At 61.4% G+C, this 57671-nt stretch carries 48 protein-coding genes and 4 pseudogenes (1 of these 52 cut by a window edge); 29 read left to right on the forward strand and 23 right to left on the reverse strand.

Features of this window, described 5'->3' with window-relative positions; translation table 11 throughout:
* The first annotated feature begins 299 nt into the window (after window positions 1-299).
* The 4 genes from DU502_RS05170 to DU502_RS05185 all read left to right on the forward strand — a co-directional run bounded on the left by DU502_RS05170 (window position 300) and on the right by DU502_RS05185 (window position 5498).
* Window positions 300-1907 (forward strand): hypothetical protein, encoded by a 1608-nt coding sequence (locus DU502_RS05170; RefSeq protein ID WP_124897027.1) that lies wholly within the window; start codon window positions 300-302, stop codon window positions 1905-1907.
* A gap of 358 nt (window positions 1908-2265) precedes the next feature.
* Window positions 2266-3498 carry an RNA-guided endonuclease InsQ/TnpB family protein gene (locus DU502_RS05175; RefSeq protein WP_121922076.1) on the forward strand — a complete coding sequence of 411 codons (1233 nt, stop codon included), beginning with the start codon at window positions 2266-2268 and terminating at the stop codon, window positions 3496-3498.
* A 273-nt stretch (window positions 3499-3771) separates the two neighbouring features.
* Window positions 3772-5022 carry an RNA-guided endonuclease InsQ/TnpB family protein gene (locus DU502_RS05180; RefSeq protein ID WP_121922077.1) on the forward strand — a complete coding sequence of 417 codons (1251 nt, stop codon included), beginning with the start codon at window positions 3772-3774 and terminating at the stop codon, window positions 5020-5022.
* Window positions 5023-5039: 17 nt separating this feature from the next.
* Entirely contained in the window at window positions 5040-5498 is a 459-nt protein-coding gene (locus DU502_RS05185) for a DICT sensory domain-containing protein (protein WP_277872158.1), read from the forward strand.
* Between the two features lie 39 nt (window positions 5499-5537).
* Here DU502_RS05185 and DU502_RS05190 read toward each other — a convergent pair whose 3' ends face one another.
* The 4 genes from DU502_RS05190 to DU502_RS05205 form a co-directional block, all read right to left on the reverse strand.
* Complete coding sequence (locus tag DU502_RS05190) at window positions 5538-5969, reverse strand: type II toxin-antitoxin system VapC family toxin (RefSeq protein WP_121922079.1); 432 nt, start codon at window positions 5967-5969, stop codon at window positions 5538-5540.
* Window positions 5970-6242 (reverse strand): AbrB/MazE/SpoVT family DNA-binding domain-containing protein, encoded by a 273-nt coding sequence (locus DU502_RS05195; protein WP_121922080.1) that lies wholly within the window; start codon window positions 6240-6242, stop codon window positions 5970-5972. It abuts the gene before it with no gap.
* Between the two features lie 108 nt (window positions 6243-6350).
* Window positions 6351-6719 carry a hypothetical protein gene (locus DU502_RS05200; RefSeq protein WP_121922081.1) on the reverse strand — a complete coding sequence of 123 codons (369 nt, stop codon included), beginning with the start codon at window positions 6717-6719 and terminating at the stop codon, window positions 6351-6353.
* A gap of 87 nt (window positions 6720-6806) precedes the next feature.
* A complete protein-coding gene (locus DU502_RS05205) occupies window positions 6807-7286 on the reverse strand; it encodes an HTH domain-containing protein (RefSeq protein ID WP_121922082.1) in 480 nt (159 codons plus the stop codon).
* 174 nt (window positions 7287-7460) lie between these two features.
* Here DU502_RS05205 and DU502_RS05210 point away from each other — a divergent pair, with 174 nt between their 5' ends.
* From DU502_RS05210 to DU502_RS05240, 7 genes are all read left to right on the forward strand, one after another.
* A complete protein-coding gene (locus tag DU502_RS05210; protein WP_121922083.1) occupies window positions 7461-7883 on the forward strand; it encodes a universal stress protein in 423 nt (140 codons plus the stop codon).
* Between the two features lie 25 nt (window positions 7884-7908).
* A complete protein-coding gene (locus DU502_RS05215) occupies window positions 7909-9003 on the forward strand; it encodes a sodium:phosphate symporter (protein WP_121922084.1) in 1095 nt (364 codons plus the stop codon).
* 65 nt (window positions 9004-9068) lie between these two features.
* Complete coding sequence (locus DU502_RS05220; RefSeq protein WP_121922105.1) at window positions 9069-9491, forward strand: universal stress protein; 423 nt, start codon at window positions 9069-9071, stop codon at window positions 9489-9491.
* Window positions 9492-9556: 65 nt separating this feature from the next.
* Window positions 9557-10411 (forward strand): universal stress protein, encoded by an 855-nt coding sequence (locus DU502_RS05225; RefSeq protein WP_121922085.1) that lies wholly within the window; start codon window positions 9557-9559, stop codon window positions 10409-10411.
* A gap of 265 nt (window positions 10412-10676) precedes the next feature.
* Entirely contained in the window at window positions 10677-13421 is a 2745-nt protein-coding gene (locus tag DU502_RS05230; RefSeq protein ID WP_121922086.1) for a cation-translocating P-type ATPase, read from the forward strand.
* A 65-nt stretch (window positions 13422-13486) separates the two neighbouring features.
* A complete protein-coding gene (locus tag DU502_RS05235; RefSeq protein ID WP_121922087.1) occupies window positions 13487-14644 on the forward strand; it encodes a thiolase domain-containing protein in 1158 nt (385 codons plus the stop codon).
* Window positions 14645-14646: 2 nt separating this feature from the next.
* Window positions 14647-15027 carry a Zn-ribbon domain-containing OB-fold protein gene (locus DU502_RS05240; RefSeq protein WP_121922106.1) on the forward strand — a complete coding sequence of 127 codons (381 nt, stop codon included), beginning with the start codon at window positions 14647-14649 and terminating at the stop codon, window positions 15025-15027.
* A 34-nt stretch (window positions 15028-15061) separates the two neighbouring features.
* Here DU502_RS05240 and DU502_RS05245 read toward each other — a convergent pair whose 3' ends face one another.
* Window positions 15062-15790, reverse strand: a complete 729-nt coding sequence (locus tag DU502_RS05245) for an SDR family NAD(P)-dependent oxidoreductase (RefSeq protein ID WP_121922088.1) — start codon at window positions 15788-15790, stop codon at window positions 15062-15064.
* 120 nt (window positions 15791-15910) lie between these two features.
* Between DU502_RS05245 and DU502_RS18845 the strand changes: the two genes are divergently transcribed.
* From DU502_RS18845 to rdfA, 3 genes are all read left to right on the forward strand, one after another.
* Window positions 15911-17776, forward strand: coding sequence for a PHA/PHB synthase family protein (locus DU502_RS18845; RefSeq protein WP_166033633.1), 1866 nt, complete (start codon window positions 15911-15913; stop codon window positions 17774-17776).
* A 100-nt stretch (window positions 17777-17876) separates the two neighbouring features.
* Window positions 17877-18257: a DCC1-like thiol-disulfide oxidoreductase family protein gene (locus DU502_RS05260; RefSeq protein ID WP_121922089.1), complete on the forward strand. Its 381-nt coding sequence runs from the start codon at window positions 17877-17879 to the stop codon at window positions 18255-18257.
* A gap of 611 nt (window positions 18258-18868) precedes the next feature.
* Window positions 18869-19501 (forward strand): rod-determining factor RdfA, encoded by a 633-nt coding sequence (rdfA, locus tag DU502_RS05265; protein ID WP_121922090.1) that lies wholly within the window; start codon window positions 18869-18871, stop codon window positions 19499-19501.
* 46 nt (window positions 19502-19547) lie between these two features.
* Here the strand turns inward: rdfA and DU502_RS05270 are convergent, their stop codons facing one another.
* The 3 genes from DU502_RS05270 to DU502_RS05280 form a co-directional block, all read right to left on the reverse strand.
* Window positions 19548-21485 carry an archaea-specific SMC-related protein gene (locus tag DU502_RS05270; RefSeq protein WP_121922091.1) on the reverse strand — a complete coding sequence of 646 codons (1938 nt, stop codon included), beginning with the start codon at window positions 21483-21485 and terminating at the stop codon, window positions 19548-19550.
* Window positions 21486-21575: 90 nt separating this feature from the next.
* A complete protein-coding gene (locus DU502_RS05275; protein WP_121922092.1) occupies window positions 21576-22379 on the reverse strand; it encodes an IclR family transcriptional regulator in 804 nt (267 codons plus the stop codon).
* Between the two features lie 470 nt (window positions 22380-22849).
* Window positions 22850-24238, reverse strand: a complete 1389-nt coding sequence (locus DU502_RS05280; protein WP_121922093.1) for a dihydroorotase — start codon at window positions 24236-24238, stop codon at window positions 22850-22852.
* Between the two features lie 149 nt (window positions 24239-24387).
* On the opposite strand from DU502_RS05280, the gene DU502_RS05285 reads away from it, so the two are divergent.
* The gene (locus tag DU502_RS05285) at window positions 24388-25752 is read left to right on the forward strand and encodes an NCS1 family transporter (protein WP_199722788.1); all 1365 of its coding nucleotides are present in this window, start codon (window positions 24388-24390) and stop codon (window positions 25750-25752) included.
* Between the two features lie 188 nt (window positions 25753-25940).
* Here DU502_RS05285 and DU502_RS05290 read toward each other — a convergent pair whose 3' ends face one another.
* Both DU502_RS05290 and DU502_RS05295 read right to left on the reverse strand, forming a co-directional pair.
* Window positions 25941-27209: a Zn-dependent hydrolase gene (locus DU502_RS05290; RefSeq protein ID WP_121922095.1), complete on the reverse strand. Its 1269-nt coding sequence runs from the start codon at window positions 27207-27209 to the stop codon at window positions 25941-25943.
* Window positions 27210-27288: 79 nt separating this feature from the next.
* Window positions 27289-27705, reverse strand: coding sequence for a DUF3830 family protein (locus DU502_RS05295; RefSeq protein WP_121922096.1), 417 nt, complete (start codon window positions 27703-27705; stop codon window positions 27289-27291).
* A gap of 973 nt (window positions 27706-28678) precedes the next feature.
* Here DU502_RS05295 and DU502_RS19050 point away from each other — a divergent pair.
* Window positions 28679-28897: pseudogene (locus DU502_RS19050) on the forward strand (universal stress protein); the annotation flags it as partial.
* Window positions 28898-29319: 422 nt separating this feature from the next.
* Here the strand turns inward: DU502_RS19050 and DU502_RS05305 are convergent.
* On the reverse strand, window positions 29320-31296 hold the full coding sequence (locus DU502_RS05305; protein ID WP_241966876.1) for an SLC13 family permease: 1977 nt from the start codon (window positions 31294-31296) through the stop codon (window positions 29320-29322).
* Between the two features lie 304 nt (window positions 31297-31600).
* Here DU502_RS05305 and DU502_RS05310 point away from each other — a divergent pair, with 304 nt between their 5' ends.
* Window positions 31601-34339: a cation-translocating P-type ATPase gene (locus DU502_RS05310; RefSeq protein ID WP_121922097.1), complete on the forward strand. Its 2739-nt coding sequence runs from the start codon at window positions 31601-31603 to the stop codon at window positions 34337-34339.
* A 14-nt stretch (window positions 34340-34353) separates the two neighbouring features.
* Here DU502_RS05310 and DU502_RS05315 read toward each other — a convergent pair whose 3' ends face one another.
* Entirely contained in the window at window positions 34354-35370 is a 1017-nt protein-coding gene (locus DU502_RS05315; protein WP_166033635.1) for an AI-2E family transporter, read from the reverse strand.
* Between the two features lie 155 nt (window positions 35371-35525).
* Here DU502_RS05315 and DU502_RS05320 point away from each other — a divergent pair, with 155 nt between their 5' ends.
* On the forward strand, window positions 35526-35816 hold the full coding sequence (locus DU502_RS05320; protein WP_121922099.1) for an amphi-Trp domain-containing protein: 291 nt from the start codon (window positions 35526-35528) through the stop codon (window positions 35814-35816).
* A 205-nt stretch (window positions 35817-36021) separates the two neighbouring features.
* On the opposite strand, the gene DU502_RS05325 is transcribed toward DU502_RS05320, so the two are convergent.
* Both DU502_RS05325 and DU502_RS05330 read right to left on the reverse strand, forming a co-directional pair.
* Entirely contained in the window at window positions 36022-36291 is a 270-nt protein-coding gene (locus DU502_RS05325) for a hypothetical protein (protein WP_121922100.1), read from the reverse strand.
* Window positions 36292-36423: 132 nt separating this feature from the next.
* Window positions 36424-37062: an IS6 family transposase gene (locus tag DU502_RS05330; RefSeq protein ID WP_124897028.1), complete on the reverse strand. Its 639-nt coding sequence runs from the start codon at window positions 37060-37062 to the stop codon at window positions 36424-36426.
* Between the two features lie 78 nt (window positions 37063-37140).
* Between DU502_RS05330 and DU502_RS05335 the strand changes: the two are divergent.
* Window positions 37141-37317 (forward strand): annotated as a pseudogene (locus tag DU502_RS05335) (transposase); the annotation flags it as partial.
* A 35-nt stretch (window positions 37318-37352) separates the two neighbouring features.
* On the opposite strand, the gene DU502_RS05340 reads toward DU502_RS05335, so the two are convergent.
* On the reverse strand, window positions 37353-37781 hold the full coding sequence (locus DU502_RS05340) for a universal stress protein (protein ID WP_121921006.1): 429 nt from the start codon (window positions 37779-37781) through the stop codon (window positions 37353-37355).
* A 116-nt stretch (window positions 37782-37897) separates the two neighbouring features.
* Complete coding sequence (locus DU502_RS05345) at window positions 37898-38983, reverse strand: sodium:phosphate symporter (protein ID WP_241966816.1); 1086 nt, start codon at window positions 38981-38983, stop codon at window positions 37898-37900.
* Between the two features lie 196 nt (window positions 38984-39179).
* Between DU502_RS05345 and DU502_RS05350 the strand changes: the two genes are divergently transcribed.
* Window positions 39180-40481, forward strand: a complete 1302-nt coding sequence (locus DU502_RS05350) for a TIGR00341 family protein (RefSeq protein WP_121921005.1) — start codon at window positions 39180-39182, stop codon at window positions 40479-40481.
* Between the two features lie 61 nt (window positions 40482-40542).
* Entirely contained in the window at window positions 40543-40674 is a 132-nt protein-coding gene (locus DU502_RS18850; protein ID WP_121921029.1) for a universal stress protein, read from the forward strand.
* Window positions 40675-40813: 139 nt separating this feature from the next.
* Here DU502_RS18850 and DU502_RS05360 read toward each other — a convergent pair whose 3' ends face one another.
* Window positions 40814-42820, reverse strand: coding sequence for an SLC13 family permease (locus DU502_RS05360; protein WP_121921004.1), 2007 nt, complete (start codon window positions 42818-42820; stop codon window positions 40814-40816).
* A gap of 147 nt (window positions 42821-42967) precedes the next feature.
* A pseudogene (locus DU502_RS05365) lies at window positions 42968-44222 on the reverse strand (MgtC/SapB family protein).
* 254 nt (window positions 44223-44476) lie between these two features.
* Here DU502_RS05365 and DU502_RS05370 point away from each other — a divergent pair.
* The 3 genes from DU502_RS05370 (at window position 44477) to DU502_RS05380 (ending at window position 47047) form a co-directional block, all read left to right on the forward strand.
* On the forward strand, window positions 44477-45367 hold the full coding sequence (locus DU502_RS05370) for a mechanosensitive ion channel family protein (RefSeq protein ID WP_121921003.1): 891 nt from the start codon (window positions 44477-44479) through the stop codon (window positions 45365-45367).
* Window positions 45368-45870: 503 nt separating this feature from the next.
* A complete protein-coding gene (locus DU502_RS05375; protein ID WP_121921002.1) occupies window positions 45871-46281 on the forward strand; it encodes a universal stress protein in 411 nt (136 codons plus the stop codon).
* A gap of 136 nt (window positions 46282-46417) precedes the next feature.
* Complete coding sequence (locus DU502_RS05380) at window positions 46418-47047, forward strand: class I SAM-dependent methyltransferase (protein ID WP_121921001.1); 630 nt, start codon at window positions 46418-46420, stop codon at window positions 47045-47047.
* Between the two features lie 188 nt (window positions 47048-47235).
* Here DU502_RS05380 and DU502_RS05385 read toward each other — a convergent pair whose 3' ends face one another.
* Both DU502_RS05385 and DU502_RS19055 read right to left on the reverse strand, forming a co-directional pair.
* Complete coding sequence (locus DU502_RS05385) at window positions 47236-48447, reverse strand: APC family permease (RefSeq protein WP_158601176.1); 1212 nt, start codon at window positions 48445-48447, stop codon at window positions 47236-47238.
* A 75-nt stretch (window positions 48448-48522) separates the two neighbouring features.
* A pseudogene (locus DU502_RS19055) lies at window positions 48523-48645 on the reverse strand (CBS domain-containing protein); the annotation flags it as partial.
* Between the two features lie 9 nt (window positions 48646-48654).
* Here DU502_RS19055 and DU502_RS05390 point away from each other — a divergent pair.
* Window positions 48655-49737 (forward strand): CNNM domain-containing protein, encoded by a 1083-nt coding sequence (locus tag DU502_RS05390; RefSeq protein WP_121920999.1) that lies wholly within the window; start codon window positions 48655-48657, stop codon window positions 49735-49737.
* Window positions 49738-50261: 524 nt separating this feature from the next.
* Complete coding sequence (locus tag DU502_RS05395) at window positions 50262-51593, forward strand: hemolysin family protein (protein WP_121920998.1); 1332 nt, start codon at window positions 50262-50264, stop codon at window positions 51591-51593.
* A 266-nt stretch (window positions 51594-51859) separates the two neighbouring features.
* Here DU502_RS05395 and DU502_RS05400 read toward each other — a convergent pair whose 3' ends face one another.
* Genes DU502_RS05400 through DU502_RS05410 form a run of 3 tightly spaced genes read right to left on the reverse strand, consistent with a single transcriptional unit; the run spans window position 51860 to window position 53985 of the window.
* Window positions 51860-52729, reverse strand: a complete 870-nt coding sequence (locus tag DU502_RS05400; RefSeq protein WP_121920997.1) for a universal stress protein — start codon at window positions 52727-52729, stop codon at window positions 51860-51862.
* 42 nt (window positions 52730-52771) lie between these two features.
* Window positions 52772-53671: a universal stress protein gene (locus DU502_RS05405; protein ID WP_121920996.1), complete on the reverse strand. Its 900-nt coding sequence runs from the start codon at window positions 53669-53671 to the stop codon at window positions 52772-52774.
* Between the two features lie 26 nt (window positions 53672-53697).
* Window positions 53698-53985 (reverse strand): amphi-Trp domain-containing protein, encoded by a 288-nt coding sequence (locus DU502_RS05410; RefSeq protein WP_121920995.1) that lies wholly within the window; start codon window positions 53983-53985, stop codon window positions 53698-53700.
* 322 nt (window positions 53986-54307) lie between these two features.
* On the opposite strand from DU502_RS05410, the gene DU502_RS05415 reads away from it, so the two are divergent.
* The 3 genes from DU502_RS05415 to DU502_RS05425 form a co-directional block, all read left to right on the forward strand.
* Window positions 54308-54979, forward strand: coding sequence for an RNA ligase partner protein (locus DU502_RS05415; protein WP_121920994.1), 672 nt, complete (start codon window positions 54308-54310; stop codon window positions 54977-54979).
* A gap of 223 nt (window positions 54980-55202) precedes the next feature.
* Entirely contained in the window at window positions 55203-56978 is a 1776-nt protein-coding gene (locus DU502_RS05420) for a choice-of-anchor L domain-containing protein (protein ID WP_124897029.1), read from the forward strand.
* A 95-nt stretch (window positions 56979-57073) separates the two neighbouring features.
* Window positions 57074-57671, forward strand: the 5' end (the start) of a protein-coding gene (locus DU502_RS05425; RefSeq protein WP_121920992.1) for a PAS domain S-box protein. It continues 2483 nt past the right edge of the window; only the first 598 of its 3081 coding nucleotides appear in the window; its start codon is at window positions 57074-57076; the stop codon falls past the right edge of the window.

Below are 57671 nucleotides of genomic sequence, written 5' to 3' on the forward strand. Positions count from 1 at the left end.
CAATGCTGACAAGTTCAAAATTCGAGGCTCCGGTTTCGGTTCCAGTTTGTGTCCCCCCTCCATTATCCGAACATCCAGCGAGGGCGGTAGTGCCAACTAGAGCGAGGAACGCACGTCGTCTCATAGGTGACGAACTCTACCGCCGAAAATAAATGATGACCGATCCTCTGCGGATAGCTCTCTATGAGTACAGCGTACCCGTGACGAGGAATCAAGCATTCAATGAAGTTTCACGATGGAAGTTCAGAGGTAACTGACCGAAATTGATGTAATCACATCACTCGTTCAGTAACGTAGCAGTGGTCTCACAGTACGTATCAGAGCAAGCGCTCGCTGAGACATACGATCCGGAAACGGGCTGGGAGACGGTCCAACAGTATCGAGAGGCGAAACGGCTCGCTGACAATCAGCCGACTATCGCGCGGGCTGAAATCGCTCGACAAGTTGGCCGGCCACCGAGTGCGGTTCGAGGATGGCTTGCTGAGGGCAAGATTCCTCGCGTCGTAAAGGGCCTCAACACGGCCCGTGATCGTGGCTGGATCGGCATTGAAGAGACCGCAGAACGATTCCGTGCACTCAACCAACTCGTGGCGTGGATATTCTCTGGTGGTGGTCTGAGATCGGATGCGTTCGTTCCCGTATTTTCAGTTGATGACCAACTAACGCTCGCAACGATCCACCAGTTACTGCGAGAGGTGAATGTCTCGTACCGAATCCGGGAGCAGGACGACCCAGATCGGCATCTGGAGATCATCCCGAAGGACGGTGCATCGATACTCGGCCGTGTCCTGACCATCCTTGGCGCACCAAAGGGTGTCAAGGCGAGGAAAGACCAGTTGACCTTGCCGTCCTATCTCACAGATACCGACAACGCACATCGGCGCGATTTTCTCCGAATCTACGTGCTAAATCGGGGGAGAGAATTGGCTAATCAAGAAACTGCAGGAGTACACTTGTATGGGCTGAACTCACCGAGCTACTGTCAGGAGTTGAAGGAGCTAATTGAGGCGGCGACATCCGGGACCGCGACAGTTAGCAGTCAGAACCGGATATGGATCTCATCTGAATCGGTCCACGATCTAGCGGGCGAGAAGCCACTTCGATCGGGACTCGCGACAAACGCCGTATTTGGCTCACTTACCCCGCCGACCGAACGAGCAGTCGCGTCAACATACCGGCAGGAGAAAACACCAGGTGGCTATCAGTACTGGCAGCTGTTTAACGAAGTCCGTGAAAGCGATGCCTCGCGAGCAGAGTTAAGCGCACGCACCGGGCTCCGCGAGTCAACCATCAGAAGCTGGAAGCGGGGAAGCAGCCCATATGTTCACAACGGGCTCGAAACGACGCAAACACATGGATGGCTCACCCCTCCAGCAGAGAGTGACATCGCACTAGGACTGACATCCCTCCTTGGCTGGCTTATTGCGCAAGGGTCGCTTCGAGACACCTATTATCCAACCTTCGGCCTGCAATCTCCGGATCAGGAGCCGCACTTCTCTAGGATTGCTGCGGAGGTTGGAGTGTCATATTCCGTCGTGCACAGAGAGAGTGCGAGTCGACGAACGGAGATTCGACCAACTGAAGATGGGGCAGTACTGGGCCGAGTGCTTTACGCGCTTGGTGCTCCACGCGGAACTAAAGCTGAACAAGGCTGTCTTCTCCCAGTCTATCTCCACCATCATGCGTCACACGCGCGCCGATTCGTCAGGAGCTGGTGTCTGCACCATGCCCATAGCGATGGTCAGAGAACGATCAATATCCCCCCACGATTCGGACATCAATTCCCGAAGGCGCTCGAAACACTTCTCGTTGCACGACTCTCATGGGACGTTGACTGGAAGAACGAGCGAAAACTGGTCGTCCAGCCAAGCGAGGAATGGGATGGCAGCATTTGGGACCTATCCTGAGAAGTGACCCGACTCACCAGCACCTAGCAACCTCACAAACACTGAGACTCCCAAGCCACTCCCTCAGATAACGAGCGCAAGCACTCAGTCTCAGTGATCGTTTTTAACTTCTCGCCGCACCTATATCCTTCCAGATGCCCGACGCTCCTGACTCGCTGGCCGCCTTCATCGAGAGCGGGGAGAGACGTGATCTGTCGCTGGCCGTCGTCAACTGATGCGTAGCGCGGAGTCCCCTTCCTCAAGCGCGTGCAGAGCGAGCGGTAGGGAGGGGAGGAGCGCGTTCGCCACACCAAGCTAACACTCTCTACTTTCACTCTGCTTGGCGACTAGTTAAATACACGCAGTCCTATGATTGGGTGTGGACGAGTGGGTACGTCGAACCGCGATAACTCGCCTTTCGGTCGACGACGAGCAACGCGAGTTGTTCGAACAAACCATCAGTGCGTACAAGCGCGGCTGTCAGATTGCGACCAATCTCGCTTGGAAGCGTTGCAACGAGAAACGCGAGGCCCAATCCCTCGCCTACGAACCCATACGCGAGAAGACTGCGCTGGGCTCCCAGCACGCACTTCTTGCCACTCATCAAGCTGCCGAAGCTATCACAGGATGTATCGCACGGCGCTCGACGGGCAAGAAAACCAGCAAACCCCAGTTCACTGCTTCCACGGTGACCTATGATACGCGGTCGATGACGCTGTTCGATGACGAGACTGTCTCGCTTGCCACCACCACGGATCGGGTTCGCTGTCCACTCGTCCTTCCCGACGACGAAGATGGCTACCAGCGTCAGTACCTCGACTCCGACGACTGGCAAGTCACCGAAAGCACACTTACCGCTCGCGACGGCGAGTACTTCCTGCATCTTGGATTCCGCCGACGCAAGAACGAGACTGAACGTGATACCGCCGAGGACGGAACGGTCCTCGGGGTCGACCTCGGCATCGAAAACCTCGCCGTCACGAGTACCGCTCACTTCGTCAGCGGGCGTGAGTTAACGCACACTCTGCGTGAGTTCGAGAACGTACGTGCTGGGCTCCAACAGACAGGGACCCGAAGCGCTCATCGCACGCTCGTGCGCTCGAGTGGGCGGGAACTCCGATATATTCGAGACGTGCTCCATCAAACGTCGAACTCGATTGTCGAGGAAGCGCTCCGATACGATTGCGACGTGATCGCTTTCGAGAACCTAAGCCACATCCGCGCTCGGACGAGAGCGTCATGGGGTCACAGATGGGCGTTTCGGACGCTCTACGAGCAGGTCGAGTACAAAGCAGAAGCCGTCGGACTCACGGTGAAGCAAGTCCTCGCGCGGAACACGTCAAAGCGATGTGCAGAGTGTCGGTTCACGGCCACAGAAAATCGGCCGACTCGGAACACGTTCCACTGTCAGGAGTGTGGCGCCCGAGCGAACGCGGACTACAATGCAGCGAAGAACATCGGACTGCGGTATGTCCGTCAAGGCCATCAGTCGTCTCGGCGGACGGGCACCAGTCAGCTGGCCCTGAAGTCTGGAACGGTGACGCCGAAGGGCGGATTTACCGCCTACCCCAACGGGTTTGAGGCCGAGTTCACGGACAAGCCCCGTCCTTAGACGCGAGCTTAGCGAGCGTCAGGACGGGGTAGTTGACCTCCGATCTCTACATCACGGGCACGAAAGCGCTCGGGGACGTCTCCCTCCCCGCAGTGATCGCGAAACTGGAGGAGATGCCGTTCCGGGTGCGTGGCTATCTTTCGCCGAGGAGAGAATCCCGCCGTTTACGGCGGGAGTGAATCCGACACTTCCCACAAATCCACCGCCGATGGCAAGGACGGATATTCAACGTTAATCCGGATCGTTAAGTAGGTTTGTCTACATAGGCTATGTGTGGCGATTCAGGTCACTCGCACCTACGTTGGTTCCATTCAGAACCACTGGCAGGTCTGCAATGGCCTCGATTCGCTCGGTGATTCCGCCTCGAAAATCTGGAACATCGCACGCTGGACAGCCGACCGCGTATGGGATGAAACCGGCGAAATTCCAGATGAAGGCGTGCTGAAATCGTATATGAAGAACCGCGAGTGCTGGAAAGACTTGAACGCGCAATCCAGTCAGAAAGTCATCGAAGAACTTTCTGACGCTTTCCAGTCGTGGTTCGACCTGCGACAGAACGACCCAGAGGCGAATCCGCCCGGCTACCGCAAACACGGCGACACCCGGCCCAAGAGTACGGTCACGTTCAAAGCAGACGGCTTCAAACACGACCCCGAACACAACCGCGTCCGACTCAGCAAAGGCTCAAATCTGAAAGAGCATTTCTCGGACTTTATCCTCTGCGAGTACCAGACTCGCCCCGACGTTGACCTCTCAGAAGTTAACCGAGTGCAGAACGTTCGCGCCGTCTGGAACGGCGACGAGTGGGAACTACACTTCGTCTGCAAAGTCGAACTCGAAACCAACGACTCCGCAGGCGACGGTGTTGCTGGTATCGATCTTGGTATCAAGAACATCGCCACGGTTGCGTTCCCCGACGAATACGTCCTGTATCCCGGCAACTCGCCCAAGCAGGACAAGCACTACTTCACCCGAGCAGAGTACGATACCGAGGGTGAGGACGGCCCGTCAGAGCAGTCGATGTGGGCGCGTCGGAAGCTCGCTGACCACGAAACGCACTTCTACCACACGTTGACGGACACCATCATCACCGAGTGTGTCGAACGCGGTGTTGGGGCGGTCGCGGTGAGTTGGCCGGAAGACGTGCGCGAGTCCGACTGGGGCAAGACCGGCAATAAGAAGTTGCATTCGTGGGCGTTCGACCGCATCTACCAGTACCTCGAATACAAAGGCGAGAGACGTGGCGTCGAGGTGCTGAAAGAGAATGAATGGGATACGTCGAAGACGTGTTCACGATGTGGGGACGACACGAAGTCGAACCGTGTCGAACGTGGATTGTACGTCTGCTCATCGTGCGAGTTGGTAGCCAACGCGGATTGCAACGGGGCGGAGAACATGCGGCAGAAGATAACTCCGAGTCCTCACGGTGAGGATAGGAGTAACGGCTGTGTGGCACAGCCATCGACATACTTGTTCGACCGCGAGAGCGGGATGTTTCGCACGAGAGAACAAGCCGTGTCGTAGACCAGCAAATATCCCAACTGCGGTACGGGAAGCCCCGTTGTTCACGACGGGGAGGATGTCACCCGGTCTCGAACTCGGAGAAACTCCCGCTCATCATGATCTCGCGCTACATCGAACAGCTCGCCTGGCAACACGAGTCAGGACGCCTCCGGTCGTCGTTCCAGCGGCTCTCCCGACTCGACGACGAACGCGGAACCCGGGACGTGTACCGAACGCTGGGCGAGACGGACCTCAATGTCCACGTCTACGGCGTCCCCGACTGGCTCCCGCCGAAGACGTTTCCGGGCGTCATCCACGCCGGCTACCACGGCGAGTTCCGCTCCTCGTGGTTCGTGGTCTTCCACTCGGAAGCCGCGGACGCCCGCACGGCGGCACTGGTCGCCGAGCGGGTCGACACGAACGAGTGGGAGGCGTTGTGGACGTTCGACGACGAGCGGGTTCGGGCCGTCAACCGGTATATCGAGCGATCGCTGTGAACTCTTCGCACCACCGTCGCTCGGGAGCGGGAGGCACTTTTAATTGAATGGGTTGTCCGGCGTCTCCAGACGGGTGAGGCCCTCGATGCTGTCGAAATCGTCGTCGAACGAGTACAGGAATTCGACATCGATCCGCTGCATGTACGCGACGACCGTCGCGTCCCCGAATGCGAGTCCGTCGTGAGCCTCAAACAGTTCCACTGCGCGGTGAAAGTCCTTCTGAGCGGCGTGGACCAGTTCGAAGCCGGCCGAATCCGAGAGCCGGTCGCGGAGGTCAACCGCTATATCGTGGCGCTGGCGCTCATGGATCCAGTTTAGGGACTCCAGAAGCACGTAGTTCGTGATTCGAGCAGTCGGGAGTTCTCCTCGGTCGATGGCGTGGACAATGGCTTCTGCCTGTTCGTGGCGGCTGTCGGCGCTCGTATCCTTGTAGTCGATGAGGATGTTCGAATCGACGACTGTGACCGCCATTCAGACGTTCTCCATGAATGTGGGATCTTCTTCATGGCCGGCGAGGTCGTGCGTTTCGAGGCCATCACCACCCATCGGTGCCTGCAGGTCGTCATCCTCGAACGCACCGTAGCGCTGTCGGACGACTTCGACGGAGAGGCGTCCCTCCTCGCTGATATTCCAGCGGAGCTTGTCGCCGGCCTCGATGTCGAGACGCCGACGGAGCGACGCCGGGATCGTGACCATTCCCCGATCGTTGACCGTGGTTTCCTCGGAAGCATCTTCGGTCGACATACTCGGCAGTACGGACCCGTTGCGTGATACATGTTGCGCCACATGCGCAGTTGACCGCCTCCCACAGCCGAAACCGTGTGTGTTCGCCTTGCGTGTTCTATGGCCAGCTCACGACCGTCGTCGCCCAGCACGGACGCGGATTCCGAGTACCGTCCCCCCGACTAGACAGGCCCCGAGCGCCGCGTACCAGACGAGATGTACGGGACTGTCGGGCGTCAGGGCCGTCTCGATCAGCGCCATGCCGACGAGGTACGCGACGACACCACCCGCGGCGACGGACCGTACGTCCACGTCGGTAACATGCGCGAACGCCGCACCGAGGACGAGCGCGAGGAAGCACACGACGCCGAGCGTAACCGGCTCGCCGACGACGGCGGCGAGCCGTGTCCAGTAGACGACGCGTGGCGGCCAGAGCACGAGGCCGGCGAGGAAGACGAAGGCGGCACTCGCCGCCACCGAGCGAAGCGAGGAGGGCATCGTCGACCGTTCGTCTCCGGGTGGGAAAACGGTGCGGGTCGGGAACGTGTGCGCCGTTGCCGGCGTGTACGGCACCGCCAACGTGGTTTACTGGGGTACTGGCTCGCTGTCCGAGCGCGTCTCCGTCCCCGGTTGCTCGCCCGCGGCGAGCGCGTCGATGACGTCTTCGACCGTCCGAGCGGCGTCGCCGTCACCGCAGGGTGCCACGTCGACGAGCAGGCCGTCACGATACGTCGCGATGCACAGCATCGGCAAGACGAGCTGGTCGTCCGACGCACCCGTGATCGTCGAGCGCGTGGTTCGAACCTCGAACGGGGGCTCGACGTGTCGGTCCTGTCGCTCGGCCCACGCCTCGAACGCGCGAACGACCTCGCGAAGTTCCGTGTCGTCGCTCACGTCGAGCAGGTCGAGACTGACTGCCCGTGGCCAGAGCTGAATGTGGACGCTGTCGATTCGATGCTGCCGGTCGAGTCGCTTCAACCGGGCGACGAGGTCGTTCCGCCGCTTCACGACGGAAGCGTCGGCTCGCACGTAGAGACGGACGGTGAGGGGGGAATTGGGGTCCATGTATCTCTGTGTGATTAGGTATCTGACACCTCTGCTAGTAGAACGCGACGGAGAATATATCGTTCGGTCGCGGTTCCCCCACTGTGCGAATGGGATGGATACGCCGAGGGCGGGGTGTTTCACCTACTGGGAACGACGGGAAGGAGTTATCCCTCGGCCCGCCAACATATATCTATGGCAACAATACTCCTGGCCACCGACGGCAGCGAGTACGCGCGGAAGGCGGCCGAGCAGGCGATCGATATCGCGGAAGAGCGGGCAGCAACGCTCCACGTCATCTGTGTCGTCGACAAGCGCCGCTTCGACGAACCCGCGCTCAGTTCGGCCGAACTCGAGACGATCTACGCGGAGGATCACGCGTCGATCAACGTCGCGGAAGTCACGGCGATGGCCGACGAGCGGGCGGTAACCGTCGCGGGGGACACGCGTCACGGGATTCCCCACGAGGTCATCCTCGACTACGCCGACGAGGTAGATGCGGACTGCATCGTCATCGGCGAACACGGCAACCACGAGGAACATTTCTCCGGCGTCGGGCGGAAAGTCACGGACCTGGCCGACCGAGACGTGATGATCGTCGAAGCCAACGCGGCGTGAGCCCGCGATCACCGCCGGATAACGCATGCTGACGCGATTAGCGCACGTACTCGACCGACTCGCCTCGTCGCGACTCCTGCCGATCGTCGCCCTCGGCGGCATCGTTCTGTTCCTGTTTGCCGTCCGACTGCTGGGGACGGCGACGGACGCCGCAGCACCACTCATCGAACGCGTGTTCGTTCGGATCGTCGTCGGCGACGCCGCCGCGCTCGGCCTAGGCTGGCTCGGCGCGTACGTGCTCGCCAACGGATCGGTGATCGCAGCAGTCGCCGTCTCGCTGTTCACCGCCGATATCGTGTCACCCCCTCAGCTGTTCCTGCTGGTCGCGGGCTCACGCCTCGGCGCCGCAGCGATCGTCGTCTTCGTCGGCACCCTCGACTACGTCCAGAAAGCGGAGTACTCCCTGCGGAAATCCGTCAGCATGGGGCTGCTTACCTTCCTCCTGACGCTCTCGATCTACCTTCCGGTCACGGTGATCGGCTATCTCGCCCTCCCGTCTCTCCAGGGACCGTTTCGTGCCGTCAGTCGCGGCTGGTCCATCGACCCCACGCCGCTTGCGGTGTTCGACCCGCTCACCGTCGCGATAACGACCCGGATCGGACCACTACTCTCCGTTCTCCTGGCGGTCGCGGTGCTGTTCGGGAGTCTGAATCTGTTCGACCGCCTCCTCGGGACCGTCGACACGACGACGCTCCGGCAACACGTGTTCAGTCACTTCCAGCGTACGTCCGTCTCGTTCGTGCTCGGGCTGGTCGTCACGGGGGTGACCACGAGCGTCGCCTTCTCGCTCGGCGTCATCGTCCCGCTGTACAATCGCGGCTACGTCGAACGCGACGAACTCATCCCGTACGTCCTCGGAGCGAACCTCGGCACGCTGCTCGACACGTTGCTCGTGGCGGTCGTCCTCGACTCGGCTATCGGGGTCGCCGTCGTCCTCGAACTCTTGGTGATCGCGACGGTGGTGACGCTGGGGGCGCTCGCCGTCCGCGGGCCGTACAGTCGCTTCGTCGTCGCCGTCGACGAGCGACTGCTCACCGACCGGTCGGCGTTTCTCGCCTTCGTGGCGCTTCTCGTCCTCGCGCCGCTGGCGCTGTTGCTCGTGCCGCTGGTCCTCCGCTGATCTGCCCGGTGAAGACGTGGCCACCGGGGCGAGAACCTATGGCGGCCTCCGTCGTACGGACCGGTATGGTGGACCACGTCCTCGTTCCGATGGACGAGTCGCCGCTGGCCGAGCGTGCCCTCGACTTCGCGCTCGAGGTGCATCCGGACGCCACCCTCACCGTCCTGCGCGTCGTCGACTACGTCGAGGAGAGCTACAAGGCGCAGATGCTGGTCGGTCCGGACGAGATCCGCGAGCGAGCGCTGGAACGGGCCGACGCCCTGTTCGAGGAGGTCCGCGAACGCACCGCGGACCACGGCGGCGAGGTCCGAACCGTCACGGAGTTCGGGAAGCCATCACGGATCATTCCGAGATACGCCGCGGAACACGACGTCGACCATATCGTGCTCGGCAGTCACGGCCGCTCGCTCGTCTCCCGGGTGCTGGTCGGCGACGTGGCCCAGACGATCGTCGACCGGGCGGCGGTCCCGGTCACGCTCGTGCGGTGACCGGGCCGAACGCGGACATCGTCCCCTGCACCGCGTTTAAGTGGCGTCGAGGGCATAGATCGGCCATGTACGAACGGATTCTGGTGCCCACCGACGGAAGCGAGGTGGCCGAGGCCGCAGTCGATGCGGCGATCACGCTCGCGACCCGGTTCGACGCCGACCTCCACATCGTGCACGTGCTGGAAGCCGGGGAGTTGCCGCCGGGAGTCGAGGACGAGGGGGCCGACGAATCCGCCGTTCGCGGTCGCGAAGCCGTCTCGTCGGCTGCCGACCGGGCGGCCGCGGCGGGTGTCGACGCGACGCCCACCGTCGTCGACACCGGCGGATCGGTACCCGAGGCGATCTGTCGATACGCCGACGAGCAGGGGTGCGACTGTATCGTGGCCGGAACGTACGGCCGGACCGGCCTCGACCGGTTCATCCTCGGGAGCGTCGCGGAACGGCTCTTGCGCGAATCGCCGATTCCGGTCCTGACGGTCCACGAAGAGACCGTCGTCGATCCGGCGCTCGACAGGATTCTGGTGCCGACCGACGGGAGCGCGTGCGCGAGAGCGGCCGTCGATCAGGCGATCGAACTGGCACTGGCGACCGACGCCACGCTCCACGTCGTCCACGTCGTCGACTCCGGTATCGTCGACACGGGTCCGATCCCCGCGGCGCTCGAAGAGGCGGGGGAGCGAGCGATCCAACAGGTCGTTGAGCGGGCCGACGCGGCCGGCGTCTCGGCGACCGAACGGTCGCTGCTGAACGGCACTCCCCACCAGGAAATCGTGGACTACGCCGACGAGAACGGCATCGAGTGCATCGTGATGGGCACCCACGGCCGAACGGGCGTGGATCGCTATCTCCTCGGCAGCGTCGCCGAGCGCGTCGTTCGCCTGTCGGACAGTCCGGTCCTCGCGGTCAAATCTGCGGACTGATGCGGATGGTTGTGACTGTGTCCCGACTGTCGCCGACCACGGGGGGCGGCGACAGCCGGGAATGACTCACAACGGTCCGTATGAGCCATCGAACAGCGGGGGAGCGCCGGCACCGGTCGGATCGACGGCGGGGGGCCCACCCGTCTCACTGAGCGGGAATTTCGAGGCCGCCTTTTGCGTCGGCGGCGGTCGGATGTAGTACAACACTTATGACACTGTGGCGACTCGTCAGGATACGGATATCCTCCCATCCATCTCTCGACCAATGAGTTCCGCGGCGTCGTCCGAGTCGACAGCAGAGCGCGGGAATGACACCGAGGCGTCGTGGCACAGTCTGACGCCCGACGAGGCGTTCGACCGGGTCGACAGCGACGAGGGAGGGCTCACGGCCGAGGAGGCCCGGACCCGGCGCGAGGAGTACGGCCCGAACGAGATTCGTGAAGGCGAGGAAATCTCCCCGCTGAAGATTTTCCTCTCGCAGTTTCAGGACTTCCTCATCTACCTGCTCGTCCTCGCCGCCCTCCTCTCGCTCGGCGTCGGGCTGTTCCCGGGGTTCGAGCCCCACTACACCGACGCCGCGTTGATCCTCCTGATCCTGCTCGCGAACGGTATCTTCGGCTTCGTCCAGGACTATCAGGCCGAGCGGTCCATCGAGGCGCTGCGGAAGATGTCCTCGCCCGAGGCGACGGTGGTACGGGACGGCGAGAAGGTCACCGTCGCCTCGACCGAACTCGTCCCCGGCGATGTCGTCGTTCTCGAACAGGGCGACGCCGTGCCCGCCGACGCCCGACTCGTCGAGACGAGCAGTCTGGAGACGAACGAGTCGGCGCTCACCGGCGAGAGCGCCAACGTCTCGAAGACGGTCGACGCCGTCGAACGGGACACGCCGCTCGCGGAGCGGACGGGCATGGTCTACATGAACACCTCGGTCGCGCGGGGCCGGGGGACGGCCGTCGTCGTCCGCACCGGCATGGACACCGAAGTCGGGAGTATCGCCACCCAGATTCAGCAGGCCGGGGACGATCAGACGCCGTTTCAGGAGGAAGTCGACCACCTCGGAAAACAGATCGGCTACGGCGTCATCGGCCTCATCGCCCTCATCGCCGTCGTCCAGTTCGCCCTCACGGCGGCGTCGCCGCTGACCATCCTCCTCGTCGGCGTCACGCTCGCCGTCGCCGCCGTGCCCGAAGGGTTGCCGGCGGTCGTCACGTTCACCCTCGCGCTGGGGTCGCGCCGCCTCGTCGAGCGCAACGCGCTCGTCAGGCGGCTTCCGGTCGTCGAGAGCCTGGGCTCGGTCGACGTCATCGTGACGGACAAGACGGGCACGCTCACGGAGAACCGGATGACCGTCACTCGGCTCTACACGGCGGGCGAGACGTACACCGTGACGGGCGCCGGCATGGAGACCGGGGGCGAGTTCCGACTGGACGACGAGGCGGTCGACCCGGCCGCCGTCGCCCCGCTCCTTCGGTGTGGCGCCATCTGTAACAACGCGGAACGGGCCGCCGACTCCGAGACCGAGTATCTCGGCGACCCGACCGAAGCGGCGCTGCTCGTCGCGGCGGAGAAGGGCGGCATCGACCGCGACCACGACCGCCTCCGCGAGATTCCGTTCTCCTCGGAGCGAAAACGGATGACCGTCGTCGTCGACGGCGACACGCCCACCGCCTACATGAAAGGCGCGCCCGAGGAAGTGCTCGACCACTGTGACCGCATCCTCGAGGACGGCGACCCGACCGAACTCACCGACGAGAAGCGTACGGAGATTCTCGATACCAACGACGCCTTCGCGAGCGACGCCCTGCGCATCCTCGGATTCGCGTCCAAGGACGTGCCGAACCCCGACGCGAGCGAGGAGGAGATCGAGCGCGGGCTAACCTTCCTCGGCCTTCAGGGGATGATCGACCCGCCGCGCGACGAGGTTCCGGGCGCCGTCGCGGACTGCCGCGACGCGGGCATCAGGGTCGTCATGGTCACGGGGGACAACGTCGAGACGGCCAAAGCCATCGGCGAGCAGGTGGGGTTCGATCCCGAAGGCGCGACGACGGGGCGGGAAGTCGAGCGTCTCTCGACGGATGAACTCCGGGAGACCGTCGAGGACGTGGAGGTGTTCGCCCGCGTCAACCCCGAGCACAAGGTGCGAATCCTCGAAGCGCTGCAGGCGAACGACCACAACGTGGCGATGACGGGCGACGGAGTCAACGACGCGCCGGCGCTCCGGAACGCCGACGTGGGCATCGCGATGGGACGACGCGGCACCGACGTCGCCAAACAGGCCAGCGACATGATCCTGCAGGACGACAACTTCGCGACCATCCGCGACGCCATCGCGGAGGGGCGCGGCATCTTCGACAACATCCGGAAGTTCGTCAACTACCTCCTCTCCGCGAACGCCGGCGAAGTGCTCGTGGTCTTCCTGGGCGTCCTCGTCGGGACGCTTCTGTTTCCCGGACTGTTCGCCGAGCAGGCCGAAGCGCTGGTCCTCACGCCCATCATGCTCCTCTGGATCAACCTCGTGACCGACGGCCTCCCAGCGCTCGCCCTCGGCGCCGACCCACAGGCCGAGAACATCCTCGACCGCCCCCCGCGGGAGTCGGACGAACCGGTCATCGACCGGCACATGATGGCCTCTATCGCCGGCATCGGGGCAATCATGACCGTCACCGGCCTCGCGCTCTTTTTCTACGGCCTACGAACGGCCGCGGACCTGATGCGGGCCCAGACGGTCCTCTTTACCTTCCTCGTGGTGGTCGAAGTGATCCGCATCCAGGTGATCCGGTCGCGGTACGACCTCTCGCTCGTCTCGAATCCCTGGTTGCTCGGCGCCATCGGTGTCACCCTGCTCCTACAGCTTCTCGTCCTCTACACGCCACTCAACGTCTTCTTCGACGTGCGCCCCATCACGCTCCAGGGGTGGACGTGGATCGGCACCGCCTTCGTCGGCTTCCTCGGCCTCAATCTCGCATTGAGTGCGCTCCTGGATCGGATCTTCACCTCGCGAATCGGGTGACGCCCCCCGACGACCACGGGGGATCGGAGCCATTATACATCTTGTTGCTTAGTTGTCAACTAGAGATGGTCGCAACAATCGTGAGCGCGGCGAGTACGAAATACGACAACTATCCGGAATCGTCGTCGCGGGAGCTATTCGGCGAGGCGGCCGCCGAGGCGTTCGACGGGATCGATCTCACGCCCGCCGACCTCGACGCCGTGTACGTCGGGAACTTCATGGGGGATCTCATCGAGGATCAGGGGCACATGGGGCCGCTCCTGGCGGACCACGTCGGCGCGCGCGAGGCGGCGTCGATCCGCGTCGAGAGCGCCTGTGCGTCCGGCGGTGCCACGGTCGCGCAGGCGGTGCAGGCCATCGAGGCGGGGGCAGCGGAGGCAGTCCTCGTGGGCGGCGTCGAACAGATGTCGCTCGCCGACATCGCGCACGTGACGGACGCCCTCGCCAACGCGGCTGACGACGTGTACGAGAACGAGCAGGGGTTGACCTTCCCCGGCATCTACGCACTGATCGCTCGGCGCTACATGCACGAGTTCGGCGTGACACAGGCGGATCTGGCCGCCGTCTCGGTCAAGAACCGCAACAACGCCGTCGCCAATCCCCTCGCGCAGTTCCAGGAGGAAGTGTCACGCGAGGACGTGCTGGAGTCGAAGCCGATCGCCACGCCGTTGCGACTCTACGATGCCTGTCCGGTGTCGGACGGTGCCAGCGTCGTCGTCGTGGTCAGTGAGACGTTCGCGACGGCCCACGACCTCGACGCGTCGGCCCGCATCCTCGGCACGGGCCAGTCGAGCGACGCCGTCGCCTTGCAGGATCGGGCGACGATCACGCACATGCCGGCGGCGGAGCGTGCCGCTACCGCCGCCTACGACGACGCGGGAGTCACCCCCGTGGATATCGACGTGGCGGAGGTCCACGACTGCTTCACCATCGCGGAGATCGTGGCGCTCGAAGCGCTGGGCTTCTACGAGCTCGGCGAGGGTGCCCGCGGTGCGGTCGAGGGCGAGACGGCGCTCGACGGGCGACTCCCGGTCAACCCGTCGGGTGGCCTGCTCGGCAAGGGACATCCCGTCGGAGCGACCGGCGTCGGCCAACTCGTCGAACTGACGAAGCAACTCGACGGACGACACCCGAACCAGGTCGACGACGCCGACACCGCCCTCGCCCACAACGTCGGCGGGAGTGGCGCGAGTACGACCGTGACCATCCTCGGAGGTGCGTGACCGTGCCCGCCTGGTTCGACGACTTCACGGCCGCCATCGATGCGCACGAGCAGGAGTGTCTCGTCTGTGAGGCGTGTGGCGACCGGACGTTGCCGCCGCGGCAGTTCTGTCCCGCCTGTGCCGCGACCGAGTTGACCCCCGAACCGCTTCCCGACCGGGGCGAGATTCTGTCGTACACGGAGATTTCGGTGACGATTCCGAAGTTCCGCGGCGAGACCCCCTACACGGTCGTCCTCGTCGAACTGGCCGAGGGCGTCCAACTGACGGGGCAACTCCGGGAGGCGACCGCCGACGAGATCGAACTCGGCGACGAGGTGCGCCTCGATACGGAGCCACGGGACGACGGACTCGCGCTCATCACGTTCCACCCGGCGTCGACGTGATCGGTACCGCGGACGTGTCCGCGGCGACGACCGCTCAGTGGGCAGTCCACCCGCCGTCGACGGGGACGTTCGCGCCGGTCATGTAGGACGCCTTCTCCGAGGCGAGAAAGGCGATGACGGGTGCGATTTCCGACGGCTGGGCGGGGCGGTTCATCGGCGTGTTCGCTTCCAGAAACTTGTAGAAGCGCTCGTCCTCCAGCAGATCTTCGGTCATCGGCGTGTCGACGAACCCGGGACAGACGCTGTTGACGCGCACGCCCTCCTCGGCGTAGTCGATCGCCACTTGCTGTGTGAGGTTGACCACCCCGCCCTTGGCCGCGGAGTAGGCAGCGGCCCCCTTCCCACCGACCAGCCCGTAGATCGAAGCGGTGTTGACGATACAGCCGTTCGACGCCTCCAGGTGGGGCAGCGCCGCCTTCATCCCGTGCATCACGCCGTCGAGGTCGATCCGGACGACCTGCTGCCACTCGTCGAGCGACATCTCCGTGATACTCGTCTCGCTCCCGACACCCGCGTTGTTCACCATGACGTCCAACCCGCCGTACGTGTCGACAGTCGACTCGACGAGCGCCTCGACCTGTTCGTACTCGCTCACGTCCGTCTCGACGAACTCACACCCGATGTCGTCGGCCGCCGCCTGCCCCGTCTCCGCAGTCCGATTCGCGATGACGACCTCCGCCCCCTCGGCGGCGAACTCCGCCGCCGTCGCTTTGCCGATCCCGGTCGATCCACCCGTGACGATGGCGGTCTTTCCGTCTAACATGTGCCCAGAATGGTTCCGCAGTTGAGGTGAAACGGGGCCTATATTCCCGGTCGATGGGAATCCGAGGAGGACATATGACCGCTGAGAAACATTTCTTACGGAGTCGGCGGCACTCTATCCATGACGAACCAGAACGACGACGACGGAGCAACTGGCGGTCGCCGCCACCCCGTCGTCCCGGCACCCGTCGCCGGGGCGCTCGGGTGGCACCGCGCCGTAACGAGGGCGGTCACCGACGCCGCCAGGAAGGAGCAGATTGCAGACGACCGGCTCGCGGCCATGGCGTCGGTCGAGGTCGGGGAAACGCCGCACGACGTGGTGTACAGGGAGAACAAGCTCGAACTCCGGCAGTATCACGCGCTGACCGAGACCCAGCACGACGTGCCGATTCTGATCGTGTACGCGCTGATCAACCGGCCGTACATCCTGGACCTGCAACCGAATCGGTCGGTCGTTCGTCGCCTGCTGGAAGCCGGCCACGACGTCTACCTGATCGACTGGGGCGAACCGTCGCAACTCGACGCCTCGCTCGGACTGTACGATTACGTCGAACGCTATCTCGACAACTGCGTCGACGTGGTGCGAGAGCGGGCCGACCGGGCGTCGGTCAACCTCCTCGGCTACTGTATGGGCGGCACGATGGCGACGATCTACGCCGCCCGACACCCCGAGAAGGTAGCGACGCTCGGCCTGATGGCGGCCGGCCTCTACTTCGACGACACCGGCGGCATCCTCGAACGGTGGGGTGACGAGGCGTACTTCGACCCGCGGGATCTCACGGAGACGTTCGGCACGGTCCCCGCGGAGTTTCTCGACGCCGGCTTCGCGCTCATGGACCCGGTCGCGAACTACCTCACGAAGTACGTCCACCTGTACGACCGCCTCGACAACGAGGATTTCGTCGAGAACTTCGCCCGGATGGAGCGCTGGCTTGCCGACGGCGTCGACGTGGCCGGCGACGCCTACGCGGAGTTCGTAGAAGACATCTACCAGGACAATCTCCTCTATCGAAACGAGTTGACGATCGGCGGCGACCCGGTCGACATCACGCGGATCGACATGCCCGTCCTGCAGATCGTCGGCGAACACGACCACCTCGTCCCGAGCGAGGCGAGTCTGAAGTTCAACGACGCCATCCCCGCCGAGGTGACGGTGGTGACGTACCCGACCGGACACGTCGGCATGTCGATGTCCGAAGCCGCCCATCGCGACATCTGGCCGGAGGTCGCCGAGTGGTTCTTCGAGCGGTCGGGCGCACCCTCGCTCGCCGACGTGATCGGCGAGGGACTCGAAGAGATCCTCGGCGTCGACGTCGAGACCGACGTGACCCAGGGCGGTGCCGACGAGGTCGAGATCCGGATCGCGGACGACACCGGCCTCCTCGCTCGCGGCGTCGTCGACCGGGACGCGCGGGCTATCCGTGCGTTCGTCGAGGACGCCCTCGATATCGAGGTTCGGATCGACGAGGGACCCGGCGCCATCGTCGTACAGGTTCGCAGTGACGACGCGACCGGGACAGCCGTGGTGTCGGGGATCGGTGACGCCATCAGCGAGGAAATCGCGGAGGGGGCCGAGGACGTCGACCTCGCGGTCGCGACGGAGTTGAGGGATATCGACGGGATCGGGCCGACGTACGCGGCACGCCTGCACGACGCGGGGATCGGGAGCGTCGTGGCGCTCGCCGCTGCCGACTCCGCGTCCGTCGCCGACGCGGCCGACGCCACGAGGACGCAGAGTCGACGCTGGATTGCTGCCGCCCGTGACCTGGTCGACAGCGCGGGTGGGGCGGGGAGTGTCGGCACGGCACCGGCCCTCGAAACCGTCGACGGGATCGGATCGACCTACGCCGAGCGACTGCGGCGGGCCGGCATCCGTAGCATCGCGGATCTCGCGGACGCGTCCGTTGACGCGGTGGCCGCCGCTGCCGACGTGAGCGTCGACAGGGCGACTGATTGGATCGAACGGGCCGAACGCGACGACAGCTGACCCGTCGACCGTCGGTAGGGGCAGACGGGTCGCCCGAAACGTCGTGCCGCACGCCGGTCGAACCGAGGGGCAGATACGGTCGGAGACCGTAGTCCCACGTATGGACCCGACGTTCGTCTACGACGACGACTGCGGATTCTGCACGTGGTGGGCCGACCAGGTCGCGGATCGAACCGATCTCCGTCTCGTCGGCTTCTCGGAACTCACACCGGCGCTGCGCGAACGACTGCCCGACGACTACGAGGACTGCGTCCACCTCGTGACCGACGAGGCGGTGTACTCGTGCGGCGCCGCCGCCGAGCAAGCGCTGGTTCGGACGGAAATAGCCGCGGACGCCGATCCAGTCGTCGACTTCTTCCGTCAGTTCGAGGATTACGAGCGCCTCCGGGAGCGGGCGTATCGCTGGATCGCTGATCGGCGCGACAAACTCGGCCTCGTCGTCTCGAAGACGCCGCCTGCACGGGACCGAACGGGGGAGTGAGCGCCACGAGGCGAGCGAGCCAGTGGTGACCAGTGTGCAAAGCGGGCGCACGGAATGCGAGTCGATCAGCCCTTGCCGATCAGCCCTTGCCGATCAGGCTGGCGTCGGACGGCCCCGACCACACGGAAGCAACGTCTTCAGTGACGTACGATATCAAGAATTTCATAGTATTCTTGCTACCTTATATTTCGGTCTCGAATATCCGATTCACCGACTCCATTTGCGTCACACCTCCACCGATGCGGCGCCGAAACGCGTTGCGATCGACGACCGCCGAAATCGGGTCAGAAAGCGGCGACAGCGGCCGAAAACTGCCGTTGATCCTGACCGATAGCTTATCTCGTGTGGTGCGGTGTAAAGAGATCACTCAAACCGCTCGAAGACGGTTTTGAACGTCCATAGAGCTGCCTTATCGACAAACTCCTCACGTCTGCTGACGATCGAGGTGTTGGGAATCTGGCGTCGTCTGCACCGCACCCACGCACCACTTTTGAATATGCCAATTACCATATCAATAGAGAATATTACCAGTTTCAATAGATAATCATCTTTCCCCGACTGCTCCGTGCAATAGGTATATGAGGCACCTCGGCGTACTGCCGGGCAACGATATGGCACCGAATGGTGACGGGCCCCCGTCGAGCAAGGTCGCGAGACTCATCGAGACGTACGATGTCGACGATGGCCTCGGTGACGAACTCGAGCGACTGTGGACGGCGGACGGGTCGGAGCGAAAGAGCCTCCGTGATCTCGCCGCCTACTTCAACCGACAGCTGCTCGAAGCGGCGCTCGCGTCGACCAGTACGACCACCGTCGACGGCGAAGTGGCCAACCTCTACCGTCTCCTGACGGCGGACGACGTGAGTAGCGGCATGCGGACGGAAGCGCGCACGCGACTCGAGCGGGCGGGAGTCGACGTGGAGCAACTGGAGCGGGACTTCGTGACCTACCAAGCGATCCGGTCGTATCTCCAGACGTATCGCGACGCGGAGTACGAGTCGACGAGCGACGAGGAGAGCGTCCAGAACGTCCTCGAGACGGTACAGCGCCTCCGGTCACGGCTCCAGTCCGTCGTCGAGAACGGACTCACCCGACTCCGTTCGACCGATCGGCTGACGCTTGGCGAGTTCCGCCTCTTCATCGACATCGATGTCCTCTGCGAGGCTTGTGGCGCCCAGTACGGCGTCGTCGACCTCCTGAAACGTGGCGGCTGCGACTGCGACTCCAGCGCTGCCGACGAGTGAATAACAGCACTAAGCCCGTTATTTTGAGAACGTCTCGTGGCCGGCGTCAGATGTCGGTGACGCGCGCGTACGCGTCGTCGAGGGCCTGTGCGTCTTCCGGCAGGAGTGCCACGACGAGGAACGTCGGGTACTCGGCCATGTACGCCACCAAATTGGCGAGCCGTTCGGAGTCGATCGCCTCGAGCGAGTCCAGCAGCATGAACGGCACCGTCTCGTACACCTCGTGGACGAGATAGCCCGCGAGGGCGAACACGAGGCCGGTCACTTCGCGTTCGCTTTCGCTGAGGTGGTCGACCGTGTCCTCGTACGTCGCGCCCGTATCGGTACTGCGGACGACGTGGAGTTCGAACGCCGTCCGCTCGACCGTCCGCCGCCCCTGACGAATCTCCTGCTCGATGGGTTCGATCCAGATGCGTTCGAGATTCGCGTAGCCGAGGATGTCGAGGACGGCGTCCATGTGGTCGTTGAACTGCTCGACGGACTCGGATTCGATTCGGTCGATGCGCGTCCGAAGGTCGGTCAGTTCCTCTCGGACCGCCTCGCGTTCCTCTTCCAGTCGGTGTTCCTCGGCCAGTCGGTCCTCGACGGTCGCGATGCGGTCGGTCACGTCGTCGAGGTCCGACTCGAGCCGCCCCAGTTCGAATTCCAACTGGTTGGCTTCCTTGTGTAAGTCGAGGATTTCCCCAAACTCCTCGTCTTCGAGCGTCTCGACTTCGGCTTCGAGGTCGTCGATGTCGTCGTTGAGGCGCTCGCGCTCCTCGCGGAGGTCGGCAAGGCGCTCGTTTCGCTGTTCGAGTTCCGCCTCGATGTCGTCGAGTTTGCGCTCGACGCGTTCTCGACGACGCTGCCGGTCCCGGAGTTCGCGTTGCTCGTCGCGTAGCTCCTCCAGCTCCGCCTCCAGCTCGCGAATCGTCTCGAGTTTCTCCTGTCGAACCGAGCGCAGCTGATCGAGAGTCTCCGTAATGCGCTCCGTATCGACCTCCGACCCGCAGGTCCAGCAGACGACAGTGTCCTCGACGAGTTCGTCGGTCACCGCACCGTCGTCCGCCCGAAGCACGCCGGCGAGCGCGTTCTCGTCCCCGTCGAGCAGTTCCTCGTTGAACTGGATGACATCCTGCAGGTTGCTCATTTCGCTCTCCAGCCGATCCGTCCGATTTCGGAGCCGGGTGATCTCACGGTCGAGTTCGTCGTGCTCCCCCATCGGGGCCTCGGGGAGGTCGTCCAACTCCGATTCGAGTTCACGCCGTTCGGTCGTCAGCGACTCGATGCTCTGCTGTTCGAGGTCGATATCGGAGCGAATCTGTTCGAGCGCCGAGCGCTTGTCCCGGAGATCCTCCAAGCGTGCTTCGAGTTCCCGCTTCTCGTCGCGCGTCTCGTCGACATCGGCGTCCAGCGACTCGATTTCGGCCTCCTTTGCCCTCAGCGCCTCGCGCTTCTCCTCGATGTCGGCTTCGAGTCGGGTTCGCTCCTCCTCCAGTTCGGGGAGCTCTCCCTTCAGCGACTCCAGCTCGGAGAGTTCGTCGTCGATCCGCGACTTCTCCTGTTCGCGCTCCCGAATCTCGGCCTGGATTTCCGCCGTGTCGACCGGTCGCATGATGAGTTGGCGCAGATCTGCACCCATGGCGACGGCCTGTCGAGCTTCGTTCGATTCGAGCAGGAAGGCGAAGAGATCGGCGAGTTCGGTGTCGTCGAGATACGGAGTCCCGCTGGTCGCGACGGTACCGTTCGTCCGTGTTAGCGTCCGGATGTACTTCTCGCCGCCGAGTTCGAGTTCGATCCGCCCCTCCTCGGCGTCGCCTTTCAACGACACGTCGTCGCTGCCGAGGACGCCCATGATCGACCGAAGGAAGGAGGTTCGATTTGTTGCATTGCGGCCGGTCAACACCGTGACTCCGGGGGCGATGTCGACCGTCGTCTCGTCGATTCCCCCCACGTTGGTTACTCGAAACGTGGCTGGGTGCTCCAGCGAACGCGTCTCGGTCATATGCGTACCCATGACATACCCACAGTAAAATGTTACTGTCGACACCCCTCAGACTGCGGAGTGGATAACAAGCATACGCGTGTTATTTTGCTACGCACCGTCGGACGATGCCAGCTGACTGATCTCGCGTTCGACGTTCTCGACAGCGTTCTGGAGGATGTCGACCGACCGACCGACTGAGGCCTCGTCGAGCTCGAAGCGGTACGCCGGGCCACCGATGGACAGGCCGCCGAGAACCGTGCCGTCGTCCAGCGTGACGGGAGCGGCGATGGACCGGAACCCGACTTCCAGCTCCTCGTCGTTCGTCGCGTACCCTTGCTCCCGGACGGTGTCGAGTTCCGCCAACAGCGTCTCCCGGTCGGTAATGGTGCTGTCGGTCGTCGCCGGGAGTCCACGGCGGTCGAGAATCTCCTCGACGCGCTCAGTCGGCAGTTCCGAGAGGACGGCCTTGCCGGGTGCGGAGTTGTGCATCCGGAACTTGCTTCCGACCTTCAGAAAGGTACTCCCAACTGCCGGGTTGTTCGGGTTCGCGTCGCCCATCACGTACTCGATGGAGTACATGTAGCCGTTCTCCGCGACGGCGAAGTTCGCCTCCTCGTTCGTCGATTCGGCGAGTCGGTACACCTGAATCTTCGCCGGCGTGTAGTCTTCCCGCCGATTCCGGGCGTGTTCGCCAAACTCCAGAAAGCGGAGCCCGATGTGATACTCCCCGCGCTCCTCGACCAGCAATCCCTCGTGGACGAGCGTCGCTAGGTGGTTGTGAACGGTGCTTTTCGCCAGATCGAGTGCCGCCGCCAGCTCGGTCAGCGTTGCCCCGTCACGACGCTGTATCTCCCGCCCGATCCTGATCGACGTCTGCGTCGTCTTGACCGGCCGCGCGCGATTGTCGTTCATGCAACCGAGTTGGCACGTGCGACCATAAGCGTTCGGTATGTGTGAACTCCGACTCGGGCCGATTCGACGGGAATCGAGTTCTTTCCGGCCACAGTATCCGAGATATATTAGTACGATGCATAATATGCCGGCTCGGGAAGCACCTTCGCCTCTCGCACGCGGAGGCTGTGTCCGGTCGGTGTCGCGATTGCTCGACGCTGGTATAAACGGCTCCCGAATTATTCACACATCGTGAACAATCGTGCCAGTCACGTACCGACAGCTCGTCCAAATCGGCCGACTGCGCAACGAACGGCGGGTGGGCCGGAAACCGCGAGTGCGACGACGGGACTGTCGCGTTCACGTCGTGTGGGAACAATCGACTTGGAGGGACCGCCGATCGAAGGTCGGCGATGCTGCGGCTAGCCGGCATTGCGTCGCTGAAAAAGAGCCAACGTATCGATGCGCGTCGCCCTACACGTCGTCGCAGTTCACCGTCGATTCGGCGACCAGTCGGGGCGCTCCCGGTGGACGTACTCCCCGTATCCCGGTTCGCCGACGACTTCGCCGTCGTCCGCGATGAGTTCACCCCGGAGGAAGGTCTTTTTCACGCGACCCGTCACCTCTCGACCCTCGTAGATCGAGTAGTCGGCGACCGACGCGTTGTCGGCGGCGGAGATTGTGTACTCCTCGTTCGGATCGAAGACGACGATGTCGGCGTCCGTCCCGGGTTCGAGCGTCCCCTTGCCGGGGAGGCCGAACGTGCGGGCCGGGTTGGTACACATGACGCGCACGAGGAAGGGGTACGAGAAGCCGCGCTCGTTGACCGCCTCGTCGTGGAACACGGGCAGCGTCGTCTGCAGGCTGTTGACGCCGAAGGAGCTGTCCCACCAGTGTTCGACCTCCTTGTCGGCGCGGCGGAAGGCGACGTGGTCGGTGGAAACGACGCTCAGCGCGCCGTCGTGCAGGTGGTCGAAGAGCGCGTCTCGGTCCGCGGGCGTCCGCAGCGGCGGAGCCTGAATCGCGAGGCTCCCCTGTGCCTCGTACGCGGACTCGTCCAGCGCCGCGTAGTGGGTGCAGGTCTCGCCGCGTACCTCGCTCCCGTCGGTCTGGAAGTCCTCGAGGACATCCGCGGCCTTCGCACACGAGGTGTGGATGCCGTAGTACTTGGCACCCGCCTCCTGTGCCATCCGAACGGCGTCTTCCGCGGCCATTGCCTCGGCGTAGTCCGGCCGAGCGCGCGGGTACTCGCGCGGATGTCCCTCGCCGTTCGCCTTGAGCCGGTCTGTCAGGTGGTTACAGACCGACGCATCCTCCGTGTGGAGGACTGCAACGGCGTCGCGTTCGGCAACCTCCTCGAACACCTGGTTCATGAACCCGTTCGAGAGGCCGATCTCGTAGGCCGTGAACATCTTGATCGAGGTGACGCCCTCCTCCACCACGGCGTCCAGTTCGTCGAAAACGGCCGGGTCCTCGCGCGTGATGACGCCGTGGAGTCCGAAGTCGATCAGCGAGTCCTCACCCTTGCGCTTCTGGCGCTCCACCGCTTCCATCAGGGTGCCTTTCTCGTCCCAGACGCTGAGGTCACCGAGCCACGCCTCCCACGCGAAATTGACACAGGAGGTGACGCCGCCCAGCGCGGCCGCACTCGTCCCCGTCTCGTAGGAGTCGTTCGAGAGGTAGCCGTCGATGTGCACGTGCGGATCGACGACACCCGGCATTACCAACTTCCCCGACGCGTCCACGACTTCTTCGGCTTCGGGCATGCTCTTTGCATCCCCGATGGCGGTGATGGTCCCACCGTCGACCGCGAGGTCCGCCTCTAGGAGACGCTCTGGCGTTACTATCGTCCCGTCGCTAATGACCAAGTCGGCGGTCATGGGCTAGTCCACTGGGCGCGGCATCTTAACTGTGACTATCGTACCCATACCGTATGCTATCCCGCCACGGACCAAAATCTATATATAGTTGGACAAGAACCTTACTCGCGGACATGTCTGTGTCAGCGAATGACATAGGGTGATCTGCCATGTCAGAAGAAACAAATTCCGAAGGGTTGGAACCGATTCCGGCTGACGAACGAGAGATGGGCCTCACACACTACATCCCCGTGTGGTGGTCCTCGATGATCGTCGTCCAGTCGTTCGCAGTAGCGTTCTTTGCGATTCATCCACAGGGTGCGTTGAACCTCGTCCAAGCGATCATCGCCGTCGGGGTCAGCGCGTTCGTCATCGCCCTGTTTTTCGTGTTCAACGGTCTGCCGGGGTACGAAACGGGGATCCCCTTCTCGGCGCAGACTCGGTCGTCGTTCGGCGTGAGGGGCGCCAACATCCCGAACTTCATGCGCGCGATTCCGGCTATCGCGTGGCTCGGCATCGGTAACTGGATCGGGGCGAACGCCATGAACGTCATCACCATGACGCTCTGGGGCTTCGGGAACGAGTTCGTCTACTTCGGTCTGTTCACGCTCTTCAACATCCTCCTCTCGATCAAGGGCGTGACCTCGATCAAGTGGTTCGACTCCATCGCCGCTGGCGTCATCATCGTCCTCATGTCCTACACGGTGTACGTCGTCTGGACGGCGAACACGCTCCCGGACACGCTCGTGACCTACGACGGCACGTGGGGGATGGGCTTCTGGACCGTGATCGCCGCGTCCGTGGGCACCGTCATCACGGGTGGCCTGAACGCGTCGGACATGAGTCGGCACCTGAAGCCATCCGACGGGTCGGGGAACCACATCGTCGGTCACTTGCTCGGCCTCGCGCCACCACTCCTGTTCATGATGGTCGTCGGACTGGTGTTCGGCATCTTCACTGGGAATCCGAACCCTATCGAGGCGATCATGAACGTCGCGCCGAGTCCGCTGCTCGGGGCGCTCATGCTCATCTTCGTGTTGACCGCCCAAATCTCGACGAACTTGACGATGAACATCCTGCCGCCCACGCATATCTTCCAGGACTCGTTCGGTGTGTCTTGGAAGACGGGCGTCATCCTCACCGGCATCCTGTCCGTGCTGACCTTCCCGTGGGTGCTGTTCACCAGCCAGTGGTTCTTCACCTTCATCAACTTCTACGCGCTCTTCCTCGGGCCTGCCCTCGGCGTCATGATCGCCGACTACTGGCTCGTCCGGAAGCGCGACACCGACATTCCGGAGCTGTACAAGCGCGACGAATCCTCGAAGTTCTGGTACTGGAAGGGATTCTCCGTCGCTGGCGTCGGAAGCCTCGTCGTCGGTGCGCTCGTCAGCGTGCCGCTGATGGAGATCTCGTGGATGATCGGTCTCCCCACGGCGTTCGTCACGTACACCGCGCTCCGAACGTACGGCGTCGAGGAGATGTTCAGTACCGGCGACGCGTCGGTGGTGGCGGATGGGGGGCAAAGCGAGCAATGACTGAACGGATCGACAGTCAGTAATTGGATTCGGAACGGTAGCGAGCAGTACCAGCGACTCCGACGACGCCGCGGCTATTTTTGAGCAGCGCGTGTGACGAGACGGGTCGTACAGGCGCCTCTCGTCACCGCGGGTGACGCGACTGTTCGGTCAGGATAGCGAACGGGCAGCCGACGCCATGGGTAGCCTCACTCCGCGGCGAGATCGGCTAGCGCCGTCGCCATCACCTGCGTCACAGCCGCACAACTGTCCCAGTCGGTCCACTCCATCGGACTGTGCGACACGCCGTCGCGCGACGGTGCAAACAGCATTCCTGCGTCGGTGACCTTGGCGATATGCATGGTGTCGTGGCCGGCGCCGGAGTGGAGTTCGAGCGCGTCGACCGACGACGCGGACGCCGCCGCGCGCAACGCGTCCGTACACCGGTCGGACATACCGATCGGTTCGATGTCGTACGGTCGTTCGAACGTCGTCACGACCCCGCGTTCGTCTTCGAGCGCCGACAGCCGCTCGCGAACGCGGTCGACGATCAGCTCCATCGGCTCGTAGGACACGTCGCGAACGTCGATACCCAGCTCGACGCGTCCCGGAACCACGTTGATCGCGTTCGGCGCGACGTCGAGTTTTCCGACCGTCCCGACCACCGTCTCACCGTACTCCTCGACGACTTCGTTCGTCGTTCGCTCCACGTCGAGGACGACCTCACTCGCCGCCGCCAGCGCGTCACGCCGGTCGTGCATCGCCGTACAGCCGGAGTGGTTTGCCTCGCCAGCGATTTCGATCAGACAGCGAATCGTCCCCGTGATGGATGTGACGATGCCGACTGGGGCGCCGGCGTCTTCGAGCCGCTCGCTCTGCTCGACGTGGAGTTCGAGCCACGAGTCCCAGTCGCTGGCGTCGATCCGGCCGGTGCCACGGAAGCCGATGTCGGTCAGCGCCTCGTCGAGCGTCACACCCTCGTCGTCTTCGAGCGCGAGGGCGGCCTCGACGGTGCGCTGGCCGCTGGCGACCGACGAGCCAAGGACGCCGTCGGAGAAGCGCGACCCTTCCTCTTCGGTGAAGCACACGACGTCGAGCGGGCGCGCGAGCGAGACGTCCGCGGACTGGAGCGCGCGGATCGCCTCTAGTGCGCCGTAGACGCCGAGGACGCCGTCGAAGATGCCGCCGCGGGGCACGGAGTCGAGGTGGCTCCCGGTCGCGACCGCGGGCGCCGTCGGGTCGGCCGTCTCCGGAACCCACCGCCCGGCGATGTTGCCGACAGCGTCGACGCGCACGTCGAGACCCGCCGCCTCCAACCGATTCACGAAGTACTCGCGGGCGCTTCTGTTCGCCTCCGTCCCCGTCAGGACCGTTCGACAGTTCCCCTCGTCGACCGGGACGGCACCGTACTCGGCGTTCGTTCTGATGTCGTTTCGGAGTCGCTCCTCGTCGACACAGTCGTGGATCTCTCGGGGCATGCCTGCTAACCGTGTCAAGATACACCACACAGCCTGTTGAAGATACCGGAAAAACCGTTCCGAAACCGCGCCCGCGTCGCTACTTCTCGCGGACGACGATGTCCATCATGCCGTCTTCGAGCGTCGCCTGCTCCAGCTCCGCCAGCTCCTCGCGGCTCGCGTTGAGCGTCGCGACGTGATTCCCCGCCAGTTCGCCCGCGGGACTCTTGAAGCACGTCGGCCCACACGGGACGAGGATCTCCTGTTCGTTGCGGTAACCGGGGTAGAGCAGGATGTCACCCCGCGACGGGTAGACGGTGTGATTCTCGCGCGGAATCTCCGGCAGGTCGACCTCGTCGATGTTGATCCACGTCGCGTGACCGCTCCACCGGACGTGCATCAACTGTGACTCCAGCGGGAGGAACTCACGCAGTGCTGCGACCGACTCCGGCGCCTCGTCGGGGAGGAGGTCGGCGGTGAAACTCTGCCCCTCGATGTCGAACTCGAGTTGCCGCATGATGAGACACGCAGTAGCATAGAATATAAGCGTTGTGGAGAATGTACCGCATCGAGGCGGCTTTGCGGCCGGTCACGCTGGCGACCACCGATGACTCGCGTGGGGCGTGAACGACCCCGTCACGACGAGTTGCGTCGACACGGGAGCGACTGACCACAAAACTTATTACATTCGAGAGCAGCAGTCGACGCGTCCGGAACCAAGTGGCAACCATCGCTGGGACGACTAGTGTGATCCATCTACGCCAGTCCGGACGCGTCGATCATCTCCCCTACCGCGGGTCGACTACCAGCGGTGACGGCCTGCCTCCCCGTCGCCGTTTTCGCGAACCCCGGCTCGTCCTGTCCACACGTGCCCGAGTAGTATCGCCGTGTGACCGATACCAAATAGTATAAAATCAAGAATGACTATTTCTATTATATATTAGAGATCTTACCTTCCCGCCGAGTTATCTAAAAGATGGATTCAAAGCGTTTCAGCGCTTCTTATCACTAAATACGTCTATAGAGGTGTGAATGATGGCATCGGCGATTAAAAAAAGCACTATTTCCACAATTTAGCCCCTCCCCTATTCCTTTTATTGTGCGTTTTATTGGGAATGATGTGCTATTTACTCTATTCCAATCGTATTCTGAACAATATGTACGATCTAACTTTATCATTACCCTTCTACAGTAATGAATCATTTCTGATATAGACTGAACGGCAACTTAGCGTGAGTGGATCCGGATCAAACACCGGTCGACACCCCCGTTTCCAGACGGTCAGCAGACGCCGTAACGGCTGTTTCGGGGTCGGCCTCGCGTCGAACTTCGCGCTCCTGGCGAGTCTGGAACTCGCGAGCATCGCGCTCGGCGTTGGCGGCGTGCTCTGGTTCGCCGTGATCGAGTCGTCACTCGTCCCGCGTCCCACCCGCCAGATAGTAGCGAATTCGGTCGGTCGTCGACTCGGCCACCTTCACGAACTCGACGACGCTGGCATCGAACCGACGTCGAAGGCGGTCGAGTACGGGCCGTCGATCCACAAAGTGATTCTCACGTACATCGAGGAACACGACATCGATCTCGTTGTCGTCGGCACTCACGGGCGAACCGGCTTCGATCGATACGTGCTGGGCAGCGTCACCGACTATCTCGTCCGCACGTCTCCCATTCCCGTGTTGACGGCCCGGGCGCCACCGACGGACACGTAACGTCTGCGGGCGAGCGAACGCATCGAATACAGGCCTGTCAGTAGCAGGAAATGCACGTAACCACATTCTCTATCGAGGGTTGTGTTGTTGAATTGGTCGCTAGCGAGGAGACCTAGTGAGTAGCCCTCTCGCGATCAGTACCTGCCCAAAATCCGAACGGCTTCGATCGGTGACCGAGTCTCCGTACTGGCTGTACCCACTCCGCATCGAGTTTTCCTCGGTTGACGAGCGCGTTTATTCGAGGTGGCCGGAGGTACACGAATAGGAACTCCGAGACCACGAATTCCCCGCTCATAATGACGAGGGGTCTCTCATCAACGGGTACAGATCGATCCAACACCCCCATTGTCGGGTGAGGGTCTCGTAGGGGTGGCTGCAGTGAGCGACACCGGTGTCCAGTACGGATCGGTGTCTCGATGTTGTCACAGGCCCCAGAAGAACGCGATGCCAGCCGTCGTGACGACGGTCAGGACGAGCTGGAGCGGCGCACCGACGCGCGCGAAGTCGGAGAATTTGTACCCACCGGGGCCGTAGACCATGAGATTCGTCTGGTAGCCGACCGGGCTGAGCAGGGGCGTGCTGGCGGCGAACGTCACCGCGAGGGCGAACGCGAAGGCGTTGACGCCGAGTTGACCAGCGACCTCCACGGCGATGGGGAGCATCAATACGATACTGGCGTTGTTGCTCATCATCTCCGTGATGATCGCGGTCCCCAGGTAGAATACCGCGAGCATCACGAGCGGCGGCAGCACGGTGCCCTCGGTGGCGATGCCCGACGCGATCAGATCCGCCGTCCCGGAGGCCTCGAACGCGATTCCCAGGGGAATGACCCCCGCGAGCAGGAAGATGACGTCCCAGTCGACGGCCTCGTAGGCGTCCGCGGGGCGGAGGATACCCGAAAAGAGCATCGCGACGACGCCCGCGAGCGCACTGACCATTATCGGGAGGTACTCGAGGGCGGCCAGTCCGACGACGGCGGCGACGATGCCCAGTGCGATAGGCATCCGTGTCCGGTCGAAATCCTCCCAGCGTCTGTCACTGGAGACGACGATATTGCTGTCATCCCGGAGTCGGTCGAGGACGTCCTCGCTCGTCTGGACGAGTAACACGTCACCGCCCTGTAGGCGCACGTCCCGGAGGCGCTGACGAATCACCTCGTTCCCCCGGCGGACGGCAAGCACGGTCGCGTCGTAGTTTCGCTCGAATCCCGCGACGCCGTTTCGTCTGTTCAACCACGTCCCGGGGAGCAACACGATCTCCGTGAGCGAAACTTCGTCCCTGGCTTCCTCCGCTTTTTCCGTACCCTCGTCGTCGTTCGTGGCCGGATTGGGTGTCGCCGACGGCCGGTTCCACGCGTGGTGCTCGGGCACGAATCCTTCGGGGAGCGGTTCGTCCCCGTCCGCTACGGCGTCGAGGAGTTCCGGGAGGAAATCGAGGTGTTCGTCCCCGATGACCTGTTCGAGCGTCTCCTGGCTCGCTCTGACCGAGAGGACGTCGCCGGCGCGGATCCGCTCGCTGGAAAGGCCGCGAACGATGCTGCGGCCGTTGCGCACGATCTCGAACACGTCCAGGTCAAGGTCGCCGCGCCGCACCTCTCGCACCTGCGACCCGACGAGGTCGGAATTCTCGTGGACGACGACGTCGGTCAAGTAGTCAGCCATGCCGAATTGGTCCGTGGGAGTCCCCTCGGCCGCGATTCGGGCTGGCGTGAGATACCGACCAACCGTGAGGAGGTACAGTATGCCGACGGCCAGCACGACGGCGCCGAGCTGCGTGAATTCGAACAGTGAGAACGGTTCTGCGGTCGGGCCGCCGACCTGCGCCCAGATCTGGCTCGCGAGCAGGTTCGTCGACGTGCCGATCACGGTGAGCATCCCGCCCAGCATCGCGGCGAACGAGAGGGGGATCAGCAGCTTCGACGGCGAGGTGCCGGTCTTTCGGGCGAGGGTCGTGACGGCCGGGATGAGTACTGCGACGATGGGCGTGTTGTTGATGAAACCCGCCGACGGGCCCGCCAGTCCGACCGTCGCGAGGAGTTGGCGGAATTCGCTGTCGCCCGCGAACGACTCCATTTTCAGCGTGAGTATCTGGATGACACCGGTCTGTCGCACCCCCTCGCTGAGGATGAACATCGCCAGCACAGTGATGGTCGCAGGGTTCGAGAAGCCCGAGACGCCTTCCTCGGGGGAGACGCCCGTCCACGGATCGAGGAGGATCAACACGACCATCAGGGCGATCGCGGTGGTGTCGATCGAAACCGGCTGGAAGATGAACAGGACGAGCGCGACGACGACGAGCGCAAGAACCACCAGTACGTCGACAGAGACCGGCAGTTGCACGGGAAACTGCTGGAGTAGTGCTAGCGGTGCCAGGATGGGGTCGTAGGGTACGGTCGTCACGAATCAACCGTACGTAAATTGCTGCGATGGCGACATAGTAGTACGGTTCACGCCTCTACACCCTCGGTGTTCGGCTAACACGGGCAGAAATACTCGGGTTCCTTGTGAACAGCGGACTTCGATCGTTCTTGGTCCGTTACTCAGCGTCCTATACAACAATTTCCCCATTCACGGCCGTACCTAGACACGGGATGTCTGGATTCTCGTCACCGTTCCGGTTTCGTGCCCGGAGATCCTCGGGGACTCACACTGCCTTTTTTACTGTTATCGACCATGGCTACTTACAGGGACTTCTCCTCTGGAAATGGACGAACACCCGATTCAAACGCCGTGGGCGAAATCGTCTGATGAGATCGTAGCGCATTACGATGTTTCTGTAGACGAGGGGCTGAGTGAGGACGAAGCCGAAAGACGGCGCGAGCGGGTCGGCCCGAATGCGTTGCGCGAAGCCGAACAGCGGAGCTGGTTGGGGGTTCTGGTTGACCAGTTCAAGAGCTTCATCGTCCTGTTGCTGGCGGTGGCGGGTGTGGCAGCCTTTGCATTGAACGAGAACATCGAGGGCGTCGCTATCTTCGTCGTCCTCCTCATCAACGGACTCATCGGATTCGTCACCGAGATGCGGGCCATCAAGTCGATGGAGAGCCTCCAGGAGATGGTCGAGATCGAAGCCCGCGTTCGGCGTGCAGGGGAGAGCAGGGATGTTCCCGCGGAAGATCTGGTCCCGGGAGACATCGTGGTCCTCAACGCCGGGAACGTCGTTCCGGCCGACCTTCGAGTGATCGAGCCCTCCAAGCTCCAGGCCGACGAATCAGCACTCACCGGCGAGTCCGTTCCCGTCGGAAAGACGAGCGACGTCCTCGAGGAAGAGGTGCCCCTCGCCGAGCGGGAGAACATGCTCTACAAGGGCACGAGCGTGACGCGGGGGACCGCCGAAGCGATCGTGGTGGCCACGGGGATGGACACGGAACTGGGCAAGATTTCGGCGTCCCTTCAGGGGGAGGCTGAGGAGAAGACGCCGCTCCAACAGAAGCTCGATGGTCTCGGGCAGAAGCTCGTTCCGTTCCTGCTCGTCGTGGCAGCGATCGTCCTCGTCTCGGGCTGGCTCAGAGGCCAGGATCTGTACCTGATGGTCGAGACGGCCATCGCACTGGCTATCGCGACCATTCCGGAGGGACTTCCAGTCGTCGCCACGCTCGTACTCGCACGCGGGATGTGGCGGATGGCGGATCGCAACGCCCTGATCAACAACCTCGCCTCCGTCGAGACGCTGGGATCGACGAACGTCATCTGTACCGACAAGACGGGCACGCTGACGGAGAACAAGATGACCGTCAGCCAGTACGAGCTGGCCAACGGCTCGGTCGCTGTCACCGGGACCGGACTCGACACCGAGGGGACGTTCCAGCACGGCGACGAGGAACGGGATCAGCCACAGGATCCCGCCCTCCAGGAAGCGCTAGAGGTGGGCGTTCTCTGTAACAACGCGTCCGTGACTGAGGAGGATGGCGAGACGGTCGTGACGGGTGATCCGACGGAAGCTGCCCTCCTGATAGCGGGATTGAAGGGCGGCGTAGACCGGGACGGTCTCCTCGAATCGATGCCCGAAGCTCGCGAGGTGTCCTTCGACCCCTCCGTCAAGATGATGGCGACCTACCACGAGCTAAACGGGAGCTACAGGGTCGCCGTGAAGGGTGCCCCGGAGGCGGTCGTCGAGTCGTCCACCCGACTGGTGACGGGCGACGACACCGAGGCGCTCTCGGAAGATGACAAAGAAGAGTGGATCCGGAAGAGCGAGAATATGGCCGAAGACGGATTGCGGGTTCTCGCTCTCGCCAGGAAGGACGTCAAGAGTACGGACGCCCCGCCGTACGAAGAGCTGTCGCTGCTCGGGCTCGTTGCGATGATCGATCCACCACGCAAGGAGGTCAAATCGACCATTAAGAACTGTCTGGACGCGGGGTTGCGAATCGTTATGGTGACCGGTGACCACCCCGGGACGGCCAGAAACATCGCCCGGAGTGTCGGGTTGATGGACCCGGAGGACGACGAGGTCATCCAGGGGAGCGAACTCGACGACCCCGAGAACCTGTCCCAGGACGAGATGGAGCGGTTCACGAACGCGTCGGTCTTCGCGCGGGTCTCCCCGGAGAACAAGCTCGACCTGATCGGAATTCACCAGGCAGTCGGGTCGATCGTGGCCATGACCGGCGACGGGGTCAACGACGCGCCGGCGCTGAAGCGGGCCGACATCGGCGTCGCCATGGGTCAGCGGGGAACGCAAGTGGCTCAGGAGGCGTCGGACATGATCCTTCGGGACGACAACTTCACGAGTATCTACCACGCCATCAGGGAGGGGCGGATCATCTTCCGGAACATCCGGAAGTTCGTGTTGTATCTCATGTCCTGCAACCTCAGCGAACTGCTGGCCATTCTGATCGCCGCGCTGCTGGGCTTTCCGCTCCCGTTGCTCCCCCTACAGATCCTCTTTCTCAACGTCGTGACCGACATCTTCCCGGCGTTCGCATTAGGGGCGTGCGGGGGCAGCAAGGAAATTATGAACACGCCACCGAGGGGTCCCGACGAGCCGATCCTGACCCGCACGCACTGGACCGAACTGGGGCTGTACGGAACGATGATCGCAGTCGCGACTGTCGGCGCGTTCGTGATCGGGGGAAGCATGTACGCCGGCGGCATGGGGGCCGACGAGGTCGTCACCATGTCGTTCCTCACGCTGGCGTTCGCCCAGCTCTGGCACGTGTTCAACATGCGAGAGCTCACGTCGGGCATCGTGCGCAACGAAGTCACTGCAAACGCGTACGTTTGGGGTGCCCTCGGCCTGTCCGCTCTGCTGGTGATTGGCACCCTCTACCTGCCGGGGGTTTCGCTGGCACTGAGCACCGCCCCCATCGGCTTCGAAAGCTGGCTGGTGGTACTCGGAATGAGCCTGCTCCCTCTCGGCGCCGGACAGGTTGTCCTGGAGTTTCGCCGCCGATTTGGCACGCCGAACCTGGGGACAAGGCTCGAAGATCTGTTGTTCGACTGATTTCGAGCGGTCGGTCAGCTGACCTCGCTCTCGTCGATCCGAGACCAGTTATCCAAGCCGACTCGGAGAGTGGCTTTGAGTGCGCCGAGGACGACGGGACCGAAGAACAGTCCCATAATTCCGAATGCGTACGCCCCGCCGAGGATACCGAGGAGGATGACGGCGGGATTGAGCTTCGCGTACCTGTCGACGGCGAATGGACGGAGATAGTCGTCGGTGATCCCAACCACGACGACGCTGTAGACGAATAATCCGAGGGCGAGCAGCGGTTCGCTCGTGAGATACAGGTAGACCACCGCGCCACCCCAGACGGGGATCGCACCGACGAGCGGAACCATCGCGAGAACCATCATGACGCCCGTCCAGAACACGGCGTTGGGGACGCCAGTGGCGGCAAGTCCGACTCCGGCGACGGCCCCCTGGACGATGGCGACGGAGACGTGTCCGAAGATAACGCCCCACATCACGTCGTTGGTCTCGCCGTAGAGGTCGCGCTGGATGTCCATTGGGAGCGGGACCGTTCGGTGGAGCCAGTTGACCAAGTCATCACTGTCTTTGAGGAGGTAGTAGACGAGAAAGAGCGCTAACGCGATCCCGATGAGGTGGAAGGTGATCGTACCGAACGCTTGAGTCGACCGTTCGAATACGATCGTTCCGATTTCCCGTCCTGAGCTGACGAGTTCGCCGGCGATATCGACCTCTTGTCCGGTGAGTTCCTCGATTCGGGATTCGACCACTTCGATCTGCCCCGGGTCAGTGTTTAAGTCTTGCAGAATCCGGTCGGCACCGTTCACGACCGTCGCGAGGATAACCACGAACGGTGCGACGAATCCGGCAACTGCCAGGATCACGAGCGAGAGTGCGGCGACCATCGGCGATACGTACGCTTCGAGACGGATCTGCAGCGGATAGAGCACGTAGGCGAGGAGGACGGCACCGAGGACGTACTGGATAAACGGCTGGAGCAGCATGGCCGATAGCACGAGGAGGGTGACGACGAGGGCGAGGACAAACCCCTTGCTGAGGTTCACAACTGTGAATTTGTCGAGCAATGACAAAAAGATTCGACATCATCACAGATTTAGATCACTTTTACTGCTAGCGACTGCCAGGATCAATCGGACTCGAATCGAAGCCAGTCGGCCACAGCCCCACTTATCCGTCTGTGTGCCCTACGAGATACCGTATGCCCGAAGAAGTCCTCTTTCAGTCAGAGGGGTCCCAGAGTCGAGCGGAGATTGCGTCGTATCTTCGTCGAGTCGCAGACAAACTCGATGCTGGCGGCGACATCACCCTGACCACCGGCGAGCAGTCGGTGACGATGACACCCCCTGCCCAACCGACGTTCGAGGTGAAAGCCGAGCGCGAAGGACCGACCGATAGTCCTGGTGAGCTGAGTATTGAGTTCGAGATAGAGTGGGCTGAAGATGGCGAAGCCGGAAACGCCGAAAGCGGTGGCGGGTTAGAAATCGAATGAAAGCAGTCCTCTATGGTGAATCGATAATTTGTGGAGGTACCCGGCGAGAATAGAGATACCCTGTCTTGTATGTAGCATTGTCCTGTTTCCGATTCCGAGGTAGCATCTCCGCTTGGTGGTATTTCTGTGCGATCTCAATCCGCCAGAGATGTTCTGGGTGGGTCTCCCAGTCGGGTTCAACAACCACGACTGACGAAGCACCCGATCACGACTCGATCTCTCTGATAATTTTGTCGGCTTGCTCACGGGCTTTTTCTTCACCCACGTTTTTCTTGATCAACACAGACTGGACTATCCAATCATCTGTGTCTTTCCGCTTCCCCATCCGCACCTCGCTCCCCTCCGAGACGGAATCAGAGACACGGTCCGCCCAGTCTGGTGTCCGAATTTGATCGAACTGGTCAGGCTCCCGATACCGGACGTGGATGTACTCGTCCTCTGTTGTGATCGACTTGAGATCTGGAATCCGGCGCATCGTTGTCAATACGATGAGGAAATGCAAAAATCAACAGGTCGGTTCGATACTGATGAGTTATCGAAAATACTCGCCCACCAGCCAGATCGAGAGCGCTCCCCTCTATCGCTAGGGCTCGTCCTCGGGGTCGCGTTAACTTTGGCGTGAGTTGTGCCGGACGGCGAGGGCTTTGAGCCACGATTCTGCTGTCTGCGGTTCGACATGGCTGAAACTAGTTGCGAACGATGAGGTTCGTCGTTCTATCTCCCAAAAGACACGTTCGATGGCATTCCGATTCCCGTGTGAAATCATCTGGAATCGGTACCCGTCTTCGTCGAGGACGTTCACCAAGTAATCGGCGTCATCGACGAGAAATTCGACGCCATCTAGCCGATATCGTCGATGAAGTTCGGTCAGAAACCATCGCGTCGTCTGTTTCGTTGTCGCTGGAAACAGCCTGAAATGGAGGATTTCGTTCGTTTGGGGATCGACGGCACCGTACAGCCAGTAGTCGTCGCCGTTGATGCGGATCACTTTCTCGTCGACCGCAAGCTGATCCGCACTCACCGTCGAAACCGGCTGTAGCTTGGCCTTGTGAACCCAGTTGTGAACCGCGATGTGACTGCGTTGGACTCCCAACTCATCGAGAAACTGACTGGCATCCCTCGTTGACATATCTGCGAGATGACACCGGATGCCCACTTGAATCGCCCACTCGGGAGTCCGATCTCGCTCCACAAACGACAAGTCGATCCACTCGATACACTTGCTGAGGCGTTCGGATTCTGCCATAGACACTCAGAACTCGAACGCCTCATCCTCTAACTTAACGCGACCACATCTTCAGGGAATGACTTCTATATACTGCCGATGCCTCGTGGGTTCGACAGGGAGCGTACCAACGTCCACAAACTCCGGTACCACTTTATCTGGTGTCCGAAGTACCGCAAATCGGTGCTTGAGGGTGAGGTGCGCGACCGTCTCGAAGAACTCATCGAGGAGAAGGCCAACGAACTCGACCTCGAAATTTTGGAGTTGGCGATTCGCCGTTTCAGGGGCGAATCTGGGGGCACAGTTTGCGGTCACCTGACGACAGTCACAGGCACTGATGCACGCTTCATCACCGTTTCAGCGACCGAACCCATGAGCATTCGAGCGACACCCGAGCGTCCGTGGCTTCCGATGACGATCACGTCGATGCCGTGTGTGTCCGCGTACTCGAGGATCTCGTCTGCGGCCTTGCCAACCTCGCTTGCCGTCTTAACTATCTGGTCGTGCTCGTCTGCTTTCGCCTCGGCTTCGGTGAGCAGGTCTTCCGACCGGTCCTGGGCTCGTTTTCGGAGCGTTTCGTCCCCAACCAGTGCTTTCGCGGTGTAGCTCTCTTCGATGTAATCGATCACGTGGAGGACGGTGATCGACGCATCCGAGTACACGTCGAGCGCGTGCGCCAGCGCCTTCTCCGAGAGCGGGGTCCCATCGTACGCAACGAGCACCTCGTCGACGGAGGCCATACGTAGAGATGCGTGTCAAAGCCACATATAGGCGCGGGGGCAACTGAGCCTGCGGAAAGGGGGCGACCCGTATGGGCAGACCTCTCCCGATAGAACAGACTGTCTCGGCCGCAGAATTAGATCGGGATCAGGACCAGAAGTATCGGGAGGACAATCAACGAGATGAGAAACCCGGCCAGGTATCGACGATCAGTAACGAGTCGGGTTTGGATTGTCTCGACAGCTTGGAAGTACGTCGAGAATCGAACCAGTGTTCCGACCGTTATGATCGTTCCGACGGCCACGAGTGAGAGCACGATAGCCACGCCTTGTGGGGATTCCAGAAGCACGGCGATGACGATCGTGTCGAAGAAGGTGCCGACATTCGCCCCCAGAACGTAGGGAACGATCTCCTGCCGTTTGATGTAGTTACGATTGTAGAGGGGGACGACCACCCCCAGCGAGAACGCAACGCTGGTCGTCACGCCGGTAATGAGGACACCGAGTCCGAACGAAGTCCACTTGTGCTGAAATCGACGAAAGAACCGCTTGCGGAGCCATTCGGTGTCGATCCGTTTGAGCACCCGGTCGAAGAGTGTGAGGCTGCCGAACAGCACGAGAACGGCTACCACGAGTGCCAGACCCACGCCGACGGTATCGACGACGGCTCCCGTCGCTGGATTAAAAGCCGCCAGCGGGTGAAACGAGAGTTCGATTCGGTTACTGACGGCTCCGAATCCCGTCTGGAGTCTCGGCAACAGGAGATATCCGAGGACGGTCGCCGGCACATAAATCGAGTGGGACAGGAGGAACGTTAGCACCCCTAACTCGGTCGCCTCGCTGAACGAATAGCGCCGCTTCTGGAAGTAGTCCAGAGCCCCGATCAGGAGGACGATAGCGGCGCCCCCGAGGCGTGAGCCAGCGAGCATCAGGAACAGCTGTGAGGCCGTGAGGATCCCGGTCTTGAACAGCGAGACGGACAGGGCCGCTATCACTGACCCGTTGGTGAGTACGTACGTGGCGAGCCAGCTTGCACCCAGGGCTTGCCCATTCCCGGCGACGTATCGCCTGAAGAACCGTTCGAGCGGAGCGGCCGCGGCCGCTGTGGACGCACCCAGCAACTGGACCGCGAACAGGAACAGTAGCAAAGAGACGAAAGCGCCAACGACTAACGGGCCGGATTCACGCCCTCGTGTCCGTATCTTGTCGATGTTCGAATCCACAGTATTCTGTCTCTACAGCCTCATGGCAGGCGCACAAAGGTTACGCCGTGAGAGGGAGATTTCCCGTCATGAATGTGTGTTCGATCCCGTTGTCCAACGCCAGATTCGGCTCAGAACAGTCACTATCCTTTGATATCGTTGGGAGGTACCACCAGACGGGAGACCATTTATCGGGTTCGGGTGAATTCTAATACTCATGGCTCGGCTCGTTTTTGTGACTGTCCCTGCAGGGAAGCGGGACGCTGTTCTCGACGTTTTGGACGACGAAGGAATCAGTTATACGCTCACTGATGAGACGAGCAACCGCGAATACACCTGTGCCGTTCATTTTCCGCTTCCGACGAATGCTGTCGAACCCATTCTGGATCGTCTCCGGGAAACGGGCATAAACGACGATGCGATTACGGTGACGGTCGAGACGCAAACCGTCGTTTCACGAAATTACGACCAAATCAAGGATCGATTTACGGAAGACGAAGACAGTCCAGAGCAGATCGCACGCGAAGAACTCCAAAGCGCTGCTGACGATCTCGTTCCTGCGTCCTTGCCGATATATGCTGCCATGACTATCGTGAGTGCGATTATTGCGACGGCAGGACTGCTTCTGGATTCTGCTGCGGTCGTCGTCGGGTCTATGGTGATCGCACCACTTATCGGCCCCGCAATGGCCACAAGTGTCGGCACTGTGTTTCGGGATCGCGACCTCTTTAGAGATGGTGTCAAGCTGCAGATCATCGGGGCCACACTCACGATCGTGAGTGCAGCTCTGTTTGCGATACTCATCAGAACTGGGAATCTCGTCCCACCTGGATTGGATATTCTGTCTATCTCGCAAATCCGGGAACGATTTCGGCCGGATGTCCTGTCACTCGTGGTTGCCCTCGGATCCGGTGCCGCTGGAGTGATTAGCCTTGCTTCGGGGGTTTCATCAGCACTAGTTGGCGTCATGATCGCAGTGGCACTCGTCCCTCCCGCGGCGACGGTCGGTATCGCCATCGCATGGGGGAATACGGCACTCGCCGTGGGCTCCGGCGTGTTGCTCCTCGTTAACCTTCTGTCGATCAATCTCGCTGCACTCCTTGTGCTCTGGTATATGGGATACCGGCCTGAGAAATGGTTCCGTATCGAGCAGACCAGAAAGACATTCGTCAAACGCGTCGGCGTTCTCCTGATTAGCATTCTGATCCTTTCTGCATTCCTTGGAACTGTTACGTTCTCTTCGTATCAGACTGCCACTTCCGAGCAATCGATTCAAAATGATATCCGATCAATTCTCGATGAACCGGTTTATTCAGAGTTCGTTCTACTCGAGGTCCAGTTCGAATATTCGGAGAATCTCCTCGCCCAGCGTCCCTCCAAGGTAACCATCTTGATCGGTGCTCCTCGAGGAGAAATCCCGCCAGAACTGGGAGATCGGTTGAACACCCGTATTGATGAGATTGCAGGTCGCAACGTAGCTGTACAGGTTCGATACCTAACCGTTCAAGAACCGGGGTAGTGCCGGGGGTAGGGTAACCGGTTATCTCAACAACGTCCAATAGCCCAGTTAGATAGCAGTCATATTCCAACGCGTTCTACTACCGACTGACGGCAGTGAAGCCTCGTCGATCGCAGCTGAAGCAGCTGTGTCACTCGCCGATCGGTTTGACGCGGAACTACACGTGATTCAGCTGGTTCTTGTCCCACGCTAAACTCTCATGAACGGGCTCGCCGGCCAAAACGAACGGAAAGCAGATTGATCCGACCCCTCATTGGTGGGTGAGAGACTCGTAGGGGGGCGGCTGCAGCGCAGGACACCGGTGGCCAGTACGGATCGGAGTCCCGGTGTCGTCACAGTCCCCAGAAGAATGCGATGCCGGCCGTCGTCACGACAGTTAGTATCAGTTGTAACGGGGCGCCGACGCGTGCGAAATCCGTGAATTTGTAGCCACCCGGCCCGTAGACCATCAGGTTCGTCTGGTAGCCGACAGGAGTCAGTAACGGTGTGCTGGCGGCGAAGGTCACGGCCATCACGAACGCGAAGGGGTTGACGCCGAGTTGGCCGGCAACTTCGACCCCGATCGGCAGCAGCAACACGACGCTGGCGGAGTTGCTGACCATCTCCGTGATGACCGCGGTCCCCAGGTAGAACACTCCCAGGACCGCGATCACGGGAAGGAGAACGCTGACGGAAACGACAAGGTCGGCGATGAGGGCCGCCGTCCCGGACGCCTCGACCGCGATGCCGAGTGGAATGACACCCGCCACCATGAAAATCACTTCCCAGTCGACGGCCTCGTACGCCTCCTCGGGTGTGAGGATGCCGGTGAAGAACATCGCCGCGACGCCCGTGAGCGCACTCACCATGAGCGTGAGGATGTCGAGTGCCGCGAGTCCGAGGGCGCCAGCGAGGATCCCCAGCGCGATGGGGATCTTCGACCGATCGAACTCCTCCCACCTGTCCTCGCCCGCGATGGCGACGTTCGTGTCCCTCGCGATGCGATCGAGCACTTGGTCGGACGCCTGGACGAGGATGACGTCACCGGCCTGCAACCGGACCTCTCGGAGGCGCTGGCGGATCACCTCGTCGCCGCGCCGGATCGCCAGTACTGTCACGTCGTAGTCCCGCTCGAAGTCCGCGACACCGCTGCGCCGACTCGACCAGGGCCCGGGCAGTAGCACGACTTCGGTGAGTTCGATCTCCTCGTCGGGAGCCTCCTCGGCCGTCTCGTTGCCGTCTTCCTCCGTGTCTTCGCTAGACCCCTCGTCCTCGGCGAGAGAGTCGCTGGGCTCCGCGTCGGGCGGCTCCCAGCCGTGACGCCGTGGCGAGAAGCCGGGCGGGAGGGACGCATCGTCCTCCGTGGCCGCCTCCATGAGCTCCGGTAACAGCTGCAGGTGGCCCTGCTCGATGACCTCCTGAAGGGTTTCTTGGTCGGCCCTGACGGAGAGGACATCGCCGGCCTGGACCCGTTCCGATCCGAGTCCGTGGGCGAGCGTCCGGTTGCCACGAACGATCTGGAACACGTCGAGGTCAAGGTCCTCCTCGCCTAATTCCCCGACCCGGGAACCGACGAGCGGCGAGTCCTCCATGACGACGACATCAGTGAGGTAGTCGGTCATACCGAACGCGTCGGTGGGCGACTCCGCCGGCTCGATCCGTGCTGGAGTGAGGTATCGACCGACGGTGAGCAGGTACACGATCCCCACGAGCAAGACGATCGCGCCCAAGTGCGTGAACTCGAGTAGCGCGAACGGCTGTGCGTCGGGACCGCCGACCTGAACCCACACCTCGCTCGCCAGGAGGTTCGTTATCGTCCCGACGACGGTGAGCATGCCGCCGAGCATCGAGGCGAACGACAGTGGTATCAGGAGCTTCGAGGGCGACGTCTTCGTTTGCCGGGCGAGGTTCATTATCGCCGGTATCAACACGGCGACGACCGAGACGTTGCTGACGACCCCGCCCGGCGGCCCGGAGAGCGTGACCGTGGCGAGCAACTGCCGGAACTCGTTGTCCCCGGCGAACGCGATCAGTTTCCGCGTGAGGATCTGGATAACGCCGGTCCGTCGGACGCCTTCGCTCAGGACGAACATCGCCAAGACGGTGAGCGTCGCGGGGTTCGAGAATCCTGAGACCGCCTGCTCCGGCGACACACCGGTCCACTCGCCGAGGAGGGCGAGTGTGACCACGAGGCCGACCGCGGTGGCGTCGATCGGTACCGGCTGGGTAACGAAGAGGACGAAGACGACGGCGATGATCGCCAGCACGACGACCACGTCGAGCGAAACCGGAAGCTGCACAGGGAGTAGCTGTAGTGGCCATCCAGTGCTCAAAGAGAAGGAGAAGAAGACAGCACTCATTTATTCATTGTCTCTGAGGATTGCTCGGATGATTACATAGCATTTGGGTTCTCTCCAGGGTCCAGATGCTCGCTCCTGGGGACGGAGTTGTCTCCCGCAAGTTGCGAGATGACGTTCGACGTGAACGTCCGCGGGTCAGAGGGCAGTTCACACGACGAGAAAAGCCAGACCGCTCAGGACGACGACACCGAGTACAATCGACACGAGTCGGGACCAGTCTGTGAGTGTCGAGAACCCATGCCAACGCCGCTTTGACGAAGGTGTTTGCGATGGCCGCGATGACGATTCCCGTCGTGGCAACCTCTGTCGAGACTGTTCCCTCCGCGGCGAGTTGACTCAGCGTGATCGTCATCGCGTCGACGTCGGCGAGTCCGGAGAAGAACGCGGTCGCGTACACGCCCGATGCCCCGAACCACTCGTTGGCGTATTCGGAGACGAGCAACACGGCCGCGAATATGACCCCGAAGAGGAGGGCCGGCCGCAGGCGAAACGGGTTCTTGAGCTCGTCCGGTTCGACCGCCTCGTCGGACGCAGTCAGCCAGTACAACACCCCGGCAGCGACAGCGCCGACGACAGTCATCGCTCCCAGTGGTAGTGCGACGCTCGAGAGTAAGTCGGGGTTGACGACCGCGATCTCGATGAGTGCTCGGGGGAACATCACGATAGAGGCGGTGACGACCGCGAAGGCGCAGACGTGATAGAGCGTCGCGTTCTGGGTCGTCTTCTCTGCCATCGAGACCGTCGTCGCCGTGGACGAGACGAACCCACCGACGATCCCCGTGAGGGCGATCCCTCGTTCGGGGGCGAGCGTTTGTCCGAGGACGTACGCCACGAATCCGAGACCAGTGACGAAGACGACCATCAACCAGATGAATCTCGGATTGAGGCCATAGAGGACGTCAAGCGATCGGTCGGGGAGCGCTGGGAGGACGACGAGGACGACGAGGATGAACTTCGCCGACGCACGCCGTTCGCTTTCTTCGATCCGATTGGCGAATTCGTGTATCGGATCTTTCACGGAGAGCAGTACTGTGATGGCGCCGCCGACGATGATCGCGATGATCGCGCCGCGGTCGGAATGCATCGCCATTGCACCGAGGATGACTGTGACGAGGGCGGCCACGAGCGTCGTCAGGCCGATATCACCCTCGTACCAGATCTTCCCGACGTAGGCAACGGTGAGTGGCACGACGAGCGTTCCCACGGCGAGTGGAAGGACTGACGGGAAGAAGGCCTGAACGAGCGCCCCATAGAGCGCGATCAGCGGAAACGTCCGACTCCCGGCGAACGATCCGCCCGACTCGCTTTGCTCCCGTTCCAGACCGATGAGTGCGCCGAGGCCAGTTGCGAGCAGGAGATGGAAGATGGTCTCCGCAAGAGGACCAGTTGTAGGATCGACCATTGTGTAGCCTTTCCAGCCAGTGGATTGTCAAACAATAGGGACGGAGCGAGCGTTTGACGTGCTGTCGTCCTCATTCTGGCTTTCCGTCCACCTGGGAAGAGGGGATATCCGCCCTTACTGCCAGAATCAGCAACTGAACGGGATCCGGTCGAGGCCAGGAGTCATGCACACTGACAGTACCCCTTTATCCTAACTAACACGACGTGAGCGGCCAGCGATGAGGCTTTTTATCGGTCTGCTCCGACACGGGGAATATGATCGGCCAGGTTTCTCCACCCAAGTGGTTGATAGACATCCTAGCGGCGTACGAGCAGGTGTTGTCGGAATTGTTCTGGTTCATCGTGGGATTCGGCGTCGTGTATCTCATAAGCCAGGTTTTTCTCGTTCCACTCGCGACCCAAGTCGTCAGATCGCGTAATCGCAATAACCCAACAATTGAGACAGCAACAAAAACGTACCTTCGGGTCGTTCTGATCGGATTCGCCACGCTAACGGGTATCATCGCCGCTGGCTACGGACGGATACTCTCCGAGTCAGCGGTCATCATCGCCGCCCTCACCTTCGCCCTCGGCATCGCTGGCCAGCAAGTGTTCGGGTCGCTTATCAGTGGGATGTTCCTCGTCGCTGATCCGGACTTTAACGTCGGCGACTGGATCGAGTGGCCGGGCGGAGAAGGTACTGTCGAAGCAGTCGATTTTCGTGTCACCCGTATCCGGACACCGAACCACGAAACGATCTCGGTCCCTAATACTGAACTCACAACCAACGCGATCACCCGGCCCTACGGTCGGAACAGGTATCGACTGACAGAACAGGTATACGTCGCCTATTACGAGGACACCGAGCGGGCCCTGTTGGAGTTACAACAGATCGCCACGAACCTCGAATCGGTTCTTGGTGATCCAGCGCCGAATACACGTATCGTCAAACTCGGGGAGAATGCAATCACGATACAAGCAGAATTCTGGACCGAAAATCCGAGACACATAAATATACTGACGCTTCGCTCTGACTTCCGCCGATTAGTGAAACGGCACTTCGATGAGGAAGATATTACGCTCGCTCCCCCATCCGCGCAGTTGCTTTCGGGGGGCGTAACCGTGACAGACAGGAGATCCGAGTCACCAGCCTCGAATAGCGAATAAAACGGGATAGATCAGAACCGGGGGGACGAATCCGTGGAGAGGACTTTGTTGAACCCTCTTTACGTCTGGCGATTTGATGAGGAGCCAGATTCTCACCGGATCCGCGAAAACTCGCGTGAGGAACTGCTCTTCTGAATGTCAAATCTAGAGGGCTTCAACAGCGTCGTGGAGATATACTTTCGCGTGGGTTTCTCGACCGGATGGGAAGCGTTCATTCTCCCGAATGAACTGAATGATCCACCGCTTCAGCGTCTCAATCTCCTTATCGCCGGACGACTCGTTTAACCTCTCGCAGGGACTTCTCGTATACGCTCCGACGGGACCCCTCCTTCTGTTTCGTCTAGCGGCGCGTCCCGAGGTCGAACTCCTCTTGGACTGTGTCGTCAATCGATCGGAGCGCCTCATTTTACGGTTAATCTACTCCGTCGTAATCGAGCCTCGAAACTCTACGTGGTGGTCCCCGTGGAACAGGGTTGATTCCCTCACACGACTAAGTGGACAGCATGTACTCCGATATCCTGATCCCCACGGATGGAAGCCCGGGAGCGCAGGAAGCTATCGAACACGGACTCGAAATCGCACAACAGTACGAAGCCACGGTTCATGCCCTGTACGTGGTCGATACGCGAGTGTCACGATCCGGTCCGCTTCTCGAATCGCTCCAGCGCGAAGGGCGAAAGGCAGTACGGGACCTCGAGGTGGCAGGGACTCAAGCCGGGCTCACCGTCGTCACAGAGGTCGTTGAAGGGGTTCCACCTCAAGAGATTCTGGAGTATAGTGCGATGCAGGGGATCGATCTCATCGTGATGGGAACGCAGGGCCGGACTGGCATCGATCGCTTCGTGATGGGAAGTGTCGCTGAACGTGTGGTCCGCCACTCTCCGGTTCCCGTTCTCATGGTGCGCAGAGAATAACTGTAGCCGAATACTCACGAGAATTGCCACAACAGAGATACTGACTACTCTCTATCGCAATCGGTGGCAACCCCTGCCTCAGAATGCGTCAAGCGATCTCCAGTACTCGTAAGGGGAGACCGCGTGAACGAATACCATGCCCAAATCCGCACCCTTCGAACGATACACCGACCAATATGAGAGTTGGTTCGACACACATGAAGACACCTACCAGTCCGAAGTCGAAGCTCTCCAGCGACTGATCCCACAGCCAGGATTCGGGATCGAGATCGGCGTCGGCAGCGCCCGGTTCGCGTCCCCGCTCGGGATGCAGGTGGGACTTGATCCTGCCGACGACATGCTGATTCGGGCCCGCGAGCGGGGGATCGACGTCGTCAAAGGCGTCGCTGAATCCCTGCCGTTCAGAGACGGAACGTTCGACACTGCGCTGATCGTCACGACGATCTGTTTCGTCGACGACATCCCCCAGACACTGGCTGAAGCCCGGCGAGTGCTGCGTCCGGACGGATCGCTCGTCATCGGCTATATCGACAAGGACAGCCCAGTCGGTCAGATCTATCAGGAGACGAAGTCGGAGAACCCGTTCTATCGGGAGGCCGTGTTCGTCTCGACTGACGAACTCGTCGATGCGCTCGACGCTGCGGGGTTCTCGGAGTTCGAGTTCGTGCAGACCATCTACCACTGGCCCGACGAGATCGACGAGCCCGAACCGATCGAAGAAGGGTACGGCGGCGGGTCCTTCGTCGGAATCAAGGCGACCCTGTAGCAGCTATTGCCCAGTACTGGACCGCGTCTACTGTTGAAGACGCGTTTATGGCCGCGGGGTAATCTACTCCTGTGACTCGACTGATTCGCGGGTTGATGGGGAGCGGTTCATGCATTCGTGACCATCAAGCACTACTGTACTTCCCGTAGACGGGGTCTCCGGAGTGGCCGTTCGAATCAAGAGTCACGCTACCACGTGAGTACGTAGAACGCGATCAGCCCAAGAGACGAAAGAAGCCCTGCAACCGCCGTGATCGACAGTTGGCCGACGTTAAGCGGCGTTCGAAATCCCCGTTCCAGATCTGGTCGTGAATACCGGAGTTTCAGCAACGCGGCATTCACCAGCACGAAGACGACCAATAGCATGAGATTGGCCAATCCTGCCACGAGTCCGATATCGCCGAGGAAAATGAAAGGAATCGTGATGAGTCCGACTACCACCACTGCATAATGTGGTGTTTGACGGGACGAGTGCACGCGAGAGAACATCTCCGGGAACACGTGGTACTCCGATTTCGACACGCCGTAGAACAGACGCGAGGTCGAGATCTGGAGGATGAGTACAGTGTTTGTCGTCGAGAAGAGAGCGATTGCGCCGAGCACTGTTGACCCGAGTGGTCCCCAGCCGACCCGGGCAACCTCTGCCAGCGGCGACGCCGAACGGCCCAAGACGCGCCAGTCAACCAGCGCGACCGCCGATAACCCAACGAGTACGTACAGGAGTGTCGTGATACCGATAGAGAAGATAATCGCACGTGGGATCGTCACAGTCGCATCCTCGGTCTCTTCGGACAGGTTTACGATCGATCCGAAGCCGAGATAGGCGAAGAAAATCAGAAACCCCGCGTGGATGACGCCGAATGCGCCGTTCGGGGCGTGGAGGATCTCGGCGTTACCCCATGAACCACTCGCGATCCAGATGATTATCACCAGTCCGGCGACCTCGATCCCGGTGAAGAGGACGTTTATTTTGGTGGAGAGGTCGATGCCCCAGAAGTTGATACCGGTCATAACGACGACGAGGAGAATGGCGATTGGGATCGATGGAACATCAACGAAGGCAGAGAGATAGCCCGAGAAGGCCAATGCCACCGCTGCGGACGAGATGACGCCCATGAACAGGCGGCCGAGCGCTGTCATGTCTGAAATGAGTTTGCGGTCGAACGCCTCGTGAACGTAGATATAATCACCTTCCGCTTTCGGGAACAGCGAGGCGAGCTCGGCATAGCTCAGTCCCGTTAATGACGCGATCAGGGCGGCCAGCAGAAACGAAATCACGATCGAGCCGCCGGTCACGCCAGTTGCCTCGCCGAGAATCGCGTAAATGCCAGCCCCGAGAATCAGGCCAACGCCGTAGACGACGGCTTCGAGGAGTCCGAGTTCGCGACGTAATTCTGACATCATTCACCCTATCTCGTAGTTGACATAAAAACACGATGTTCGAGCACGACATAGATTTGTAGCCCCGTCTTCGGTTCAAGGCTGAATGTAGTATGCGGGCCGTTGCGCTCGGATGACCGACGCCGGCTGCTGGTTTTCGTCGGCGAGTAGTTCGGTCAGGTCGTCGGCGGTGATTATCCCGACACGTTCGTCGCTTTCGTCGCCTAGATGAATGGTCTCGAACTAACGCTCCGCCTACTCAGCGGTGTTTTACTCATCCTCGCGAACGGATTCTTCGTTGCGATTGAGTTCGCGCTCACTCGCGTGCGACAGTATCCCAAATCCGAGTTCGACATCCCGGGACTCGAGCGAGCCTGGGAGATGACACAGGACCTCGAAATATATCTTACGAGCTGTCAGGTCGGCATCTCTGCGACGAGTATCGCCGTCGGCATCGTCGCGGAACCTGTCCTGGCTTCGTTGATCGATCCAGTGTTCGAGAATACGCTGCTCACGTCGATTGGAGCGGGTGGCATCCTCGCGTTTGTCATCATCAATCTGCTCCACCTGACCCACGGTGAACAGACCCCCACGTATCTCGGGGTCGAGCGGACGAAGTTCGTCGTTCGGTACGGCGCGACACCGCTGTACTGGTTTGCCAAACTGCTCTACCCGGTCATCGTGCTCGGAGACAGCGTCGCCAAATGGACGCTCTGGCTGTTCGGTGTCGAGATGACCAGTGCCTGGCTAGAAACCGAAACCGATCGGGTCGAATCGCGGGCGGACCTCCGCCACCGCCTCGGGACCTTGCTCGACCGGGGGAACCTTTCTGAGGAACGGCAAGAAGAAATCCTGAACGCCTTCACTGTCGGCGAACGGCCCGTCAGCGACATCATGACCGATCGTGAGGACATTATTTTTCTCTCGACAGCCGTCTCCGCCCAGGAAAATTTCGATCGAATCGGAACAAGCCTGCACACGCGATTTCCCTTGATTGGTGGCGATCCAGCCGATTATCGAGGGGTTGTCTACGTCCCTGCAGTTGTCGATCAGATCGACGAACTCCGGCGTGGCGAGGTCACGTTCGAGGATATCGCCGTTCCACAGATGACGCTTCGAGCAGACACGCTCATCAGCGATGCCGTCGACCAGTTTCAGGACGAGCACCAGGAGCTCGCGCTCGTGTATGATGAAGACGAGGAGAACGTCGTGGGACTGATCACCGCGACGGACGCCCTCGAAGCAGTGATGGGTGAGATCGAAGACCCGCTCGACATCAAACTCCGGGAACGAAAGAGCGTCCCCCAGTGAACTGGCCGTACGAGTCCAATGCCGACGGAATCTCCACGACCTCCTCTTCGGGGTGTCATAGAACTAGTCACAAGGAGTTGCTTTGGACCCGTGGGCCGGCAACAGAACAGCGTACACCTGATGAAGACGGTGCTGTATCTCAGTGTAGCTTCAACTCCCTCCTTGCGAGTGTTTCTCCTCATCAATCGGGCGGTAGTACCAACCTCTGACAGAAACAGGATGCAAGACTTAGAGAGTGAGGGCGCGTTAAAAATATTGATTCCGAATTGAGGTATGAGAATTAAATCCTCTGCCGCCGAATATCAGGGGCAAATCTCCCTCTCAACCCTTCTTATAGTGTCCTCGGAGAGTGAGTTCAGCAGTTGTTCAACAGGGCAGTCTCGGTGAGGAGATATACAGGACTGATTCGATACTCACAACAGTCAGCTCGCTTTGAAGTTGTTTTAAATAATTTTAGTAGATGGAACGAGAGGCACCCATATGGACACACGACAGTCGAGCAAACCCAGCTCCCAGCCCCACCGATGGTAAATGTCGCGCTCTCGCTGGCGCAAGTCGTCCTTGCGCTGGCTCTGGTGGTGTTGAACGGCTTTTTTGTCGCTGCAGAGTTCGCCTTCGTACGGATACGAGGGACATCGGTCGAACAACTTGCTGAGGAGGGACGCCCCGGCGCGGGGACGCTCCAAGAAGTGATGGTGAGCCTTGACGACTATCTCGCGACGACGCAACTCGGCATTACCATCGCCTCGCTCGGGTTGGGGTGGGTCGGCGAACCCGCCGTGGCTGCGCTCATCGAACCCGTACTGGAACCGATTCTCCCGGCGGGTCTCATCCATCTCGTCGCTTTCGCAATCGGCTTCAGTATCATCACGTTCCTCCACGTCGTCTTCGGTGAACTCGCGCCGAAGACGCTCGCAATCGCCCAGACCGAGCGACTCTCCCTGTTCCTCGCCCCGCCGATGAAGGTCTTCTATTACATCCTCTATCCAGGAATCGTCGTCTTCAACGGGGCTGCCAACGCATTCACGCGAGCACTCGGCGTGCCACCCGCCTCCGAAACGGACGAGACGCTCGGCGAGCGGGAGCTCCTTCGGGTGCTGACTCGATCCGGCGAGGAAGGAGACATCGACGTTGCAGAGGTGAAGATGATCGAGCGGGTCTTCGACCTCGACGACGTCGTGGTGCGGGAGGTCATGGTTCCACGACCGGACGTGGTGAGCGTTCCCGCCGATGCCTCGCTCTCCGACCTTCAGTCGATCGTCCTTGAGGCTGGTCATACGCGCTATCCAGTTCTTGATGCCGACGACAGCGACCAAGTGATCGGATTCGTAGATGTCAAGGACGTGCTCCGAGCGGAGGTGGAGGACGGTGACGCCGAGATAGTCGGCGACATCGCCCGCGAAATTGTCATCGCTCCTGAGACGATGGCACTGAGCGATCTCCTGAGGCAGTTCAGGGAAGATCAACAGCAAATGGCCGCAGTTATCGACGAGTGGGGGGCATTCGAGGGGATTGCAACGGTTGAAGACGTCGTCGAGGCGCTCGTTGGAGACCTCCGGGATGAGTTTGATATGGACGAGCGTGAGCCCTCGATTCGCCGGCGTGGCGATGAGGGGTACGACATCGACGGCAGCGTCCCGTTATCGAAAATCAACGACATGATCGAGGGAGATTTCACAAGTGAAGAGGTCGAAACGATCGGTGGACTGGTACTCGAGCAACTCAACCGTGCGCCAGAACGTGGCGATCGCGTTGAGGTCGACGGGTACGTCATTGAGGTGACGAGCGTTGAGGGGACCCGAATTTCGACGGTCTGGGTTCACGAACGTGAAGAGGATGATTCAGTGGTAGACTGATCGGGATTATGGTAGCCGGTTGGAGGTCCAGAGACCCTCGACCGGCAGAGAATGAGATTCGCATGAAAGCGAATCGATGGACTACTGCGATACCGGACACGCGCGTTGTATCTTGCACGGCTTCAGGAAGATGATCTGAATTTGTTATTTTGATTGCTGGGTGATTTACTCGCGCGCTCTTCGGTAACGTAGCGGAAGTAGCTCTCACGAACCAGTAGGGACGCATGCACAGGAGTTCGATAGCCACGGGCCATCTCCCAGAACCGCTACTCCCTGTGTCCAACCGTGATGACTGGAACTGGTGCAGAGCGGACGGTCTTCTCGGCGACACTCCCGAGAAGGATTCGATCGCTCCCGCGTCTCCCTGTCGTCCCCATCACGACGGCGTGGATATCGTTCGAGTCGATGGTCCCGAGTATTAGCTCGATAGGGGATCCGTGTTCGACGTGCCGGACCGTGTTCGATACGCCGCGTGTCTCCGCCTCGGACACGACGTCGTCCACGGCGTCGGTCGCAACCTGTTCACGTTCATGTCCCGAAATCGTGGAGCGAACGTCCAGACCCAGCGACGTATCGTCGACGACAGACAGCACGTGAACAGTCGCATCGAGAGCCGCTGCAAGTGAGAGGCCATACTCGGCAGCATGGGCCGCACCGGCACTCCCGTCGGTCGGTATGAGAATGTTCTCGTAGGGGAACACCAGTTGTTCGTCGGGCTGCATCCGCGCTGTGAGGACAGGGACGGAAGACAGACGGACGACCTTCTCCGTGACGCTTCCGAGGAGGTATCGTGACACCCCCTCCCGACCGTGGGTCGGCATCACGATCACGTCGTACTCGTATCGCTCGGCGTACTCGACGATCGTCGGCGCTGGATGCCCCTGGACGACGTCGGAATCGTAGTCGGCACCGAGTGCATCCAGTGTCTTTTCTGCTTCCTCGACGATGTCCTCGCCCTCCTGGATAAGGGCGTCAACGACCTCGGTTTCGACGACCGTGACACTATCGCGTGTCGTATCCGCGACGAACAGGACGTGGATCGTGGCGTCGGCCCAGTGTGCGATCTCGGCAGTGTGATGCAATGCCTCCGCAGCCCCATCGCTTCCATCGAACGGGAGCAGAATGTCCTCGTACATGTACAGTGTGAGTACCTACGGGCATCACTCTCAAGTGGCTTGTCACCCACCGGCAGAGGCGTCTCGCTCACCACTCGAGTCCAGCTCCCGAACCCACATCACCGGAACTGGCGACGTTCGGACGATCTTCGCACTTACTCCACCCATCATGTAGCGGCTGAAATCGGTCGTGCCGTGCGTGCCGAGGATCGTGAAGTCGATCTCGTGTGTATCGATGTAGTTCCGGATCTCTTTGGACGGGACACCGACTTCGATTTCACTCTCGATGCGATCGACGGTCGCCGCCTCTGCGGTCTCAATGGCGTCTGCGATGATCTCGTCCGCTCGGGTGGTGAGTTCCTCATCGTTCACCAGAGAGCGAACATCCGGACCGAGGCTTCCTGTCTCGACAACGTGGAGTAAATGAAGCGTGGCACCAGTTGCGTTTGCGAGGGCAACGCCTTCGGATACCGCGAGTTCCGAACCACGGCTGCCGTCCGTGGGAACCAGAAGCTCTTGACACGGATAGGTGAGTGATTGGGTCCTGGGATTGACTGCGATCACCGGGACGTCTGCGGTGTTGATAACGCGCTCTGTAACGCTTCCCAGGAGAAACCGCTGCAATCCACGCCGTCCGTGGGTGGGCATCACGATCAACCCGATGGCTGACTGCGTACTATACTCGACAATCACCTCGTAGGGGTCACCGTGGAGTACCTCCGAGACCACGGTGATGCCGCGTTCTGTCGCGCGCTGTGCTGCTTCGTTCACGATCTCTGTTCCTTCCTGCTCCAGAACGTCATCCACATCGTCTTGCATTCCGCTAAGGCTGTCTTGGCTGGTGTCTACGACATTGAGGACGTGGATCGTTGCCTCGTGTTCGGCGGCTATCTGGAGGGCATAGTCGAGGACCGATGCTGCTGGCTCGCTCCCATCTGTGGGAAAGAGGATCTGGTCGTACATAGGAGAGGTCAGGGACTGAATAGGTGTTACTGACCCTCCGTAGTGATATCCAACGTTCCTTCTTCTGCCGTCTGGGCCTCACGCCACCAGACGAGCTCGAACTCGATACTCTGTTTTGCCTCGGTATCCCCTTCAGACCAGTCCGACTCGCCTTCAAGCTTGAACGTCACCGGGTTCGTCGGGTCCAACTGAACCTGCTTCCCACCGAGTTCGAGCGTCACAGCGTCGTCGCCGTCGAGTTGCTCGGCTAGTTCGCGGAGATACGATGCGATTTCGGACCGCGTTTTCTCGGCTTCAGTTTCGAGTTCTCCCATACGTACGAGTACGTGAGATGTCAGGATAAACGGAGGGGACATTCTCTAGCGGGAGGAATAGCTCACCGGTGCTAGATCAGAGATACACTGCATGAGCCCGGTTGATGAGTCGATTCTGTTTTCTTACCAACAACAGTCCCAACGCGTATGCATTGAGACGACCAGTCTCAACTTCCAGACGGTGTCGACGCCGTCGATCCCAGCCGGTCGTACAGCGCCCGTTCGTCCATACGCCCCCGACGGCGGTCACGGTGAAAAGGAACGGGGAGGGTCCCCCGGATCGGCGGGACACCTTTTGTGCCCCACCGCCGTACGAGGGCGTATGTCCGGTTCGCTTCCACGCCAGCGGTTCGTCCTCGACACGTCCCTGTTCATCACGGAGGAGATCCGGCAGGAGGACGAATCGTTGGAGGCCGCTATCCGCCGCTTGCTCGACCTCGTGGCGACGGCCCGGCTGGAGCTCAACATCTCGTGTTATATGCCGCCCTCGATCCACGACGAACTCGCCGCGATGCTCCGGGACCGCGACGTGGACGAGGAGGTGTTCTCGCGGCTGGACACGTGGGTCGTGCGCAAGAGTCCGGACCGCTACGGCGTGACCATTCCGGCGAACATCGTCTACGACTTCATCGACGAGATGAGCGACCGGGTCGATCGCGGTCTCCGCGTCTCGGAGGAGGCGATCCGTGAGGTGGAACAGCTCGGCCCCGACGACATGACCGCCGACGATCCGAACGAGTACATGACTGCCGCCGACCGCGTCCTCTCCAACATGCGCGACAAGTACCGCCGTGCGCTCCGACAGGGCGTCCTCGACTCCCGCGAGGACTTCGACCTGCTCGTCCTCGCGCGCGAACTCGACGCTGGCGTCGTGACCGAAGACCGCGGCATCATCTCTTGGGCCGACGAGTTTGGCCTCCGGTACGTCCGCGGCGGCCAGTTCCCGACGCTACTGGAGGAGTACCTGCGCGCGACGGGCGCCGACGACGCGTAGTCGGCGGTGCCGAATCGCGGACGCGGAACCGCCCTGCGAATGAAGTTACTCAACGTACACGAATCCCGATAATCGGCCATTAGCCGAGAAAATAGTGGATTAAACCCGGTAAAGTAGCGATTAGCTATGGAGGGGGAGTGTATGTGAACTGACACCTATCCGTGGGTAGTGGACGGTGGTTCGACTCCACCGGTGGGCGTCCCCGAGAGGGGAGTGGCATACGATGCAAGACGACTTCAACATCTCGCGGCGCAAGACGCTGGCCGCGCTCGGCACCATCGGCGCGGCGTCGGCCGGCGCCGGCCTCGGAACGAGCGCGTACTTCAGCGATCAGGAATCGTTCGAGAATAACGCCCTCGTCGCCGGCGAACTCGACCTCAAGGTGAGCTGGGACGAGCACTATTCGGACTGGATGGGCGAGGAGACGGACTACGCCAGAATGCCCGAGGACGGCGAGACGCCCGACCTCTCGCTGCCGGCGGCCGATCCGAACGGGCGCCCCATCGAACTCGTCTTCTCGGACCGCACGGCGTTCATGGACGCCACCCGACAGGAGCAGTTCCCCGAAGGTGGGCTGGGGTCCGAAGAGGACCCCTGTGAGGCCCTCGCCGACGTCGGCGACGACGACATGGAAGCGCCAGTCATCACCGTCGACGACGTGAAACCCGGCGACTTCGGCGAGGTCACCTTCGACTTCACCGCCTGTGACAACCCCGCCCTCCTCTGGATGAACGGCCGCCTCGTCGACGAGGCAGAGAACGGCCTCACCGAACCCGAAGCCGACGACCCCGACGAGGGCGACACCGCGGGCGGGGGCGACGATACCGGTGGCGGCACCGGGAGCATCACCAGCAACGGGCCGTTCACCGTCACGCCAGACGTTTCGGCGATGGATCTCGCGAGCACGCTCGTCTCTCCCGACGGCAACGTCAATATCACGAACGCCACGTACACCGGTGCCCCGAACGCGAACGGGACGTTCACCGGCGGGACGGACCCGTTCGGTATCGGCAACGGGATCATCCTGAGTTCCGGTTCGGCGGCGAACCTCGAAGAGTCAGCGGGCGGCGCCGACAACAATCTCGACGGAATCAGTGCGGAGAACGGCCAACCCGGCGACGCCGACCTCACGGAACTCGCGGGGGCCGGCGACGTGTCGAATGACGCGGCGGTGCTCGAACTGACCTTCGAAGTGCCCGAAGGAGAGGATCAGATCTTCTTCAACTTCGTCTTTGGGTCGGACGAGTACAACGAGTACGCACCGGGTGGCGACTTCGACGTCTTCGGCGACGTCTTCGGCTTCTTCGTCAACCCTGGAAGCGGGACGGCCGAAGAGACGAACGTCGCCCTGATCAACGGCGAACCCGTCTCCGTCGAGAGCATCAATCAGATAACGAACCAAGCGCTGTTCAACAACAACGACCCGTCGGACACGGATACGCCGTTCGCGACGGAGGCAGACGGCTTCACGGACGTGCTACAGGTTCAAGCCGACGTCAACCCCGGCGAGGAGAACACGCTCAAACTGGCGATCGCCGACGAGAACGACCAGCAACTCGATTCGTGGGTGCTCATCGGTGGTGAGACCCTCTCGACCGAACCCCCAACCGAGAACGAGAGCGAACTCGTCGACAAACTCCGCGCCCGCGCGTGGTACGACGAAGACATCGCTGGCGACAACGTCCACCAGGACGGCGAGGAAGTGTTCCTCGAAGGCTCGCTCCGCGACGTGTTGGATGCCCTCTCGACGGGGAACGGTGTGCCACTCGCCGGCAACGAACCGGCCGCGGACGGCGGCGGCACGGGCCGGAACTGCTACAGCGAAGCGCCGGACGTCCACTACGTCGCCTTCCAGTGGTGGCTCCCAATCGATCACGGCAACGAAGTGCAGAGTGACTCTGCGACCTTCGACCTCGGCTTCTACACCGAGCAGTGCCGCCACAACGACGGGTCCGGGATGAACAACGAGGGCGTCGACCCGGACGAAGTCGATCCCTGATCTAGCCACTCCCCGCGCTTCGCCTTTTCCGCGAGACGTTACCGGCCACTGAGAATTGGCAGGAGCTATTTAGAAGGCTTGGTATATCACCGTTTATGGGCGAGACGGTTGAGTCGGGACGCGTCCTCCACGTCGACGACGACGACGAGTTTGCAGCGCTGACGGCGGAGTATCTCGAACGGACAGGCGAACACCTCGACGTGGAAACGGCGGCGAGTGCGAGCGACGCGCTCGACCGCCTCGACGACGACACGTTCGACTGTATCGTCTCCGATTACGAGATGCCCGTGATGGATGGTCTCGAGTTGCTAGAGGCCGTCCGCGAGAACGATTCTGATCTCCCGTTCATCCTCTTTACCGGCACGGGAAGCGAGCAAGTCGCGAGCGACGCCATCGCCCGCGGCGTGACCGACTACCTCCGGAAGCGCCCGGGAACGGAGGCGTTCGAACTGCTCGCCAACCGGATCGAAAACGCCATCGAGCAGTACCGCGCGACCCGACGCGCGGAGCGGTTCGACCGCCTCTGTCGGCTGGTCAGGGAGATCAATCGGGTACTGGTCCGCGCCGAGACGCGGGCGGAGATCGAACGCCGCGTCTGCGAGGTCATCAGCAATATCGGCCCCTACCACTTCGCCTGGATCGGCGTCCACGATGCCGACACGGGAACCGTCGAACCGCGCGCGACGGCCGGCA

This window comes from Haloplanus aerogenes (assembly GCF_003856835.1).
Taxonomy (GTDB): domain Archaea; phylum Halobacteriota; class Halobacteria; order Halobacteriales; family Haloferacaceae; genus Haloplanus; species Haloplanus aerogenes.

Excerpts from the sequence above, each read along its gene's own strand:
- rdfA (WP_121922090.1), top strand. The coding sequence starts at position 18,869 with ATGGCACCGAATGGTGACGGGCCCCCGTCGAGCAAGGTCGCGAGACTC.
- DU502_RS05205 (WP_121922082.1), bottom strand. The coding sequence starts at position 7,286 with ATGGACCCCAATTCCCCCCTCACCGTCCGTCTCTACGTGCGAGCCGAC.
- DU502_RS05375 (WP_121921002.1), top strand. The coding sequence starts at position 45,871 with ATGTACTCCGATATCCTGATCCCCACGGATGGAAGCCCGGGAGCGCAG.
- DU502_RS05350 (WP_121921005.1), top strand. The coding sequence starts at position 39,180 with ATGGCTCGGCTCGTTTTTGTGACTGTCCCTGCAGGGAAGCGGGACGCT.
- DU502_RS05245 (WP_121922088.1), bottom strand. The coding sequence starts at position 15,790 with ATGTTAGACGGAAAGACCGCCATCGTCACGGGTGGATCGACCGGGATC.
- DU502_RS05190 (WP_121922079.1), bottom strand. The coding sequence starts at position 5,969 with ATGGCGGTCACAGTCGTCGATTCGAACATCCTCATCGACTACAAGGAT.
- DU502_RS05390 (WP_121920999.1), top strand. The coding sequence starts at position 48,655 with ATGAATGGTCTCGAACTAACGCTCCGCCTACTCAGCGGTGTTTTACTC.
- DU502_RS05200 (WP_121922081.1), bottom strand. The coding sequence starts at position 6,719 with ATGCCCTCCTCGCTTCGCTCGGTGGCGGCGAGTGCCGCCTTCGTCTTC.
- DU502_RS05360 (WP_121921004.1), bottom strand. The coding sequence starts at position 42,820 with ATGAGTGCTGTCTTCTTCTCCTTCTCTTTGAGCACTGGATGGCCACTA.
- DU502_RS05370 (WP_121921003.1), top strand. The coding sequence starts at position 44,477 with ATGATCGGCCAGGTTTCTCCACCCAAGTGGTTGATAGACATCCTAGCG.
- DU502_RS05385 (WP_158601176.1), bottom strand. The coding sequence starts at position 48,447 with ATGTCAGAATTACGTCGCGAACTCGGACTCCTCGAAGCCGTCGTCTAC.
- DU502_RS05340 (WP_121921006.1), bottom strand. The coding sequence starts at position 37,781 with ATGGCCTCCGTCGACGAGGTGCTCGTTGCGTACGATGGGACCCCGCTC.
- DU502_RS05320 (WP_121922099.1), top strand. The coding sequence starts at position 35,526 with ATGCCCGAAGAAGTCCTCTTTCAGTCAGAGGGGTCCCAGAGTCGAGCG.
- DU502_RS05260 (WP_121922089.1), top strand. The coding sequence starts at position 17,877 with ATGGACCCGACGTTCGTCTACGACGACGACTGCGGATTCTGCACGTGG.
- DU502_RS05400 (WP_121920997.1), bottom strand. The coding sequence starts at position 52,729 with ATGTACGAGGACATTCTGCTCCCGTTCGATGGAAGCGATGGGGCTGCG.
- DU502_RS05380 (WP_121921001.1), top strand. The coding sequence starts at position 46,418 with ATGCCCAAATCCGCACCCTTCGAACGATACACCGACCAATATGAGAGT.
- DU502_RS05325 (WP_121922100.1), bottom strand. The coding sequence starts at position 36,291 with ATGCGCCGGATTCCAGATCTCAAGTCGATCACAACAGAGGACGAGTAC.
- DU502_RS05235 (WP_121922087.1), top strand. The coding sequence starts at position 13,487 with ATGGTCGCAACAATCGTGAGCGCGGCGAGTACGAAATACGACAACTAT.
- DU502_RS05405 (WP_121920996.1), bottom strand. The coding sequence starts at position 53,671 with ATGTACGACCAGATCCTCTTTCCCACAGATGGGAGCGAGCCAGCAGCA.
- DU502_RS05330 (WP_124897028.1), bottom strand. The coding sequence starts at position 37,062 with ATGGCAGAATCCGAACGCCTCAGCAAGTGTATCGAGTGGATCGACTTG.
- DU502_RS05295 (WP_121922096.1), bottom strand. The coding sequence starts at position 27,705 with ATGCGGCAACTCGAGTTCGACATCGAGGGGCAGAGTTTCACCGCCGAC.
- DU502_RS05285 (WP_199722788.1), top strand. The coding sequence starts at position 24,388 with ATGTCAGAAGAAACAAATTCCGAAGGGTTGGAACCGATTCCGGCTGAC.
- DU502_RS05195 (WP_121922080.1), bottom strand. The coding sequence starts at position 6,242 with ATGTCGACCGAAGATGCTTCCGAGGAAACCACGGTCAACGATCGGGGA.
- DU502_RS05270 (WP_121922091.1), bottom strand. The coding sequence starts at position 21,485 with ATGACCGAGACGCGTTCGCTGGAGCACCCAGCCACGTTTCGAGTAACC.
- DU502_RS05225 (WP_121922085.1), top strand. The coding sequence starts at position 9,557 with ATGTACGAACGGATTCTGGTGCCCACCGACGGAAGCGAGGTGGCCGAG.
- DU502_RS05230 (WP_121922086.1), top strand. The coding sequence starts at position 10,677 with ATGAGTTCCGCGGCGTCGTCCGAGTCGACAGCAGAGCGCGGGAATGAC.
- DU502_RS05290 (WP_121922095.1), bottom strand. The coding sequence starts at position 27,209 with ATGCCCCGAGAGATCCACGACTGTGTCGACGAGGAGCGACTCCGAAAC.
- DU502_RS05410 (WP_121920995.1), bottom strand. The coding sequence starts at position 53,985 with ATGGGAGAACTCGAAACTGAAGCCGAGAAAACGCGGTCCGAAATCGCA.
- DU502_RS05275 (WP_121922092.1), bottom strand. The coding sequence starts at position 22,379 with ATGAACGACAATCGCGCGCGGCCGGTCAAGACGACGCAGACGTCGATC.
- DU502_RS05215 (WP_121922084.1), top strand. The coding sequence starts at position 7,909 with ATGCTGACGCGATTAGCGCACGTACTCGACCGACTCGCCTCGTCGCGA.
- DU502_RS05395 (WP_121920998.1), top strand. The coding sequence starts at position 50,262 with ATGGTAAATGTCGCGCTCTCGCTGGCGCAAGTCGTCCTTGCGCTGGCT.
- DU502_RS05310 (WP_121922097.1), top strand. The coding sequence starts at position 31,601 with ATGGACGAACACCCGATTCAAACGCCGTGGGCGAAATCGTCTGATGAG.
- DU502_RS05280 (WP_121922093.1), bottom strand. The coding sequence starts at position 24,238 with ATGACCGCCGACTTGGTCATTAGCGACGGGACGATAGTAACGCCAGAG.
- DU502_RS05415 (WP_121920994.1), top strand. The coding sequence starts at position 54,308 with ATGTCCGGTTCGCTTCCACGCCAGCGGTTCGTCCTCGACACGTCCCTG.
- DU502_RS05220 (WP_121922105.1), top strand. The coding sequence starts at position 9,069 with ATGGTGGACCACGTCCTCGTTCCGATGGACGAGTCGCCGCTGGCCGAG.
- DU502_RS18845 (WP_166033633.1), top strand. The coding sequence starts at position 15,911 with ATGACGAACCAGAACGACGACGACGGAGCAACTGGCGGTCGCCGCCAC.
- DU502_RS05420 (WP_124897029.1), top strand. The coding sequence starts at position 55,203 with ATGCAAGACGACTTCAACATCTCGCGGCGCAAGACGCTGGCCGCGCTC.
- DU502_RS05210 (WP_121922083.1), top strand. The coding sequence starts at position 7,461 with ATGGCAACAATACTCCTGGCCACCGACGGCAGCGAGTACGCGCGGAAG.